The organism is Streptomyces sp. NPDC090994 (assembly GCF_044768905.1).
GTDB lineage: Bacteria > Actinomycetota > Actinomycetes > Streptomycetales > Streptomycetaceae > Streptomyces.
Map to the genome: position 1 here is coordinate 55,588 of NZ_JBIVWS010000003.1, position 56,336 is coordinate 111,923.

Sequence of the window (56,336 nt, forward strand, 5' to 3'; positions counted from 1 at the left end):
TACGCCACCCCGGCCGAGGTCGACGACCTGCCGGTGCCGCCGAAGGGGGAGTGGATCTACGCCTGGGCGTGGGAGGACGAGGCGGCCGGGCGGGTCCGGGCGCGGGGGTTCCCCGGCCGCATCGATGAGCGCGGCGAAAGCCGCTCCGGTGGAGCCGGTGCTTGCACCGGGGGCATCGACGAAGACGAGGCGACGGGTGCGGCGGCCCTGCTGCTCACCGACCGGCTGGGCCGGGCGCTCAACATCACCCAGGGAGCGGGTTCCCAGATCCTCACCGCCCCGCAGCCGCACGGGTGGGTGGAGATCGGCGGACGGGTGTTCCTGGAGCGCTGATTCCCCGTGACCGGCCGTTCTTGACAGGGCAACAGGTGATCGATTTACTCGGGCGCGCCGGCCCCCACAGTCGGCGAAGAGGTACGCCCAGCCGGTAATTGGCACCCTCAGCCAGCAGCCCGGACCGAGTCGCCAGGACCGCCGTACGGCGTCCGAGGCGGGGACGTATCCGCAAACCGTATGGAGCTCGAAGGATGAGCCGTTCTCCCCTGCACTCCCGCACTGCCCTGACGGCGGCCGGTACCGTGGCGCTGGCCGCCCTGGTGTGCGCCCCCGGCAACGCCACCGCCGCCACGGTCACGCTGCCCCCGGCCGGCGCCGGCTTCGACTACCAGATCGGCGGCGCCTACACCCCGCCGGCCGGTGTCGAGGTGGTCACCCGCGACCACGAGGACGCCCCGGCCGACGGGCTGTACAACATCTGTTACGTCAACGCCTTCCAGACCCAGCCCGGTGCCGCCGACGAGTGGAAGGGCCTGCTGCTTCAGGACGCCGACGGCAACGTCGTCTACGACGACGAGTGGGCCGGCGAGGCCGTCCTCGACATCACCACCGAGGACAACCGCAAGGCCATCGCCGAGAAGGTGGGCGGCTGGATCGACGACTGCGCGGCCAAGGGCTACCAGGCCGTCGAACCGGACAACTTCGACACCTACGACCGCTTCTCCGACCTGCTCGACGCCTCCCAGGCCCAGGACCTGATCCAGCGGCTCGCCGCCCGCGCGCACGCCGCCGGCCTGGCGATCGCCCAGAAGAACACCGCCGGCCTGGCGGAGAACCGCGTGGCCAACGGCCTCGACTTCGCGGTGGCGGAGGAGTGCGGCAAGTACGAGGAGTGCGACACCTACACCGAGGCGTTCGACGAGCACGTCATCGTCATCGAGTACGACGACGAGGGCATGGCCAACGCCTGCGCCGGCTGGGGCGACACCCTCAGCATCGTCAAGCGCGACTACGACGTCACCACCCCCGGCAGCGGCGAGTACGTCCGCGAGACCTGCTGAACCCCTGAAACGGGGGCGCCGGGACGGAGTACCGCCCCGCCCCGGCGCCCCGCCCCGGCGCCCCGCACCCGCCCGCCGCCGCTACGCGCTGAGCGGGAACTCCTCGCCCAGCGCCCGGAAGACCGCCGTGTTCAGCGCGAACGCCCGCTTGCACTCGGCCACGATCCGCTGCTGCTCCAGCTCGTCGGCCCGGATGCCGTCCAGCAGCTCCCGGTACCCGCGCTTGAACGCGGCCGGGTTGGTGATCTCCTCGAAGACGTAGAACCGGACCCCGTCGCCCTTCTTCGCGAAACCCCAGGTCCGCTCGGCCTTGTCGCGGATGATCTGGCCGCCGGAGAGGTCGCCCAGGTAGCGCGTGTAGTGGTGGGCGACATAACCCGCCGGCCACTGCTCGGCGCACTCCCGCACCCGGGCCGCGTACTCCTCGGTGGCCGGCAGCGGGGCCAGCCCCGTCCGCCACCCCGCGCCCCGCAGGTGCGCCAGGTCGCGCTCCAGCGACGGCAGCCGCTCCAGCTCCGGCTGGATGAAGGGCCCGGCCACCGGGTCGGCCGCGAGCCGCCCGGCGGCGGCCTCCAGTGCCTCGTACACGAACCACAGCTGCTCGGTGTAGCGCGCGTAGGCGTCCACGCCGAGCCGGCCGCCGAGCAGATCGCTCATGAACGTCGAGGTCTCGGCCTCCACGTGCTGCGCGTGGGAGGCGGTGCGGATGAGCGTCGAGAAGGAGTCCATGCGCCCGATCTTCTATGGTAAGGCTTACCTAAGTCAATAGCTTGCCGACGGCCTGTCGGTAAAAAGCGTACCCGGGGGCGCGCGAAAAGGCGCCCGAAAAGGCGCACGAAAAGGCGCACGAAAAGACCCGCCCTCCGGAAGAGAGCGGGTCGGCGGGGGAGCGCGCGGGCGTCAGGGCAGCGTGAGGATCTCCGCGCCGGTCTCCGTCACCACCAGGGTGTGCTCGAACTGGGCCGTGCGCTTGCGGTCCTTCGTCACGACCGTCCAGCCGTCGTCCCACATCTCGTACTCGTGCGTGCCCAGCGTCAGCATGGGCTCGATCGTGAAGGTCATGCCGGGCCGGATGACGGTGGTGGCGTGCGGGCTGTCGTAGTGCGGGATGATCAGCCCCGAGTGGAACGACGAGTTGATCCCGTGCCCGGTGAAGTCCCGCACCACGCCGTACCCGAACCGCTTCGCGTACGACTCGATGACCCGGCCGATGATGTTGATCTGCCGGCCCGGCTTCACCGCCTTGATCGCGCGGTGCAGCGACTCCCGGGTCCGCTCGACCAGCAGCCGGCTCTCCTCGTCGACGTCACCGACCAGGTAGGTGGCGTTGTTGTCGCCGTGCACGCCGCCGATGTACGCCGTCACGTCGAGGTTGACGATGTCGCCGTCGCGCAGCACCGTGGAGTCCGGGATGCCGTGGCAGATCACCTCGTTGACGCTGGTGCACAGCGACTTGGGGAAGCCGCGGTAGCCGAGGGTCGAGGGGTAGGCCCCGTGGTCGCACATGTACGCGTGCGCCACCCGGTCCAGTTCGTCCGTGGTCACACCCGGCGCGATGAGCTTCGCGGCCTCCTCCATCGCCCGCGCGGCGATCCGCCCGGCCACCCGCATCGCCTCGATCGTCTCGGGCGTCTGCACCTCCGGACCGGTGTACGGCGTCGGGGCGGGCTTGCCGACGTACTCGGGCCGGCGGATGTTTCCGGGTACGGAACGGTTGGGAGAAAGCTCCCCTGGTACGAGCAGCGACTGGCCAGACATGTCAGCGAGTCTAACCAGCGGGCATACGAGACCATGTCCCTGGCGAAAGGAGCCGGTCATGGCCCTGTTCAAGAAGCGTACGGTCGGCAAACCGGGCGAGTGGTACTACTGCCTCCAGCACCAGAAGGTCGAGGAGGGGCCGGAGTGCCCGGCCAAGGACCGCTTCGGTCCCTACGCGTCGCGCACGGAGGCGGAGCAGGCGATGCGGACGGCGCGTGAGCGCAACCTCCAGTGGGAGAACGACCCCAAGTGGCACGACGCGCCGGAGCCCGAGTGATCTCGCGGGGCGACCGCGGGTAGGGGGTGGGGACGCGCCCCTCCAGGGGCGCGGGGAACTGCGCGACCAGCCACCCCCTGCCCGCACCCGACCCACGACAACAGGAGCCCCCATGACCGCCGCAGGCCCCGGCACCCGCCCGGAGGGCGCCCCCTCCGTCCCCTTCCGCGCCGGCGAGGACGGCCACGCCAGCTACCGCATCCCCGCCGTCGTCCGCACCGCGGCCGGCACGCTCCTCGCCTTCTGCGAGGCCCGCGCCACCGGCCCCGCCGACCACGGCACCATCCGCGTCGCCGTCAAACGCTCCACCGACGGCGGCCGCACCTGGGGCCCTCTGGTCATCGCCGCCGAGAACGGCGACGACCTCGCCGGCAACCCCTCCCCGGTCGTCCTCGGCACCGGCCGCGTCCTGCTCGTCCACGTCCGCAACGCCGCGCACGCCACCGAGGCCGCCATCCGCCGCGGCGAGGTCACCGCCGAGGACGGGCGCCGCGTCTGGGTGACGCACAGCGACGACGACGGGCTCACCTGGTCCCCGCCCCGGGAGATCACCGACCGGGTCAAGCGCCCGGAGTGGCGCTGGTACGCCACCGGCCCCGGCCACGCCCTGCGCCTGCGCACCGGCCGCGTCGTCGTCCCCGCCAACCACTCCCTGCCCGACGGTCCCGACGGCGGCCACTGCCTGCTCAGCGACGACGACGGCGCCACCTGGTACCTCGGCTACGTCGACGACGGCGACGGCACCGCCACCCGCGTCGCCGCCAACGAGTCCACCGCCGCCGAACTCCCCGACGGCCGCCTCTACGTCAACGCCCGCACCATGCCCCCGTCCCCCGGCCCCCGCGCCGACGCGTACTCCGAGGACGGCGGCCGGACCCTGACCGCCCCCTTCCGCCGGCAGCCGGACCTGACCGGACCCGTCTGCCAGGGCAGCGTCCTCGCCCTCCCCGACGCCGGCCCCCTGCTCTTCTCCGGCCCCGCCGACCCCGCCGCCCGCGCCCGGATGACCCTGCGCGCCTCCACCGACGGCGGCACCCGCTGGCACCCGGCCCACACCGTCGACGACCGCCCCGCCGCCTACTCCGACCTGGTGCCCCTCGGCGCCCGCTCGGTCGGCCTGCTCTACGAGACCGGCGACGCCGGACCGTACGAGACGATCACCTTCCGGCGGCTCGCGGTGTCCGCCGGCGGACCCGCATAGAGTCGGCCCATGACCTCTACCGACAGTGACAGCGCCGCACAGCAGAAGGCCCCCGCCAAGGACCCCTGGGACCTGCCCGACGTATCCGGTCTGGTCGTCGGCGTCCTCGGCGGGACCGGGCCGCAGGGCAAGGGCCTCGCCTACCGCCTGGCCCGGGCCGGCCAGAAGGTGATCGTCGGCTCCCGGGCCGCCGACCGCGCCCGGTCCGCCGCCGAGGAGATCGGCCTCGGCGTCGAGGGCGCCGACAACGCCGAGACCGCCCGCCGCAGCGACATCGTGATCGTCGCCGTGCCCTGGGAAGGACACGGCGACACCCTCACCTCCCTGCGCGAGGAGCTGGCCGGCAAGCTCGTCGTGGACTGCGTCAACCCGCTCGGCTTCGACAAGAAGGGCGCCTACGCCCTCAAGCCCGAGGAGGGCAGCGCCGCCGAGCAGGCCGCCGCCCTGCTCCCCGACAGCCGGGTCACCGCCGCCTTCCACCACCTGTCCGCCGTCCTCCTCCAGGACCCGGAGATCGAGGCCATCGACACCGACGTGATGGTGCTCGGCGAGGCCCGCGCCGACGTCGAGACCGTCCAGGCGCTGGCCGGCCGCATCACCGGCATGCGCGGCGTCTTCGCCGGGCGGCTGCGCAACGCCCACCAGGTCGAGTCGCTGGTCGCCAACCTGATCTCCGTCAACCGCCGCTACAAGGCCCACGCGGGACTCCGCGTCACGGACGTATGAGGCGATGGGGGACACTGGTGGGCAGCAGCCAGACCGCCCGTGTCCCCCGACAGGAGCCGACCTCATGCCCCGCCTCGCCCTCTACGCCCTGATCGTCTGCGTGCTCGCCGTGGTGGCGGCCGTCGTCTCCTTCGCCGAGGGCGTCGTCCTGGTCGGCGTGGTCTGGGTGCTGCTGGCGGGACTGTCGTCCAACATGTGCTGGTACTACTTCAAGCGCCGCCGCGCCTGAGTCACGACCCCGTCGTGCACAGCTCGTCCGTCTGCCAGAAGCGGTACAGCTCGAAGCCGCAGTACGAGTCGAAGTCGCTGATGCCCAGCGACCGCAGCACGGCGTCGATCGCGTCGAAGAACACGCCGTTCAGCGCCGGGACCCACAGCAGCGCGAACACGAACAGCAGCCCGAACGGGGCGAGCGGCTCCAGCTGCCGCCGCACGCTGTACGACAGCCAGGGCTCGATCACCCCGTAGCCGTCCAGGCCCGGCACCGGCAGGAAGTTCAGGATCGCCGCCGTGACCTGGAGCAGCGCGAGGAACGCGAGGGCCAGGCGGAAGTCGCCCGGTACGCCGTCCAGCGCGTCCAGCCAGAACGGGGCGGTGCACACGACGGCGAACGCCACGTTGGTCAGCGGGCCCGCCGCCGAGATCAGACTGTGCCGCCAGCGGCCCCGGACGCGGCCCCGCTCGATGAAGACCGCGCCGCCCGGCAGACCGATGCCGCCCATGATGACGAAGACGACGGGGAGCACGATGCTGAGCAGCGCGTGCGTGTACTTCGCCGGGTTCAGCGTCAGATAGCCCTTGGCGCCGACCGAGATGTCCCCGCTGTGCAGGGCGGTGCGGGCGTGCGCGTACTCGTGCAGGCACAGGGAGACGACCCAGGCGGCCGTCACGAACAGGAACACCGCCAGCCCCGGCTGCTCGGCGAACCCGGTCCAGGTGGCCCAGCCGGTGACCGCGGCGACGGCGACGATCCCGAGGAAGACGGGGGAGACCCGCCGGTCACTGGGGCGGGCGGGGGCGGTGGTCATGACAGCGGGGCTCCTGTGCTCGGGGCTCGTGGTGCGCGTTCGTGGTGCGCGTTCGCGGTGCGGGTTCGGGGTGCGGGTTCGGGGAAGGGCTCGACGGTACCGGTGCCGGGGTGGGAACGTCCCACGGGGGACCGCCGGTTCCATGCCCCGGTAAACCCGGAGGCGGCGCGGGCGCGTCCCCGGAGAGAATGGACCCCGTGCGCTACCGCATCCTCGGCACCACCCAGGCATTCCGCCCCGACGGCAGCCCCGTCCCGGTCGGCGGGGCGCGGCTGCGCGCGCTGCTGACCGTGCTCGCGCTGCGGGCCGGCCGGACCGTACCGCCCGGCCTGCTGGTCGACCAGGTGTGGGCCGACGACCCGCCCGCCGACGCCACCGGCGCCCTCCAGGCCCTGGTCGGGCGGCTGCGCCGGGCGCTCGGCGCGGACGCGGTCGCCCTCGCCGACGGCGGCTACCGGCTCACCGCCGCCCCCGACGACGTCGACCTGCACCGCTTCGGGCGGCTGGCCGGCGAGGGCGCCCGCGCGCTGGCCGACGGCGACCCGGACAAGGCGGCCGGCGTCCTCGACGACGCGCTGGCGCTGTGGCGCGACCCGGTCCTGGCCGACCTGCCCGACCGCACCGCCGAGGCGGCCCGCTGGGAGACCCGGCGGCTGGACGCGCTGCGCGCCCGGCACACCGCCGCGCTGCGGCTCGGCGACGCCGAGCGGTCCCTGCCCGAGCTGACCGCCCTGTGCGACGCCCACCCCCTGGACGAACCCCTCCAGGCGCTGCGGCTGCGCGCCCTGCGCGGCACCGGCCGCACCGCCGAGGCGCTGGCCGCCTACGAGGACGTACGCCGCCTGCTCGCGGACCGGCTCGGCTCCGACCCGGGCCCGGACCTGCGGGCCCTCCACGCCGAGCTGCTGCGCTCCGAGGCCCTGCCGCCGTCCGGGCCCCGCCCGGCCCGCCCCCGGGGCAACCTCCGGGCCCGCCTCACCTCCTTCGTCGGCCGGGACACCGACCTGGAGACGCTCCGCGCCGACCTGGGCGCCACCCGGCTCGTCACCCTGCTGGGCCCCGGCGGCTCCGGCAAGACCCGGCTCTCCCTGGAAGCCGCCGAGGCCGCCGGGGACACCGCCCGGGACGGCGCCTGGCTCGCCGAACTCGCCCCGGTCGACGACCCCGCCGCCGTACCCGAGGCCGTGCTGACCGCCGTAGGAGCCCGCGAGACCGTGCTCTACGGCGCCGGCGCCGAGGAGCTGCGGGTCGCCGCCGACCGGCCCGCCACCGCCGTCGAACGCCTCGTCGAGCACTGCGGGCGGCGCCGGATGCTGCTCGTCCTCGACAACTGCGAGCACCTCGTCGACGCCGCCGCCCGCCTCGCCGAGGAACTCCTCGCCCGCTGCCCCGGCGTCACCGTCCTCGCCACCAGCCGGGAACCCCTCGGCGTACCGGGGGAGCTGCTGCGGCCGGTGGAACCGCTGCCCGAGCCGTCCGCGCTGCGCCTGCTCGCCGACCGGGGCCGGGCGGCCCGCCCCGGCTTCCGCGTCGAGGACGACCCCGACGCCTGCGCCGAGATCTGCCGCCGCCTGGACGGCCTGCCGCTCGCCATCGAACTGGCCGCCGCCCGGCTGCGCGTCCTGACCCCCCGCCAGATAGCCGACCGGCTCGACGACCGCTTCCGCCTGCTCACCTCCGGCAGCCGCACCGTCCTGCCCCGCCAGCAGACCCTGCGCGCGGTCGTCGACTGGTCCTGGGAGCTGCTGGACGAGGACGAACGGGACGTGCTGTGCCGCCTGTCGGTGTTCGCCGGCGGCTGCGACCTGGCCGCCGCCGAGGCGGTCTGCGGCCCCGCCGCCCTGGACGCGCTCGGCTCCCTCGTCGACAAGTCCCTGGTGGTGGCCGCCCCCGCGGGCGACGGCGGCGAGATGCGCTACCGGCTCCTGGAGACCGTCGCCGAGTACGCCGGCGAGCGCCTCGACGAGACCGGCGGCCGGTCCGCCGCCGAACGCGCCCACCTGACGCACTACCGCGAACTCGCCCGCACCACCGACCCGTTGCTGCGCAGCCGGGACCAGCTGGCCGCCATCGCCCGCCTGGAGCGGGAGTACGAGAACATCCGCAGCGCGCTGCGGCACGCCGTCGCCGAACGCGACGAGCAGGAGGCGCTGTGCCTGGTGCTCTCACTGACCTGGTACTGGCACGTACGCGACCTGCGGACCGAGACCCGCGCCTGGTGCCAGGAGGTCATGGCGCTCGGCCCGGACCCGTTCACCGACCCGCCGGTGCCCGCGGCGCCCGTCCCCGAGCGGTGCACGAGCGCCCCGCCCCCGATGACCGGCGAGGTCCTCGCCGAGGCCCGGCGCGGCGTGCACCTGGCCCACCTGGCCTGCATGGACACCGAGCTGGACGCCTGGCAGACCCCGGTGGCGCAGGCGAAGCTGCGGGCGGTCGCCGCCACCTACCAGCCGGGGCTGCCGCAGACCTGCCGCAGCCCCGGCCTGTTCTGGTTCTTCGCCGTGATGCTCACCGGCGATATGGGCCGGCTGCGCGTCATCCTGGACGCCGCCGTGCGCACCTGCCGCGCCACCCCGGGCTTCGAGTGGGAGCTGGCCTGCGCGCTCCAGTGGCGCGCGACCGTCCTCTCCAACCGCTCCGACTGGGCGGGCGACGCCGCCCGCGACGCCGACGAGTCGCTGGAGATCTACCGGCGCCTCGGTGACGAGTGGGGGCTCGCCGAGGCCCTCTCCGCCCGCGCCGAGGCCCGCGAACGCAGCGGCGAGTTCCGGCTGGCCGCCGCCGACTACGAGGCCGCGGCGCGGTACGCGGAGCGGCTCGGCGCCCACGCCCAGGTGGACGTGCTCGACGCCCGGCTCGCCGGCTCGCTGCTGGAGGACGGCCGGGAGACGGACCGGGGCGAGCGCATCCTGCGCGAGGTCGCCGAGCGCTCCGACGACGGCCGGCACAACAGCGCCATGCCCGCCGCCCGGCTGTTCCTGGCCGGCTGGCTGGCCCGGACCGGGCGGACCGCCGAGGCCCGGGAGCAACTGCGGCTGCTGCGGCTGCACTTCACCATCACCCACTTCGTCGTCTTCGACGCCTTCATCCTGGGCGCCGAGTCCTGGATCGACGCGCTGGAGGGGCACTACGACACCGCCCTGGACAAGGCCCGGCGGGCGCTGGAGCGCAGCGACGACCCGTTGGCGGTGGCCATCGCGCCGCACATGCGCTCCGTCCACCTGGCGATCGCCGCACTGCCGCTGGCCCGGGTCGACGGCGGGCGCCGGGCCCGCGACGCCGCCCGCTGCCTCGGCGCCGCCGCCGCGCTGCGGCCGTCCGGCCAGGTCGAGGAGGGTATGGAACGGGCGGTGCGGGTCCGTGCCACCGAGTGGGCCAGGGCCGCGCTGGGGGACGCGGAGTACGAGGCCGCGTACGCCGAGGGCGCCGGCCTCTCCGCTGCGGAGGCCGGCGCCCTGATCTGACCCGCGTCAGCTCTTCGTGCGGAACTTGTGGATCGCCACCGGCGCCATCACTGCCGTGATCGCCGCCGACCAGCCCAGGGTGATCCACAGGTCGTGCGCGACCGGACCGCCCACCATCAGCCCGCGCGCCGCGTCGGCGAGCGTGGAGAGCGGGTTGTAGTCGGTGAACGCCTGCAGCCAGCCCGGCATCGACTGGGTCGGCGCGAAGATCGACGAGCCGAACTGGAGCGGGAACAGCACCAGGAAGCCCATCGCCTGCACGGACTGCGCGTTCTTCAGGACCACGCCGAGCGTGAGGAACACCCACATGATCGACGAGGCGAACGCGGCGGACAGCCCCACGGCCGCCAGCAGCCCGCCCCAGTGCTCGATGTCGAAGCCGACCAGCACGGCGACGATCATCAGCACCGCGGTGGCGAACAGCATCCGCGCCAGCTCCACCGTGATCTTCGCGAACAGCACCGAGCCGCGCCCGATCGGCAGCGACCGGAACCGGTCCATCACCCCGGAGTTGAAATCCTGGCTGAACCCGGTGCCGACGCCCTGCGACAGGGTCATGCTCATCATCGCGATCATGCCGGGGATCACGTACTGGACGTAGCCGTCCTGTCCGCCGCCCAGCGCCTGGCCGATCGAGCCGCCGAAGACGTACACGAACAGCAGCGTGAAGACGACCGGCATCAGCAGCGCGTCGAACATCGACTCCGGGTCCTGCCGGATCCACAGCAGGTTGCGGCGGATCAGGGCGCCGGTGTGCCGGACGTGGCCGCGCAGCGGGATGCGTGCGTCGGCCGTGGTGACGGTGGTGGCGCTCATACGGCGACCTCCTCGCGGGTGTCGGTGGCGGGCGCGGCGTCCTGCGGGGCACTGGCGCGGTGGCCGGTGAGGGACAGGAAGACCTCGTCCAGGCTGGGCAGTTCGGTGGTGACGGAGGAGAGCGTGACGCCCTGCGCGGTGACCGCGCCGACCACCGCGGTCAGCTGCTCGTCGCTGAGGATCGGCACCAGCACGGCGCCGCGCTCGGCGTCGACGGTGGTGGAGGCGAGCCCGGTGATGCCCAGCCCGTCCAGGAACGCGGCCATCGGCCGCAGCTGCTCCGGGTCGGCCGGCCGGACCCGCAGGGTGCGCCCGCCGACCTTCGCCTTCAGCTCCTCGATGCCGCCGTTCGCGATGACCTTGCCGCGGTCCACGACGGTCAGCTCGGAGGCGAGCTGCTCGGCCTCCTCCATGTACTGGGTGGTCAGCAGGACCGTCACCCCGTCCCCGACCATGGCCTTGACCTCGTCCCACACCTCGTTGCGGGTGCGCGGGTCCAGACCGGTGGTGGGCTCGTCCAGGAACAGCACCGCGGGCCGTCCGATCATGGACGCCGCCAGGTCCAGGCGCCGCCGCATGCCGCCGGAGTAGGTGCCCGCGGGACGCTTGGCGGCGTCGGTGAGCGAGAACCGCTCCAGCAGCTCGTCGGCCCGCGCGCGGGCGTCCTTGCGGGACAGGTCGAGCAGACGGCCGATCATGTAGAGGTTCTCCCAGCCGGGGAGCTTCTCGTCGACGGAGGCGTACTGCCCGGTGAGTCCTATGACGCGGCGCAGCTGCCGGGGCTGGCGCAGCGCGTCGTACCCGGCGACGACGGCCTCGCCGGAGGTCGGGGTGATCAGGGTGGACAGGATGCGCACCAGCGTGGTCTTGCCGGCGCCGTTCGGCCCGAGCACGCCCATCACGGTGCCCTCGCGCACGTCCAGGTCGACGCCGTCCAGCGCCTTGGTCTCGCCGTAGTGCTTGACCAGCCCCCGGACACGGACGGCGGGGCGCGCGCCGTCGGGGCGGTTGTCGATTCGCTTCATGCCGACGACGGTGCCAGCCCGCACCGACAGACGGCCGACAGACCGCCGACATCCGCCCGCGGGGTATGGCGGGGCCCCGCCGACGGGGGAAGATCGGCGGGGCCCGGCGTCGTACCGCAGTGGCTTGTACGGACCGGTCAGTGGACGGAGTGCTCCTCCTGCGGGAACGTTCCGCCCACGACGTCCTCGGCGAACGCCTTCGCCGCGTCGCCCATGACGGTGCGCAGGTCGGCGTACTTCTTCACGAACTTCGGCACCCGCCCGCCGGTCAGCCCGAGCATGTCGGTCCACACCAGCACCTGCGCGTCCGTCTGGGGACCCGCGCCGATGCCGACGGTCGGGATGTGCAGCGTCCGGGTCACCTCGGCGGCCAGCTCGGCCGGCACCAGCTCCAGGACGACCGCGAAGGCGCCCGCGTCCTGCACGGCCTTGGCGTCCCGCAGCAACTGCTGGGCGGCCTCCTCGCCGCGGCCCTGCACCCGGTACCCCATGGCGTGCACGGACTGCGGGGTCAGGCCGATGTGCGCCATCACCGGGATGCCGGACTCGACGAGCAGCCGGATCTGCTCGTGCGACCGCTCACCGCCCTCCAGCTTCACCGCGCCGGCCCCCGCCTCCTTCACCAGCCGGGTCGCCGAGCGCAGCGCCTGCACCGGGCCCTCCTGGTACGAGCCGAAGGGCAGGTCGGCGACGATCAGGGCCCGGCTGGTGCCCCGGACCACGGCGGCCGACAGCATGGTCATCTCGTCGAGGGTGACGGGGACGGTGGTGTCGTAGCCCAGGTGACAGTTGCCGGCCGAGTCGCCGACCAGCATGACCGGGATGCCGGCCGCGTCGAACACGGACGCGGTCATCGCGTCGTACGCGGTGAGCATGGGCCACTTCTCGCCGCGCTCCTTGGCCAGCGCGATGTCCCGGACGGTGATGCGGCGGGTGCCCTTGCCCCCGTACAGCGCCTTGCTGCTGCCGTCGGAGGGCTTGTTGGTCGGTGCGTTCTGGGCAGCCGAGAGCTGCGTCATGGCAACGGCTCCTTCATGTCATCTCGAGGCGCCCTGACGGCGTCCCCGGATCACCTCCATGGTGGCACCTCCCGCCGGTCGGCGGCTAGGGGCCCCGCACCGACCGGATGGACGGGCGCCCGCCGGCCCGCGCGCGCCCCCGCGTGCACATCCCCCTGCCCGTACGGCCCCGGGGGGAGGGCGGAAAGGGCATGTTCGATCCCCTAGGGTTGTCGCACGGGGTGACCGTGTGTACGGCAGGCAGTGAGGCGACGAGGGTATGGCGCAGCAGGTTCACATGGCCGAGACGGACGACGACGGCGCCGGACCGGAGCGCCGTCGAGGCCGGCTGCGGCGCCTGCTGGACCGGCTGACCAGGGGCTGGCGCGGGGACCGCCGGATCTGGCGCCGGGGCATCGTCACCGCCGTGGTGGCCGTCCTGCTGGCCGGCGTCATGGCCGGGCACGCGCGCATCCCGAACGCGGTCGGCAACCTGGGCAGCCTCACCGAGACCTTCCTGCCGTGGTTCGGCCTGCTGATCCCCGTACTGCTGCTGATCGCCCTGGCCCGCAGGTCGGCGACCGCGCTGATCGCGCTCCTGGTCCCGGCCGTGGTGTGGGCCGACCTCTTCGGCGGCCTGCTCACCACCAAGTCCCACGGCGGCGGCGACCTCACGGTGGCCACCCACAACGTCAACGCCGACAACGCCGACCCGGCCGGCACCGCCCGCGCGGTCGCCGCCTCCGGCGCGGACGTGGTGGCGCTGGAGGAACTGCAGGCGTCGAAGGTGCCGACGTACGAGAAGGCGCTGAAGTCGGTGTACGCGTACCACCGGGTCGTCGGCACCGTCGGCCTGTGGAGCACGTACCCGATGAGCGACGTCGGCCCCGTCGACATCAAGCTGGGCTGGACCCGCGCGATGCGCGCCACCGTCGCCACCCCGGCCGGCGAGGTCGCCTTCTACGTCGCCCACCTGCCCTCGGTGCGGGTGAAGCTGGCGGCCGGGTTCACGGCCCGCCAGCGGGACCGCAGCGCCGACGCGCTGGGGCAGGCCATAGAGCGGGAGACGCTGGACAAGGTCGTCCTGCTCGGTGACCTGAACGGCACGATGAACGACCGCGCGCTCAACGCGGTCACCTCCCAGCTGCGCTCCACGCAGGGCGCGGCGGGGGACGGGTTCGGGTTCAGCTGGCCGGCGTCGTTCCCGATGGCGCGGATCGACCAGATCCTGGTCCGGGGCGTGGAGCCGGAGAGCAGCTGGACCCTCCCGGCGACGGGCAGCGACCACCTGCCGGTGGCCGCGCGTGTGAAGGTCGACACATCCCGGTCCTGAAAGGCCAGCTCATCCCTGTCCTGACCCTTCGCCGAAACCCGCCCGTCACCTCGCGGAATACTCACCCTGAGAGACTTTGTTCCGCATGGGAACATAACGCTCGCGCTCTCGAAAGGTGACCCCCTTCATGCCCCTGGCCCTGCTCGCCCTCGCCGTGGGCGCCTTCGGCATCGGCACCACCGAGTTCGTGATGATGGGCCTGCTGCCCGACGTCGCGGACGACCTCGGCATCTCCATCCCCGCCGCCGGTCACCTGGTCTCGGCCTACGCCCTCGGCGTCGTCGTCGGCGCCCCGCTGCTGGCGGCGGTGACCGCCCGCATGTCCCGCCGCACCGTCCTCATCGGCCTGATGGGCCTGTTCGTCGTCGGCAACGCCCTGTCGGCCGCCGCCCCCGGCGAAACGTCTCTGCTCGCCGCCCGCTTCCTCAGCGGCCTGCCGCACGGCGCCTTCTTCGGCGTCGGCGCGGTGGTCGCCACCGGCATGGTCGCCCCCGAACGCAAGGCCCGCTCCGTCTCCCTGATGTTCCTCGGCCTGACCGTCGCCAACATCATCGGCGTCCCCGCGGCCACCGCCATGGGCCAGTCCCTGGGCTGGCGGGCGACGTTCCTCGGCGTCAGCGCGATCGGCGTCGCCGCGATGGCCGCGCTGCTGTTCCTCGTCCCCCGCGACCGGGCCCCGAGCGAGGCGACCGGCGGCCTGCGCGGCGAACTGCGGGCGCTGAAGTCCGTCCCCGTCTGGCTGGCCCTCGGCACCACGGTCGCCGGCTTCGGCGCGCTGTTCTCCGCGTACAGCTACATCACGCCGATGCTCACCGACGCCGCCGGGTACGCCGACACCAGCGTGACGCTGCTGCTGGCGCTGTTCGGCGTGGGCGCGACGGCCGGCAACCTGCTGGGCGGCCGCCTGGCCGACCACTCCCTGCGGGGCACGCTGATCGGCGGCCTGGTCTCCCTGGTCGTCATCCTGGCCCTGTTCCCCGTCCTCCTCAGCACCCAGGTCACGGCCGCGGTCGCGGTGCTTCTGCTCGGCGCCACGGCCTTCATCACCAGCTCCCCGCTCCAGCTGATGGTCATGGAGAAGGCGTCGGCGGCCCCGTCCCTGGCCTCCTCCGCCAACCAGGCCGCCTTCAACCTGGCCAACGCCGGCGGCGCCTGGATCGGCGGCCTCGCCCTGGCGGCCGGCCTGGGCGTCACCTCCCCGGCCCTGGCGGGCTCCGCCCTGGCCGTCCTCGGCCTGCTGGTCGCCGGCGTGGCATGGGCGGTGGACCGCAGGACGGTCACACCGGGGCGCGTGGTGGCGGGGCATGTGCCGGCGCGGGAAGCGGCGGAGGCGGTACGCCACTGACGGCTGCCGCCGGTCACGGCGCCTGGGCGGTCTCCCGCTCGGCGAGGAAGATGTGCCGCCAGCCGTGCGGCAGGGCGATGTGCAGCGCGACGCCGGGCCAGGCGTGGGTCGCACTCCTTCCCGCGCCGGGCGAAGAGCCACTCCCGCAAGCCGTCGAGCCCGGCCCCGCCGTGCCGGACAGCGTGCTGGTCGTAGCCGGTCAGGAACGCGACCAGTCAGGCGTCACACCGACTTCACGAATCCCGCCCAGGCGCCGGACGACAGGGTGAGGACGGGGCCGGTGGCGTTCTTGGAGTCACGGATGTGTATGGCGGTTGTACCTGCGGCGATCTCTACGCACTGGCCGCCTTCGGTTCCGCTGTAGCTGCTCTTGCACCAGGCGAGGCCGAGTGCAGTGGTCGTCGAGGTCTCGGTGTTGTTCATAGCGATTCCAGCAACCCTTCGATGAACTCCAGGGACTCTCGCGGAGTGAGAGCCTGCGAGCGGATAATCCCATAACGGGCTGCGGCGAGGACTGTCTGTTCCGGGTCGGTTTCAAGAGAGCTGGTCGTGTGGTTCTCCGAGTACACGAACTTCTTGCCGTCCTTGCGCGTGACGACTGTGAACGGTCCGTTCACGCCTGCGTTGTCCTCGCACTCGATCGGCATGGTCTGGATCTCGACGTTCCGCCTCCGGCCGATCAGCAGCAGGTGCTCCAACTGTCTTCCAAGCGCGTCCTTGCCGCCGTACCGATGCCGCAGCACCGCCTCGTCCATCACGAAACCCAACAGCGGTGCAGAGCGCCGGTCGAAGATCTCCTGCCTTGCCAGCCGCGCGGCAACCCGCTGCTCGATGACTTCCTGATCCAGCAGCGGACGCCGCATGGCCAAGAGGGCCCTCATGTACTCCTCGGTCTGGAGGAGGCCGTTGACGACTTGCGTGTCGTACATGAGCAACTCGACGCACTCCTTCTCCAACTGCGCCATCCCCTGGAAGAACCCCGGATACTGAGCCCGCTCCATCTCCTCCTTCCAGTTGCTCAACAGCCCGTCCGCCCCGACCACTTCATCCGCGCGGTCGATCGTCCGGGGCAGCGGGATCCTCCGGCCCTGCTCGTACGACGCCACCGTCGACGCCGAGTAACCGATCCGCCTCCCGAACTCCTCGCGGTCGAGCCCGGCCCGCAGCCGCAGCGTCTTCATGCTTCTCCCGAAGGCGCAGACCACGCCCTTCCCGGCCTCGCCCTCCGGGCGCCGACCGTCCTCGTCCCCGCCCGGCAGGGCATCCGTGTTCTCCGTCATCTCGACCACCGCCTCCTCGGCCCAACGCCCGTCGCGGGGGCGGCGTCACGCCGCGCACCCCGTACTCGCAGCCGCACCGCGCGTACAGTCAGCTGCCGTCGGTGCGTCACCACTGGTCACGCTACGCGACCGACGGGACCGTGATCGGCATGATGACCGAACCCGACATCCCCACCGGTACCGCTTTCGAGATGTGCTTCACCTCCACACCCCGGGGCGCCCGCCTCGCCCGCCGCCTGACGGCCGTCCGGCTGGACGCGTGGGGCGTCGGGTACGGCACCCGGCCCCACGACGACATCGTGCTGATCGTCGCCGAACTGGCCGCCAACGCCGTCCGGCACGGCCACGTCCCCGGCCGGGACTTCCGCCTCCGCCTCCACGTGACCGCCGACGGCCGCGCCGTACGCGTCGAGGTCACCGACACCCGAGACGAACGCCTCCCGCGCCACCCCTGCGCCCCGGACACCACCGGCACCGACGAGTCCGGCCGCGGCCTGCTCCTCGTAGCGCACCTGGCCACCCGCTGGGACTGGCACCCGCGCGAGGACGGTCCGGGCAAGACGGTCTGGGCGGAGTACGCGCCGGTGTCCGGAGGGAAGGAAGCGGGGGCGGGGGGTCCGTATGAGGCGATCCGGTAGATGTTCAGGACATGTCAGTCGACGGGGCGGCCGGCTGAGCACCCTGAGGACTGAGAGCCCTACACCCATCAAGGGGGAAACATGCTTTCGTCCGTCAAGCGCGCCCTGACCAGGCGCCGCAGGGCAGCCACCGTCGCCGTCACCGCATTGCTCGTCACCGGGGCCGGGCTGACGTTCGCGCCCTCCGCGAGTGCAGACGCCTTCAGGTGTCCGTCCGGCTTCGGCAGCGACTCGCAGTCGATGTGCGCCTACGTGGACATCACCTCCGGCACCCTGACCGTCCGCTCCGGTCCCGGCACCAACTACGGGTCGGTGGGCAGCCTCTCCGACGGGACTCTCGTCGAGGTGGACTGCTGGGACTACGGCACCTCCGTCAACGGCTACAACATCTGGACCAACCTCTACAGCGCCGGCGGCAACCGCTGGGTGAGCGATTACTACCTCACCACCGGACGTGTGCAGAACTTCATCAGGCAGTGCTGACCCGGCTGACCGGCGTCACATGTCCACGTAGCCGTACACCCGGTCGAAGCGCCGTGCCGTCAGGTCCGCGCGGCGGATCAGCCAGGTGATGACGCCGCCGTCCAGTTCCCTGACCTCCTGGGGGCAGCGCCAGGTGGCCAGCGGTATCCAGTCGTCGGCGTCCTCCGGCTCCTCGTCCCGTGCGACGAGGAGCGGGTCGTCGTTGAGGACGACCGGGTGGCTGCCGAGGGCGAAGGTCCAGGTGGGCCAGGAGCCGCCCACGTGGGTCCAGGCGTCCTCCAGTTCCCCGGCCAGCTCGTACTGCTCGTCGTCCGCGTCCTCCCACCGCGCCTCCGTGAAGGCGTCGGTGTCGACGGGGGACAGGTGCTGCCACATCCGGCGCAGTTCCTGCGGCTCGAACGGGCCGTGATCGCGGTCCGTGCGACGGGTGGCCGTCGGCGTCCCGGCGGGGACGTGGAGGACCGCGTCGCTCCGCCGGCCCCGGAAGTCCAGGGCCGGGTCGGCGAAGAAGAGCAGGTGGCCGTCGGCGGGCAGGGGGAGCCCGGCGGTGTCCGGCGGGAGGAGCGCGCAGTCGACCGACGCGACCAGCGGGTACGCCGGGGCGGGGACGTCCTCGGGCAGCGACGGGTGGCCGCCCATGCTCACCAGCGGCGGCCCGTCACCGTCCGGTGCGAAGAACGCGCCGGGCACCAGGCCCCGTATCCACTCCTCCGCGTCCTCCGCCGGCAGCCCCCGGGACGCCGCCTCCGCACGGAAACGCTCGACCCGGTCCGTGTTCCAGTCATCGATCATGGGCGACACCCTAGGGGCGCTGTCCGGGCAACGGCAGCAGAAGACGGAAGGCCGGGACGGCGACCGCCGCGACGATCAGGTGCATGACCATCAGGGCGATGACGCCGCCCCAGCTGGTGCCGGGCTCGTCGGAGGTGCCGAGGAGGATGTCGGGGACGAAGGTGACGAGGAGGATCACCGGTATCCAGGTGCGCAGCACCCGGGCGGGGCGGGCCGAGCGGGCCCGGACCAGGGCCCAGCCCCCGGCGCCGGCGAGCACGCCGACGACGGTGAGCAGGGCGTAGTCGGACAGGTGGAGCGGCTCGAAGTCGTCGGAGACACCGGCGGCGTGGGCGAGGGCGGCGACCGCGGCGTTGAGGGCGACGGCGACGACGGCGGTGGCCGCCAGGCCGCCGGTCACCACGAGCCCGCCGGGGCGGCGGGCGGAGTCGGCGGGGCGGGCGGTGGTCGGTCCGTTCACGGTGTACTCCTCGGCTCGGCACGGCGTCGCGTCGGCCGCACGGCGCCGCGTCGGCCCTCGGCTCGGCACGGCGTCGCGCGGATTTCGTGCGCCGAACGTAACGACTCGTCGCGCTGCGTCGAACCGATCGCCGCGAACCCATCCCGCGAGCACCCCGCGGACGTCCCGAAGGGGCCACCGCGCTGCCACCGCCCTCCCCGCCGCACGGCGGGGTCACACCCCCACGTACGCCGCCAAGTGCTCGCCCGTCACGGTGGACCGGGCCGCGACCAGCTCCGCCGGCGTCCCCTGGAAGACGATCCGCCCGCCGTCGTGGCCCGCGCCGGGGCCCAGGTCGATGATCCAGTCCGCGTGGGCCATGACCGCCTGGTGGTGCTCGACGACGATGACCGACTTGCCGGAGTCGACCAGCCGGTCGAGGAGGGCGAGGAGCTGCTCGACATCGGCCAGGTGGAGGCCGGTCGTCGGCTCGTCGAGGACGTAGATCCCGCCCTTCTCGGCCATGTGCACCGCCAGCTTCAGCCGCTGCCGTTCGCCGCCGGACAGGGTGGTGAGCGGCTGGCCGAGGGTGAGGTAGCCGAGGCCCACGTCCAAGAGGCGGGTCAGGATCTTGTGGGCGGCCGGTGTGCGGGCCTCGCCCTCGCCGAAGAAGGCCAGCGCCTCGGTCACCGGCATGGCCAGCACCTCGGCGATGTCCCGGCCGCCGAGCCGGTGCACGAGGACGGACGCGTCGTACCGCCGGCCCTCGCACTCCTCGCAGGTCGTGGAGACACCGGCCATCATGCCGAGGTCGGTGTAGACGACGCCGGCGCCGTTGCAGGTGGGGCAGGCGCCCTCGGAGTTGGCGCTGAACAGCGCCGGCTTGACCCCGTTGGCCTTGGCGAAGGCCTTGCGGATCGGGTCGAGCAGGCCCGTGTACGTCGCCGGATTGCTGCGCCGCGAACCGCGGATCGGGCTCTGGTCGACCCGGACCACGCCGTCCTCCGAGCGGACCGAGCCGTGCACGAGAGAGCTCTTGCCGGAGCCCGCGACACCCGTCACCACGCACAGCACGCCGAGCGGGATGTCGACGTCGACGTCCCGCAGGTTGTGGGTGCGCGCGCCGCGGATCTCCAGCGCGCCGGCGGCCTCGCGCACCGACTCCTTCACGGCCGCCCGGTCGTCGAGGTGGCGGCCGGTGAGCGTGCCGCTCGCCCGCAGCCCCTCGACGGTGCCCTCGAAGCAGACCGTGCCGCCGGCCGTACCGGCGCCCGGCCCGAGGTCGACGACGTGGTCGGCGATCGCGATCGTCTCCGGCTTGTGCTCGACCACCAGCACCGTGTTGCCCTTGTCGCGCAGCCGCAGCAGCAGGCCGTTCATCCGCTGGATGTCGTGCGGGTGCAGGCCGACGGTCGGTTCGTCGAAGACGTACGTGACGTCCGTGAGGGACGAGCCCAGGTGGCGGATCATCTTCACGCGCTGCGCCTCGCCGCCGGACAGGGTGCCCGAGGGGCGGTCCAGGGAGAGGTAGCCGAGGCCGATCTCCGTGAACGAGTCCAGGGAGTGCTGGAGCGCGGTGAGCAGCGGCGCCACCGAGGGGTCCGTCAGCCCGCGCGCCCACTCGGCGAGGTCGCGGATCTCCATCGCGCAGGCGTCCGCGATCGAGACGCCGTCGATCTTCGAGGCCCGGACCGCCGGCGTGAGCCGGGTGCCGTCGCAGTCGGGGCACGTCCCGGTCGTCGTCGCCCGCAGGACGAACGCGCGGATGTGCGGCTGGAGCGAGTCGACGTCCTTCGACAGCATCGACTTCTGGATCTTCGGGATCAGCCCCTCGTAGGTGAGGTTGATGCCCTCGACCTTGATCTTGGTCGGCTCCTGGTGGAGGAGGGCGTGCAGTTCCTTCTTGGTGAACTCGCGGATCGGCTTGTCCGGCGAGAAGAAGCCGCAGCCCCGGTAGATACGGCCGTACCAGCCGTCCATCGTGTAGCCGGGGATCGTCAGCGCGCCCTCGTTCAGCGACTTGGAGTCGTCGTAGAGCTGGGTGAGGTCGATGTCGGAGACCGTGCCGCGGCCCTCGCAGCGCGTGCACATGCCGCCGGTGCGGTGGAAGGAGACCTTCTCGGTCTTCGTCTTCTCACTGCCCCGGTCGACCGTGAACCCGCCGCTCGCCGACACCGAGGCGACGTTGAAGGAGTACGCGCCGGGCGGGCCGACGTGCGGTTCGGCGAGGCGGCTGAAGAGGATGCGCAGCATGGCGTTGGCGTCGGTGACCGTGCCGACGGTGGAGCGCGGGTCGGCGCCCAGCCGGGACTGGTCGACGATGATCGCCGTCGTCAGACCGTCGAGGACGTCGACCTCCGGCCGGGCCAGCGTCGGCATGAACCCCTGCACGAAGGCGCTGTACGTCTCGTTGATCAGCCGCTGCGACTCGGCGGCGACCGTGTCGAACACCAGCGAGCTCTTGCCCGACCCCGAGACCCCGGTGAACACCGTCAGCCGGCGCTTCGGTATCTCGATGCTGACGTCCTTGAGGTTGTTCTCGCGCGCCCCGTGCACGCGGATCAGATCGTGGCTGTCGGCGACGTGCGCCTCGGACGGGTACGGGTACGGGTCCGTGCTCGTGGTCATGCGGCTGGTCTCCCCTGTTGTCGTGCGGGCCGGTGCGGGTGCGGATCCTGTGCGGCCACGTGCCTCGGCGCGTCGCGCCGGCCGGCCCCCTCCCGGCCCCTCCCCAAAGGGCGGGACCCTACCGCAGGGGCACCGGCCGCACACGTGGTTTTCCGACCGCCGGCGCTATCCCTTGCGCGGCTGGTTGAAGCGGAGCATGTTGCCGGCCGGGTCGCGGAAGGCGCAGTCACGGACGCCGTACGGCTGGTCGATCGGCTCCTGGAGCACCTCGCCGCCGGCCGCCCGGACGCGTTCGAACGTCGCGTCCACGTCGTCGGTGGAGAAGATGACGCCCCGCAGCATGCCCTTGGCCAGCAGCTCCGCCATCGCCTTGCGGTCGGCCTCGGGGGCCATCGGGTCGGCGAGCGGCGGCTCCAGCACGATCTCGACGTCGGGCTGGCCGGGCGGGGCGACGGTCACCCAGCGCATCCCCTCGAAGGCGACGTCGTTGCGGACCTGGAAGCCGAGGACGTCCCGGTAGAAGGCGAGCGCCTTGTCGTGGTCGTCGACGGCGATGAAGCACTGAGCGAGTCTGATGTCCATGCCCCCGACGCTACGAGCCGGCGGCGCCTCACGCTTCTCGATTCCTGACCGGATTCCCGACCGGATTCCTGACCGGATCTCCGACCGGATTCCCGACCGGATTCCTGACCGGTCGCGTACGGACTTTCGCCACGCACGCCGGGATCGGCGCCCCCGTCTCGTGGTCCCGGGCCTTGTACGCGCTCGGCGACTCCCCGACCAGCTCGGTGAAGCGCGTACTGAACGACCCCAGCGACGTACACCCCACCGCGAAGCACACGTCCGTCACGCTCAGGTCACCGCGCCGCAGCAGCGCCTTCGCCCGCTCCACCCGCCGGGTCATCAGATAGCTGTACGGCGTCTCCCCGTACGCCGCCCGGAAACTCCGCGAGAAGTGCCCGGCCGACATCATGGCGACCCGCGCCAGCGCCGGGACGTCCAGCGGCTCCGCGTAGTCGCGGTCCATGACGTCCCGGGCACGGCGCAGGCGCTTCAGGTCCTCCAGCTCCATGACCCAAGGATGGCCTACAGCACCGGCAGGTTCTTCCGCAGCTCGAACGCCGTGACCTCCGAGCGGTACTCCTCCCACTCCTGGCGCTTGTTGCGCAGGAAGAAGTCGAAGACGTGCTCGCCGAGGGTCTCGGCGACCAGGTCGCTGCGTTCCATCAGGGTCAGGGCCTCGCCCAGGTTCTGCGGGAGCGGCTCGATGCCGAGGGCGCGGCGCTCCGCGTCGGAGAGGGCCCAGACGTCGTCCTCGGCGCCCGGCGGGAGTTCGTAGCCCTGCTCGATGCCCTTGAGGCCGGCGGCGAGCAGGACGGCGTAGGTCAGGTACGGGTTGGCGCCGGAGTCGATGGAGCGGACCTCGACGCGGGCCGAGCCGGTCTTGCCGGGCTTGTACATCGGGACGCGGACCAGCGCGGAGCGGTTGTTGTGGCCCCAGCAGATGTAGGACGGGGCCTCGCCGCCGGCGCCCGCCGTGCGCTCGGTGCCGCCCCAGATGCGCTTGTAGCTGTTGACCCACTGGTTGGTGACCGCGGAGATCTCGGCGGCGTGCCGCAGCAGGCCCGCGATGAAGGAGCGGCCGACCTTGGAGAGCTGGTACTCCGCGCCGGACTCGTAGAACGCGTTGCGGTCGCCCTCGAAGAGCGAGAGGTGGGTGTGCATGCCGCTGCCCGGGTGCTCGGAGAACGGCTTGGGCATGAACGTCGCCTGCACGCCCTGCTCCAGCGCCACCTGCTTCATCACCAGGCGGAACGTCATGATGTTGTCGGCCGTCGAGAGCGCGTCGGCGTAGCGGAGGTCGATCTCCTGCTGGCCGGGGGCGCCCTCGTGGTGGGAGAACTCCACCGAGATGCCCATCGACTCCAGCATGGTGATCGCCTGGCGGCGGAAGTCCATGCCGATGTTCTGCGGGGTGTGGTCGAAGTAGCCGGAGTTGTCGGCCGGGGTCGGCACCGAGCCGTCGACCGGCTTGTTCTTCAGCAGGAAGAACTCGATCTCCGGGTGGGTGTAGAAGGTGAAGCCCGAGTCGGAGGCCCGGTTCAGGGCGCGCTTGAGGACGTAGCGCGGGTCGGCGAAGGACGGCGAGCCGTCCGGCATCAGGATGTCGCAGAACATCCGGGCGGTGCCGGGGGCCTCCGCGCGCCACGGCAGGACCTGGAAGGTCGACGGGTCCGGCTTGGCGATCATGTCGGACTCGTAGACCCGGGCGAAGCCCTCGATCGCCGAGCCGTCGAAGCCGATGCCCTCGTCGAAGGCCTGCTCCAGCTCGGCGGGGGCCACGGCGACGGACTTCAGGAAGCCCAGTACGTCCGTGAACCACAGGCGCACGAACCGGATGTCACGCTCTTCGAGCGTCCGGATCACGAACTCCTGCTGCTTGTCCATCTTGCGCTTCCCCATCCTTGCTGGTCAGGCCGCCTGTCTCCGGCACCGTATCCGGCGCCTTCGTCCGGTACCGCAGGAGGCGGTCGGGCACCTGAGCATCCCACCACAGCACCGTTTCGTACGCGTTGCCGACCTTGATCGGGCGGACGGCCCGGGCCTGAACACCGCACGTACGGTTCCTGCGTCGCTCCGGTGGATTCCATGCTCTCCCCGCAGGGTAGAGGCCGCGTGTTCGATCGGGCCATTCCTGGGAGCGCCCGGCCGTTCCCGGGAGCCCGGGACACCCCATAGCGTCGGTATGACGATTACACTGACCGGGTGCCTCAACTACGACTCGCTCTCAACCAGATCGACTCCACCGTCGGTGACCTCGCGTCGAACGCCGAGTCGATCCTCCGCTGGACCCGGCACTCCGCCGAGCAGGGCGCCCACCTCGTGGCGTTCCCGGAGATGGCGCTGACCGGCTACCCCGTCGAGGACCTCGCGCTGCGCTCCTCCTTCGTACGGGCCTCCCGGCAGGCCCTGCGCGCGCTGGCCGCCCGGCTCGCCGCCGAGGGGCTCGGCGAGCTGCCGGTGATCGTCGGCTACCTCGACCGCTGCCCGACCGCGCAGCCGAAGTACGGCCAGCCCGCCGGGGCCCCGCAGAACGCGGGCGCGGTCCTGCACCGGGGCGAGGTCGTGCTGACCTACGCCAAGCACCACCTGCCGAACTACGGCGTCTTCGACGAGTTCCGCTACTTCGTCCCCGGCGACACCATGCCGGTGCTGCGGGTACGCGGCGTCGACGTCGCCCTGGCCATCTGCGAGGACCTCTGGCAGGACGGCGGACGGGTGCCGGCCGCCCGGTCGGCCGGGGCCGGACTGCTGCTCTCCATCAATGCCTCGCCCTACGAGCGCGACAAGGACGACACCCGCCTCGAACTGGTCCGCAAGCGGGCCCAGGAGGCCGGCTGCACCACCGCCTACCTCGCGATGACGGGCGGCCAGGACGAGCTGGTCTTCGACGGCGACTCGATCGTGGTCGGGGCGGACGGGGAGGTCCTCGCGCGGGCCCCGCAGTTCACCGAGGGGTGCGTCGTGCTGGACCTCGACCTGCCGGGCGCGGTGCCCCTGGCCGAGGCGCCGGGCGGGGTCGTCGACGACGGGCTGCGGATCGAGCGGGCCGTGGTCTCCGAGGAGCCGGTGGCGCCGTACGAGGCGACGGCGACGGGCGGGCACGCGGACCGGCTCGACGACGACGAAGAGGTCTACTCGGCACTCGTCACCGGGCTGCGGGCGTACGTCGAGAAGAACGGGTTCCGGTCGGTGCTGGTCGGCCTCTCCGGCGGCATCGACTCGGCGCTGGTGGCCGCCGTGGCGTGCGACGCGGTGGGCGCGGAGAACGTTCACGGCGTCTCCATGCCGTCGAAGTACTCCTCCGACCACTCCAAGGACGACGCGGCGGAGCTGGCGCGGCGCACCGGCCTGAACTACCGGACCGTGCCCATCGAGCCGATGTTCGACGCGTACATGGGGGCGCTGGGGCTGACCGGGCTGGCCGAGGAGAACCTCCAGTCCCGGCTGCGCGGCACCCTGCTGATGGCGATCTCCAACCAGGAGGGCCACCTCGTGCTGGCCCCCGGCAACAAGTCGGAGCTGGCGGTCGGCTACTCGACGCTGTACGGCGACTCGGTGGGCGCCTACGGGCCGATCAAGGACGTGTACAAGACGTCCGTCTTCCGGCTGGCCGAGTGGCGCAACCGGGCGGCGCGGGAGCGCGGGCAGACCCCGCCGGTCCCCGAGAACTCGATCACCAAGCCGCCCAGCGCCGAGCTGCGGCCGGGGCAGGTCGACACGGACTCCCTGCCGGACTACCCGGTGCTCGACGCGATCCTGGAGCTGTACGTCGACCGGGACCGGGGCGCGGACGAGATCGTCGCCGCCGGGTACGACCGGGAACTGGTGACGAAGACGCTGCGCATGGTCGACACCGCCGAGTACAAGCGGCGCCAGTACCCGCCGGGCACGAAGATCTCCCCGAAGGGCTTCGGCAAGGACCGCCGGCTGCCGGTCACGAACCGGTGGCGGGAGGGGGCCTGACGCCGACGCACCCAACGCACCCAATGCGCCGACGCACCCGACGCGCCCGACGCGCCCGTCGCTACCCCTGCGCCGCCAGCTTCCCCAGCAGCACGTGCAACGGCTCCGCGGCCCGCCGCCGGTACTCCTGCACCGACCACCCGTTGCCGTCCGGGTCCTTGAAGTACAGGAACGTCGCCCCGTCGTCCGGGGCGTACCGCACCGGCTCGGAGACCTCCAGGCCCCGCCCGGACAGCTCCGCGCGCGCCGCCTCGATGTCGGCGACGCACAGCTGGAGGCCCTGGTACGAGCCCGGCGCGGGCCGCGCGCCCCCGGCCATCTCCCAGATGCTGTCGCCCAGCGCGATCGAACAGCCCGAGCCCGGCGGCGTCAGCTGCACGATCCGCATCCCCGGCATCACCTCCGTGTCGATGTCGACGTGGAAGCCGACCTTGTCCCGGTAGAAGTCCCGGGCGCGGTCGATGTCGCTGACGGGCAGCGGGATCACTTCGAGGGTCATGTCCATGGTGCGGCTCCCTTCGGACGGCTCCCGTCCACCCAAGCGGATGGCGGCGTCGGCCGCCACCCCGTCGGCGAGGTGTCCGGTTAGGCTCTGGCCAGGACGACCTTGATCCGACAGGAGGCCGGGGATGACGGCGCCGGGGCGCAGGAGCAGTACCTTCACGCGACTGCTGCGGCACGGCTTCACGGATGCCTCGGCCGCCGAGCGGCTGCTGGACAGCGTGGAGCTGACGCCGGTCCGCGACGACCCGGTCCTCCTCGACGCCCTCGGCGCCACCGCCGACCCCGACCTCGCGCTGCACGGCCTGGTCCGGCTCCTGGAGGCGCAGCCCGAGCCCGCCGCGCGCCGGGAGCTGCTGGGGACGCTCACCTCGTCCAAGCCGCTGCGCGACCGGCTGCTCGGTGTGCTGGGCGCCTCCGAGGCGCTCGGCGACCATCTCGTCCGGCACACCGGGGACTGGCGGGCGCTGGTCACGTACGAACCGCGTGACCTGCACCCGGGGGTGGCGGAGTTCGAGCAGTGCCTGGGCGGGGCCGGCGACCCGGTCTCGCTGCGGGTCGCCTACCGGCGCTGTCTGCTGTCGCTGGCCGCGCGTGACGTGTGCGGCACCATCGACGTCGCCGAGACCGCCGCCGAACTGGCCGACCTCGCCACCGCCACCCTGCGCGCCGCGCTGCGGATCGCGGCGGCCGCCGCGCCCGAGGACGCCGGACTGTGCCGGCTCGCGGTGATCGCGATGGGCAAGTGCGGGGGCCACGAGCTGAACTACGTGTCCGACGTCGACGTCATCTTCGTGGGCGAGCCGGTGGAGGGGGCCGACGAGACGGCGGCGGTACGGGCCGCGACGCGGCTCGCGTCCCACCTCATGCGGATCTGCTCGGAGACCACGGTGGAGGGCTCCATCTGGCCCGTCGACGCCAACCTGCGCCCCGAGGGCCGCAACGGCCCGCTGGTGCGCACGCTCAGCAGCCACCTCGCCTACTACCAGCGCTGGGCCAAGACCTGGGAGTTCCAGGCGCTGCTCAAGGCCCGCCCGGTGGCCGGGGACCTCGCGCTGGGGGAGGAGTACGTCGCCGCGCTCCAGCCGCTGGTGTGGCAGGCCGCCGAGCGGGAGAACTTCGTCGCCGACGTGCAGCAGATGCGGCGCCGGGTGGTCGAGAACATCCCCGTCGCCGAGGTCGACCGGCAGATCAAACTGGGGCCGGGCGGGCTGCGGGACGTCGAGTTCGCGGTGCAGTTGCTGCAACTGGTGCACGGGCGGGCCGACGCGTCACTGCGCAGCGGTACGACGCTGGACGCGCTGAAGGCGCTGGCGGCCGGCGGGTACGTGGGGCGGGTGGACGCGGCCCAGCTGGACGACGCGTACCGCTTCCTGCGGTCGCTGGAGCACCGGATCCAGCTGTACCGGCTGCGGCGGACGCACCTCGTGCCCGAGGACGAGGCCGACCTGCGGCGCATCGGGCGGTCGCTGGGGCTGCGCACCGACCCGGTCGCCACGCTGCTGCGGGAGTGGCGGCGGCACGCGGCGGTGGTGCGGCGGCTGCACGAGAAGCTGTTCTACCGGCCGCTGCTCGACGCGGTGGCCGCGCTGGCGCCGGGGGAGGCGCGGCTGAGCGCCGAGGCGGCGCGGGAGCGGCTGGTCGCGCTCGGGTACGCCGATCCGGGCGCCGCGCTCCGGCACTTGGAGGCGCTGGCGTCGGGCGTGACGCGCAAGGCGGCGATCCAGCGGACGCTGCTGCCGGTGCTGCTGGGGTGGTTCGCGGACTCGGCGGACCCGGACACCGGGCTGCTCAACTTCCGCAAGGTGTCGGACGCACTCGGGAACACGCCCTGGTACCTGCGGCTGCTGCGGGACGAGGGCGCGGCGGCGGAGAACCTCGCGCGGGTGCTGTCCGCCGGGCGGCTCGCCCCCGACCTGTTGATGCGGGCGCCCGAGGCGGTGGCGCTGCTCGGCGACGGGGACGGCGGGAGCGGTGGGCACGGCAGGGGGCTCGCTCCGCGCGGGCGGGAGCAGCTGGAGGCGGAGATCCTCGCGGCGGTCGGGCGCGCGGAGGGCGCCGTGCAGGGGGTGACGGCGGCGCGCGGGGTACGGCGGCGGGAGCTGTTCCGTACGGCGGCGGCGGACATCGTGGCGTCGTACGGGACCGAGGCGCAGCCCGTCGTGGCCGATCCCGGGGCGCTGGTGGACCGGGTGGGCGCGGCGGTGTCGGACCTGACGGCGGCGACGCTGGCGGGGACGCTGCGGGCGGTGGTGCGGGAAGGGTGGGGCGATGAGCTGCCGACCCGGTTCGCGATCATCGGGATGGGCCGGTTCGGGGGGCACGAGCTGGGCTACGGGTCGGACGCGGACGTGCTGTTCGTGCACGAGCCGAGGGACGGGGTCGGGGAGCGGGAGGCGGCGGACGCCGCGAACCGGGTCGTGGCGGAGCTGCGGCGGCTGCTCCAGGTGCCGAGCGCGGACCCGCCGCTGGTCGTGGACGCGGATCTGCGGCCGGAGGGGAAGTCCGGGCCGATGGTGCGGACGCTCGGCTCGTACGCGGCGTACTACCGGCGCTGGTCGCTGGTGTGGGAGTCGCACGCGCTGCTGCGGGCGGAGGTGGTGGCGGGCGACGCGGATCTGGGGCGGCGGTTCCTGGACCTGGTCGATCCGCTGCGGTACCCGGCGCGGGGCCTGGACGACGACGCGGTACGGGAGATCCGGCGGCTGAAGGCGCGGATGGAGTCGGAGCGGCTGCCGCGCGGGGCGGACCCGAAGCTGCACGTCAAGCTGGGGCCGGGCGGACTGTCGGACGTGGAGTGGACCGTGCAGCTGGCGCAGTTGCGGCACGGGCACGAGGTGGCCGGGCTGCGGACGACGCGGACCCGGGCGGCGCTGGTCGCCGCGCGCGAGGCGGGACTGGTGGGGGAGTCGGACGCCCGCGTCCTGGACGAGGCGTGGGTACTGGCGACACGGGTCCGGAACGCGGTGATGCTGGTGCGGGGCAGGGCCGGGGACACCTTCCCCAGCGAGAGCCGGGAGCTGGCGGCGGTGGGGCGGTACCTCGGGTACGGGGACGGCCACGTCGGAGACATGCTGGACGCGTACCGCCGCACGGCACGGCGGGCGCGGGGGGTTGTGGAGACGCTGTTCTACGGGGGGTGACGCCGGGGGCTGCGGACGCCCGGGCTGTCAAGCCGCGGGCGATCGTGCCTCCCCAGCGCCTGCACGGCCTGGGAGGTACCCCCAGGACGATGGGGTACCCCCGCTCCAGCGAAGCCGAGAGCGGGGGAGCGTGGGCGCGGCGGCACCCGTCAGCGCCGGGCCGCGCGACCCACCCGCCCCGCGCTCGGCCAAGGGCGCCTTCCAGCACCGCCCCCGCCACCCCCGAAGGGCCCCGGCACCCGAGGCAACGCATACGGCACCTTCCCGTACCACGCGGCGGCGACCACGTACCCGAAGCCCAGACACACCGCACCCCCCACCGCGTCCAGCCAGAAGTGGTTGGCCGTCGCGACGATGACCACCAGCGTCGCCGCCGGGTACAGCAGCCCCAGCACCCGCACCCACGGCACGGACGCCAGCGCGAAGATCGTCAGCCCGCACCACAGCGACCACCCGATGTGCATCGACGGCATCGCGGCGTACTGGTTGGACATGTTCTTCAGGTCGCCGGAGGCCATCGACCCCCAGGTCTCGTGGACCATGACGGTGTCTATGAAGCCGCCGCCGTTCATCAGCCGGGGCGGGGCGAGCGGGTACAGGTAGTAGCCGGCCAGCGCGACCCCCGTCGTCGCGAACAGGACCAGCCGGGTCGCCGCGTAGCGGCCGGGATGGCGGCGGAAGAGCCACACCAGCACCCCGAGGGTGACCACGAAGTGCAGGGTCGCGTAGTAGTAGTTCATGCCGACGATCAGCCAAGTCACCGAGTTCACGGCATGGTTGACCGACTGCTCGACGGCGATGCCGAGTTGGTGTTCCAGCCGCCAGATCCAGTCGGCGTTGCGCAGCGCCTGACCGCGTTGTTCGGGCACCGCGTTGCGCACAAGCGAGTACAGCCAGTAACTGACCGCGATCAGGAGGATCTCGAACCACAGGCGGGGCCGGCGCGGGGCGCGCAGGCGGTGCCGGAGGGACTGTCGCGTCGCGTCCGTGACCTGCTGCGGAACAGCCTCATCCCGGCTTTCCGTTGTCGTCACGGTCGTGTCACCCATAGGCACAGAGTCTGCCAGATAAGCCTTCGCCTACCGATCATCCCTCCGTCGGGTTCTGGACGCATGTTCTACAACGGCCGGAGGGTGGCCGGTCCCCCCTGAGGAGGACTCAGTCGCGTCGGCGACCCTGAGGGGCCGAGGCCGTCGAGCCGCGGACCACCAGCTCCGGCATGAACACGAACTCGCTGTGCGGGGCGGGGGTCCCGCCGATCTCCTCCAGCAGGGTGCGTACGGCGGCCTGCCCCATCGCCGGGACCGGCTTGCGGACCGTGGTGAGGGGCGGGTCGGTGAAGGCGATCAGCGGGGAGTCGTCGAAGCCGACCACCGAGACGTCCTTGGGGACGTCCAGGCCGCGCTGCCGTGCCGCGCGTATCGCGCCGAGCGCCATCATGTCGCTGGCGCAGACCACCGCCGTGCAGTCCCGTTCGATCAGGGCCAAGGCGGCTGCCTGGCCGCCCTCCAGGGTGTAGAGGGAGTGCTGGATCAGTTCTGTCTCGATCCGGTCGGCGGGCAGGTCCAGGAGGTCCTGCACGGCGCGCACGAACCCCTCTATCTTGCGCTGCACCGGCACGAAGCGTTTGGGACCCAGGGCCAGGCCGATGCGGGTGTGGCCCAGCGAGGCCAGGTGCGTGACGGCCAGGTTCATCGCCGCGCGGTCGTCGGGGGAGATGAACGGGGCCTGGACCTTCGGGGAGAAGCCGTCGACCAGGACGAACGGCACGCCCTGCGCGCGCAGGCGTTCGTAGCGCTGCATGTCGGCGTTGGTGTCGGCGTGCAGGCCGGAGACGTAGATGATGCCGGCCACCCCGCGGTCGACCAGCATCTCCGTCAGCTCGTCCTCCGTGGAGCCGCCGGGCGTCTGGGTGGCGAGGACCGGGGTGTACCCCTGCCGGGTCAGCGCCTGGCCGATGACCTGGGCGAGGGCCGGGAAGATGGGGTTCTCCAGCTCCGGGGTGATCAGACCCACCAGGCCCTCGCTGCGCTGGCGCAGGCGCACGGGGCGCTCGTAGCCCAGGACGTCCAGGGCGGCCAGTACGGACTGGCGGGTGGTGGCGGCGACGCCCGGCTTGCCGTTGAGGACGCGGCTGACGGTCGCTTCGCTCACCCCCGCCTGGGCGGCGATGTCGGCAAGCCGTGTGGTCACAGGGGTGGACTGTACCGGGCGGTGCGCTGCTTGCCCACCGATCGGCCGCCGTGGGCGACTTGTCGGACGCCCCCGCGCGGGCTGCTGCGTCATCGCGCTCCCTCAAGAAATTGACGGCAAGAACTTGCAGAGTCTTGCACAACCGGCCGTGGAGCGGTCGACCCCCGCAAACAAGCGTCTCACGGCGGTCGCCGACAGGTCACGCCCGGATAACGTCGGCGACGTCTTGCACTTTTTTTCTGCAAGGTCTTTCGAAACGCTTTCATCGCTGTTACGTTCACGTCGCCCGGCGGCGGCAGCAACGACGCAGTCGGCAAGTCGACAGGAGCGGCGGACGGGACCCCTCCTGCACTCACGGGCTTTCACCCTCAAGGAGAACTCATGCGGCGTGGCATAGCGGCCACCGCGCTGGTGGCGTCCTTCGCCCTCGCGGCGACGGCCTGCGGCGGGAGCGACAGCGGCGACTCGGCCGACGGACCGGTGACCATCACCTACTGGGACACCTCCAACGCGACCAACGAGGCGCCGACGTACAAGGCCCTGGTCAAGGAGTTCGAGGCCGCCAACAAGGACATCAAGGTCAACTTCGTCAACGTCCCCTTCGACCAGGCGCAGAACAAGTTCGACACCGCCGCCGGCGCCTCGGGCGCCCCGGACGTGCTGCGCACGGACGTCGGCTGGACCGCCGCCTTCGCCAAGAAGGGCTTCTTCCTGCCGCTGGACGGCACCGAGGCCCTCGCCGAACAGGACAAGTTCCAGAGCAGCCTGATCGAGCAGGCCACGTACGAGGGCAAGGTGTACGGCGTCCCGCTGGTCACCGACACGCTCGCGCTGGTCTACAACAAGGCCCTGTTCGAGAAGGCCGGCGTCGACGTCCCCAAGACCTGGGACGACCTGAAGAAGGCCGCCGCCACCATCAAGGAGAAGACCGGCGTCGACGGGTACCAGGGCTCCACCGCCGGGTACTACGGCCAGCCGTTCCTCTTCGGCGAGGGCACCGACCTCGTCGACACCGAGGGCAAGAAGATCACCGTCACCTCCGCCGCGGCGAAGAAGGCGTACCAGACCTGGCTGGGCCTGTTCGACGGCAAGGGCCTGGGCAAGGCCGACGTCACCGCCGACGCCTACGCCCACAAGCAGGACGCCTTTGTCAACGGCGAGGTCGCCGCGATCATCGAGGGCCCCTGGGAGATCACCAACTTCTACAAGGGCTCCGCCTTCAAGGACAAGGAGAACCTGGGCATCGCGACCGTCCCGGCCGGCTCCACGGGCGAGGCGGGGGCTCCCACCGGCGGCCACAACCTCTCCGTGTACGCCGGTTCGGACGAGGCGCACCAGAAGGCGGCGCTGAAGTTCGTGAACTTCATGACCTCCGCCAAGGCGCAGGAGACCACCGCCCTGAAGAACTCCACGCTGCCCACCCGGGACGACGCGTATACGGAGAAGGTGAAGGCCGACCCGGGCATCACCGGCTACCAGACCGTGCTGTCCAGCGCCCGGCCGCGCCCGGCACTGCCCGAGTACAGCTCCCTGCTGACCCCGCTCGACGACGAACTGCCCCTGATCGCCAGCGGCAAGAAGTCCCTGGACGACGGGCTGGGCGACATCGAGACGGCGTTCACCAAGCTGGTGCCCGACTTCAGCAAGTGAGCCGGCCCCGGTGGCCGCCGGAGTCCCGCCCCGGGGGGAGCGGGGCCCGGCGGCCACCGGCCCGAGCCCCAGATCTTGACCCGCAGGATTCCGAGAAGGTCGTCGAACCATGACAGTCGCCATCGACCGCGCCACCGGCAAGCGCCGCGGTGACCGCACGCCGCGGCCCGGGCTGGGCACGCGTCTGAAGCACGGATACCAGAGACACTGGTACGCCTACGCCATGATCGCCCCGGTCGTGATCGTCCTCGGCGTCCTGGTGCTCTACCCGCTCGCCTACGGCTTCTACCTCACCCTCACCGACGCGAACAGCCTCAACTCCGCCCGCACCATCGGCGTCAACGAGATCGAGGCGACGTACAAGTTCGTCGGGCTCGACAACTACGCCGACATCCTGTGGGGCGAGACGGCCTACGACCGCTTCTGGTCGCACTTCGTCTGGACGGTCGTCTGGACGGCCGCCTGCGTCACCCTGCACTACTGCATCGGCCTGGGCCTGGCCCTGCTGCTCAACCAGAAGAACCTGCGCGGACGCACCTTCTACCGGCTGATCCTGGTCCTGCCCTGGGCCGTGCCGACCTTCGTGACGGTCTTCGGCTGGCGGTTCATGCTCGCCGACTCCGGCATCATCAACTCCGCCCTGGAGTCCCTGCACCTGCCGACGCCGCTGTGGCTGGAGGACACCTTCTGGCAGCGGTTCGCCGCGATCATGGTCAACACCTGGTGCGGGGTGCCGTTCATGATGGTCTCGCTGCTCGGCGGGCTCCAGTCGATCGACTCCTCGCTGTACGAGGCCGCCGAGATGGACGGCGCGAACGCCTGGCAGCGCTTCCGGCACGTGACGCTGCCGGGTCTGCGGTCGGTCAGCTCCACCGTCGTCCTGCTGGGCGTCATCTGGACCTTCAACCAGTTCGCCATCATCTTCCTGCTCTTCGGCAACACCGCGCCGGACGCGCAGATCCTGGTCACCTGGGCCTACCAGCTCGGCTTCGGGCAGCAGCCGCGCGAGTTCGCGCAGTCCGCCGCCTACGGCATCCTGCTGCTGGCCGTCCTGATCGTCTTCACCTCCTTCTACCGCCGCTGGCTGAACCGCGATGAGCAGCAGCTCGCGATCTGAGGCATCCACCATGACCACCACCACCGTCACCACCCCGGCGACCGGTCCGGCGGAACAGGCCGACGCTCCTCGCGACGCGGTGCGGCGCGGCCGGCGTGGCACGGGCAACGCCCTCGCCTCGCACGCCGTCCTGATCGTCGCCTCCCTGATCGCCCTCTTCCCCATCGCCTGGCTGGTCTTCCTCTCCCTCGGCCCGGACAAGGACGACTACCTGCACCCCGGCGAGATCTGGGGGAAGATGACGTTCGACAACTACGCGTTCGTCCTCCAGCACACCAACTTCTGGGAGTGGCTGAAGAGTTCGCTGATCGTCTCGCTCGGCACCACGGTCATCGGCGTCCTGGTCGCCGCGACGACCGGGTACGCGGTCTCCCGGATGCGCTTCCCCGGGTACCGGAAGCTGATGTGGGTGCTGCTGCTGACGCAGATGTTCCCCATCGCCGTACTCATCGTGCCGATGTACCAGATCCTCTCCGAGCTGCGGCTGATCGACAGCTACCTGGGCCTGGTCCTCGTCTACTGCTCGACCGCGGTGCCGTACTGCGCCTGGCTGCTCAAGGGCTACTTCGACACCATCCCGTTCGAGATCGACGAGGCGGGCCGCGTCGACGGGCTGTCGCCGTTCGGCACGTTCTTCCGGCTGATCCTGCCGCTGGCCCGGCCGGGCCTGGCGGTGGCCGGCTTCTACAGCTTCATCACGGCGTTCGGCGAGGTCGCCTTCGCCTCCACGTTCATGCTGTCCGACACCAAGTACACCTTCGCCGTCGGACTGCAGAGCTTTGTCAGCGAGCACGACGCCCAGCGCAACCTGATGGCCGCCACCGCCGTGCTGATCGCGATACCGGTGTCGGCCTTCTTCTACCTCGTGCAGAAGAACCTGGTGACCGGCCTCACGGCGGGCGGCACGAAGGGCTGAGTCCCTCCCTCGTACGGGTGGCGGTCGCGGTGTGTCCGTCCGACCCCGCAGCACCCGCGACCGCCTCCCTCCCGCCCACGCTTCCCTGTACCCGTTACGCAGCAAGGACGACATGAGCCAGCAGCACTCCGCAGCCCAGGACCCCACTCCCCGGACCGCATCGGCCGTCGCCACCGCCACCCGGCGCCGCGACTGGTGGCGGGACGCGGTGATCTACCAGGTGTACCCGCGCAGCTTCGCCGACAGCGACGGCGACGGCATGGGCGACCTGGAAGGCGTCCGCACCCGTCTGCCCTACCTCCGCGACCTCGGCGTGGACGCGGTGTGGCTCAGCCCCTTCTACGCCTCGCCGCAGGCCGACGCCGGCTACGACGTGGCCGACTACCGGGCCGTCGACCCGATGTTCGGCACCCTCCTGGACGCCGACGCCCTGATCCGCGACGCCCACGAGCTGGGCCTGCGCATCATCGTCGACCTGGTCCCCAACCACTCCTCCGACCAGCACGAGTGGTTCAAGCGCGCCCTGGCGGAAGGCCCCGGCTCCCCGTGCCGCGACCGCTACCACTTCCGCCCCGGCAAGGGCGAGAACGGCGAACTGCCCCCCAACGACTGGGAGTCCATCTTCGGCGGCCCGGCGTGGACGCGGGTCGAGGACGGCGAGTGGTACCTCCACCTCTTCGCCCCCGAGCAGCCCGACTTCAACTGGGAGCACCCGGCGGTCGGCGACGAGTTCCGCTCGATCCTCCGCTTCTGGCTCGACATGGGCGTGGACGGCTTCCGCATCGACGTCGCCCACGGCCTGGTCAAGGCGGAGGGCCTGCCGGACCTCGGGGACCACGACCAGCTGAAGCTGCTGGGCAACGATGTCATGCCGTTCTTCGACCAGGACGGCGTCCACGAGATCTACCGCCAGTGGCGGCGCATCCTCGACGAGTACTCCGGGGAGCGCATCTTCGTCGCGGAAGCCTGGACCCCGACCGTCGAGCGCACCGCGCACTACGTCCGCCCCGACGAGCTGCACCAGGCGTTCAACTTCCAGTACCTGAGCACCCACTGGGACGCCGGCGAACTGCGCGGCGTCATCGACCGCACCCTGGACGCGATGCGCCCGGTCGGCGCCCCCTCCACCTGGGTCCTCTCCAACCACGACGTCACCCGCCACACCACCCGCTTCGCCAACCCGGCGGGCCTGGGCACCCAGATCCGCCTGCCCGGCGACCGCGAACTCGGCCTGAAGCGGGCGCGGGCCGCCACCTTGCTCATGCTGGCCCTCCCCGGCTCGGCCTACGTCTACCAGGGCGAGGAACTCGGCCTCCCCGACGTCACCGACCTCCCCGACGAGGTCCGCCAGGACCCCGCCTACTTCCGCGGCGCGGGCCAGGACGGCTTCCGCGACGGCTGCCGGGTGCCGATTCCCTGGACCCGCACGGGACCGTCGTACGGCTTCGGCGACGGCGGCAGCTGGCTCCCGCAGCCCGAGGGCTGGGGCGAGCTGAGCGTCGAGGCGCAGACCGGCGTCCCCGGCTCCACCCTGGAGCTGTACCGCACGGCCCTGTCCGTCCGCCGCGACCAGCCCGACCTGGGCGCGGGCGACACGGTGGAGTGGCTGCGGGCCCCCGAGGGCGTCCTCGCCTTCCGGCGGGGCGAGTTCGTCTGCGTCGCCAACACGACCGGCGAGTCGGTCACGGTGCCGGTGCACGGGCGCGTGCTGCTCTCCAGCGGCGAGGTGACGGAGGCCGACGGGGAGGCGAAGGTGCCGGGGGACACGACGGTGTGGTGGACGACGGGCTGACCGCCGCCTTCCCTGCCCGAGGGCCCGCCGCTTCTTCAGGAGCGGCGGGCCCTCGCTCACACCCGGTCCGTGCTCCGACGGTTCACCTCGCGCACTCGGGCGGCCAGCTCGTTGGCGCGGCTCTCCCTCAACACCGTCGCCATCCTCCGCGCCGTGCTCGGATGGCAACGGCCCAGCTCCACCAGGGGAGGCAGATACTCGCTGGCCAGCGAGACGGTGTCCAGCCCCAGCGACGGCAGCAGCACACCGCAGTCGGCCAGTGCGCGAGCCAGCTCGTCCTTCGCCGCCTCGGCGTCCCGAACGCGTGCTGTGCGGCTTTCATGTTCCATGCGGGCGGTGCCCCTTCTGTGCGTGATCGTGCTTTTCGACATCAAGCATCGGCGCGTGACGCTACGCTCACCAGGCGTAACGGTTTTCGTGGCACCGGATCGAAAACGGGGGACGCACATGCCCGCGCCGAAGGATCTCGACCCGTCCACGTCACTGGCGGCGCTGTACGGCAAGAAGCTGCGCAAGCTGCGGGTGCAGGCGGGGCTCACGCAACGGCGGCTCGGGGCGCTGATCCCCATCGCGCACAGCAGGATCGCCCAGTACGAGCTGGGCAAGGAGATCCCGTCCGAGAAGGTCAACGCGAAACTGGACGTGATCCTCAGAGCCGACGGCGACCTGGTCGACCTGTGGGACCACATCAGGCGGACGCCGATCCCGGACTGGGCGCGGAAGTACGTGGACTACGAGGCCAAGGCGAACGCCATGCACAAGTACATGGCGCACACAGTCCCGGGACTGCTCCAGACCGAGAGGTACGCGCGCGAGGTACTGCGACTGGGGCAGCCCTGGTGCACGGCGGAGGAGATCGAGGAGAGCGTCGCGGCTCGGCTCGGTCGGCAGGCATTGCTTCGTAGGGCACGGCCACCGCTGCTGTGGGTCGTGCTGGACGAGTCGGTGATCAGGCGTCCGGTGGGAGGGCCGGTGGTGATGAGGGAGCAGTTGGCCGTCGTGCTGGAGGCCGCTGCGAGACCCAACATCGAAGTGCAGTTGCTTCCGTTCGCCGCCGGGGCGCACTCGGCCTTGGACGGTTCGCTCACCCTTCTGTCCTTCGCGTCCGCTCCGGACGTCGCCTACTTGGAGGGGGGCCGCTCAGGCGAACTGGTGGAGGATCGGTCCATGGTCGCCCGTCACTCCTATTGTTACGATCTGCTCCATGCGCAAGCCCTGCCGCCGGAGGCGTCGGCGGTCCTGATCCGGCAGGCCATGGAGGAGTACGAGACATGCGCGGTAGCCGACCCGACCTGACAGCTGCGAGCTGGCGCAAGAGCACCTACAGCAATGGCGCCGGCGGCGACTGCCTCGAACTCGCCGACAACATCCCCGGCACGGTCCCCGTCCGGGACAGCAAGAACCCCGCGGGTCCGGTGCTGTTGCTCGCTCCGGCCGCCTGGTCGGCGTTCATATCCGGCGTGCGAGAGGTCAGTTCGTAAAGACGCCGGCACCGGTGAGCCGTGCGCAGCGGGCCGTCGCCGCCGTCGTGGGATCGGCGGTCGGCGACGCGCTCGGTGCGCCCTTCGAGTTCGGGCCCGAGGGTGTCTTCTCCGCCCGGTTTCCCGAGCCGGGGTCCGGCGAGATGTGCGGGGGCGGCGGCTGGGAGCCGGGGGAGGCCACGGACGACACGCAGATGGCCGTCCTGGTGGGGGAGTCGCTGCTGGAGCGGGGCGGGCTGGACCTGCCGGACGTGTTCGACCGCTTCCGGCGCTGGGCGGCGGCCGATCCCAAGGACATCGGGCTTCAGACCGAGGACGTACTGACCAACGGCATGCCGTGGGACCAGGCCGCGGCCGTCCATTTCCAGGTCAACCGGCGCGCGGCGGGCAACGGCGCGCTCATGCGGGCGGCCACGTCCGCCGTCCACTTCGCCGGAGCCGGCCAGGCGGCCACCATGGACGCCGCCCGCCGCATCGCCGCCCTCACCCACGGCGACCGGGCCGCCTGGGAGGGCACCGCCGTCTTCCACGAACTGGTGCGGCAGGCGCTGGAGGGCGCCGATCCCCTCGACGCCGTTCCCGAGGCGCTGGCCCTGGTCCACCCCGGCCACCGCCCGCGCTACGCGACCGTCCTGGACGCCGACTGGCACCCCGGCCGGGCGACCGAGTTCAACGGTGCCGTCTGGCCCTGCCTGGGCTCGGCCGTCTGGGCCCTGCGGACGACGGGGAGCTTCGCGGAGGCGGTCCGTGCGGCGATCGACCTCGGCGGTGACACGGACACCGTCGCCGCGGTCACCGGAGGGCTCGCGGGCGCCCGCTACGGCCTGGACGCGATCCCCGCCCGCTGGACCGAGCCCCTGCACGTCCCCCTGCCGGGGTTCGGCGGCCGGGTGCTGCGGACGGACGACCTGACCCGGCTCGCGTCCCGCCTCGTCGCCGCCGCGAACTGACCGCCCGCGGCAACTTCCGCACGACACCTCCCCTTTCGATGATCGAAGCTTTAACATCTGCGTCACCGCAAGGTTTCAGCAACCTTGCAGCAAGAGCCTTCAACGAAGAAGGGCCCCCACATGGCACGCAGATCCCTCCTCTTCGGTGCAGCCACTCTCGCCGCGGCTGCCCTTGTCATGAACCCGACCGTAACGACCACGGCGCAGGCGTCGCCGCCCGGCACCAAGGACGTCACCGCCGTCCTCTTCGAGTGGAACTTCGCCTCGGTCGCCAAGGAGTGCACCAACACCCTCGGTCCCGCCGGCTACGGCTACGTACAGGTCTCCCCGCCCGCCGAGCACATACAGGGGTCCCAGTGGTGGACCTCGTACCAGCCGGTCAGCTACAAGATCGCCGGACGCCTCGGTGACCGGGCCGCGTTCCAGTCCATGGTGAACACCTGCCACGCGGCCGGCGTGAAGGTCGTCGCCGACGCCGTCGTCAACCACATGTCCGCGGGCAGCGGCACCGGCACCGGCGGATCGGCGTACACGAAGTACAACTACCCCGGGCTGTACTCGTCCTACGACTTCGACGACTGCACCGCGCAGATCAGCAACTACACCGACCGCGCCAACGTGCAGAACTGCGAGCTGGTCGGGCTCGCCGACCTCGACACCGGCGAGAGCTATGTGCGCGGTGCGATCGCCGGGTACCTCGACGACCTGCTCTCCCTCGGGGTCGACGGCTTCCGGATCGACGCCGCCAAGCACATCCCGGCCGCCGACCTCGCCAACATCAAGTCGCGGCTCAGCAACCCGTCCGTCTACTGGAAGCAGGAGGTCATCTACGGCAGCGGGGAAGCCGTCCAGCCGACCGAGTACACCGGCAACGGGGACGTCCAGGAGTTCCGCTACGCCTACGACCTCAAGCGCGTCTTCAACAACGAGAACCTCGCCTACCTGAAGAACTACGGCGAGGGCTGGGGGTACATGAGCAGCGGCGTCTCCGGTGTCTTCGTCGACAACCACGACACCGAGCGCAACGGCTCCACCCTCAGCTACAAGGACAACGCCACCTACACCCTCGCCAACGTCTTCATGCTGGCCTGGCCCTACGGGGCGCCGGACATCAACTCCGGTTACGAGTTCTCCGACACGGACGCCGGTCCGCCCAACGGCGGCACCGTCAACGCCTGTTGGCAGGACGGCTGGAAGTGCCAGCACGCCTGGCCGGAGATCAAGTCGATGGTGGCGTTCCGCAACGCCGTCCGCGGGGAGTCCGTCACCAACTGGTGGGACAACGGGGGCGACGCCATCGCCTTCGGGCGCGGTGCCAAGGGGTACGTCGCCATCAACCACGAGGGCGCGTCGCTGACCCGGACCTACCAGACGTCCCTGTCCGCCGGCACGTACTGCGACGTCCAGAGCAACACGACGGTGACCGTGAACGGCTCGGGCCAGTTCACCGCCACCCTCGGCGCCAACACCGCGCTGGCGCTGTACGCGGGCAAGTCGAGCTGCTGAACCGACGCCCGGCGCAAGGGTCGTGAAATGTCTTTCCGTTACTTTCACGACCCTTGCTGCAACCCTTGCGGCGAGGTTACCGTCTCGCCGGGGTCGGACCCTCGAACGAGCCGCCGTCAGCAAGGAGTTCCACCGGTGATACCGAGACGCCCGGCGCCGGGCAGGCGCCGCACCACCCGCGTGCCACGGACCATGCCCCGCATCGCCCCCCGGGTCGCGGCCGTCACCGTCGCCGCCCTCGCGGCGGCGCTGGTCCAGCCCCTCGCCACGACCGCCGCGACCGCCGCGAGCCCGCCACCACCCCCGTCGGACGCCCGGCTCGCGAAGACGGCCGCCCGCCACGACCTCACCCGCGAGCAGTTCTACTTCGTCCTGCCGGACCGTTTCGCCAACGGTGACACCGGCAACGACAAGGGCGGCCTCACCGGCTCCCGCCTCGCCACCGGCTACGACCCCACCGACAAGGGCTTCTACCAGGGCGGCGACCTCAAGGGCCTGACCCGGAAGCTCGACTACATCAAGGACCTGGGCACCACCGCCATCTGGATGGCGCCCATTTTCAAGAACCGGCCCGTGCAGGGCACGGGGGCCGACGCGTCCGCCGGGTACCACGGGTACTGGATCACCGACTTCACCCAGGTCGACCCGCACTTCGGGACCAACAAGGACCTGGAGACCCTCATCTCCAAGGCGCACGCCAAGGGCATGAAGGTCTTCTTCGACGTCATCACCAACCACACCGCCGACGTCGTCGACCACGAGGAGCAGTCCCACGACTACCTCTCCAAGGGCGCCTTCCCCTACCTGACGAAGGACGGCGAGCCCTTCGACGACGCCGACTACGCGGACGGGTCCGGCGCCTTCCCCAAGACCGACGCCGACTCCTTCCCGTACACGCCGGAGGTCACGAGCGCCACCGCCAAGGTCCCCTCCTGGCTCAACGACCCCACGATGTACCACAACCGCGGCGACTCCACCTGGGCCGGCGAGTCCGCCACCCACGGCGACTTCAACGGCCTGGACGACCTGTGGACCGAGCGGCCCGAGGTCGTCACCGGCATGGAGAAGATCTACCAGCGCTGGGTGCGGGACTTCGACATCGACGGCTTCCGGATCGACACCGTCAAGCACGTGAACATGGAGTTCTGGACCCAGTGGGCCACCGCACTCGACGCGTACGCGGCGAAGAAGGGCCGCGACGACTTCTTCATGTTCGGTGAGGTCTACTCCGCCGACACCGCCGTCACCGCCCCGTACGTCACCCAGGGCCGCCTCGACGCCACCCTCGACTTCCCGTTCCAGGACGCGGCCCGCGCCTACGCCTCCCAGGGCGGCAGCGCCCGGAAGCTCGCGTCGGTCTTCGCGGACGACTACAGGTACACGACCGGCACCGCGAACGCGTACGAACAGGTCACCTTCCTCGGCAACCACGACATGGGCCGCATCGGCTCCTTCCTGAAGCAGGACGACCCGGACGCCACCGACGCCGAACTGCTGAAGAAGGCGAAGTTCGCCAACGAGCTGATGTTCCTCAGCCGCGGCAACCCGGTCGTCTACTACGGCGACGAACAGGGCTTCACCGGCGCGGGCGGCGACAAGGACGCCCGCCAGACGATGTTCGCCTCCCGCACCGCCGACTACCTCGACGACGACCTGATCGGCACCGATCGCACCCACGCCGAGGACGCCTACGACCCGCAGGCGCCCCTCTACGAGCAGATCAGTGCGCTCGCCAAGCTCCGCAAGGCCCACCCGGCCCTCACCGACGGCGTCCAGACCGAGCGGTACGCGGCCGACGGCGCCGGTGTCTACGCCGTCTCCCGCACGGACGCCGCCACCGGCACCGAGTACGTCGTCGCCTTCAACAACGCCGGCGAGGAGAAGACGGCCACCTTCGCCACCGGCTCGGCGGACATGCGCTTCGACTCCGTCCACGGGAGCGAGCAGCACCTCACCTCGGACGCCGACGCGCAGCTCACCGTCACCGTCCCGGCCGGCTCGGCGGTCGTCCTCAAGGCGGCGGGCAGGCTCGCCGCCCCCGCCACCGAGCCGACGATCACCCTCGACGCCCCCGACCCCGGCGCCACCGGCACCGTGGAGCTGACGGCGGACGTCGACGGCGGGCAGCTCAACCGCGTCGTCTTCGCCGCCCAGACCGGCAACGGACAGTGGCGCACCCTCGGCTCCGCCGACCACGCCCCCTACAAGGTCACCGACACCCTCGCCGAGGACACCCCCGCCGGGACCGCCCTGCGCTACAAGGCGGTCGTCGTCGACTCGGCCGGCCGCACCGCGAGCGCCACGGCCGCCTCCACCACCGGCACCCCGCCGGCCGAGGAACCGCCCACCGCCGCCTCCCGCGACTACGCGATCGTCCACTACCGGCGCGAGGACGGGAACTACGACGACTGGAACCTGTACGCCTGGGGCGACCTCGCCGACGGCGAGGCGACCACCTGGCCGGCCGGTCATCCCTTCACCGGCCGTGACGCGTACGGCGCCTTCGCCTACGTCAAGCTGAAGCCCGGCGCCTCGAACGTCTCCTTCCTCGTCGTCGACCAGGACGGGACCAAGGACGTCGCCGCCGACCGCACCATCGACGTCACCAGGACCGGTGAGGTCTGGATCGAGCAGGGCGACGAGACCGTCACCACCGAGCGGCCCGAGTACCCGGCGCAGGACACCACCAAGGCCGTCCTGCACTACCACCGCGCCGACGGCGACTACGACGGCTGGGGACTGCACGTCTGGTCGGGTGCCGCGCAGCCCACCGACTGGTCGAAGCCGCTCCAGCCGGTGAAGACCGACTCCTATGGCGCGGTCTTCGAGGTACCGCTCACCGAGGGTGCCGGCAGTCTCAGCTACATCCTGCACAACGGCGACGAGAAGGACCTCCCCACCGACCAGGCCCTCGACCTCAAGGCGAACGGCCACGAGGTGTGGCTGGTGAGCGGCGAGGAGAAGTACCTGCTGCCGCAGCCGGCGGGATCGGCCGCGGCCGTCGACCTCACCACCTCCGAGGCGGTCTGGATCGACCGGGACACCGTCGCCTGGACCGGCTCCGACACCGCCGCCTCCACCCAGCTGCGGTACTCCCGCACCGGCTCCATCGCGGCCGAGAACGGCGCCCTGACCAGCACCGACGAGCGGTGGCTGCGGCTGACGAAGACCACTCTCACCGACGCCCAGAAGGCGAAGTACCCGCACCTGAAGGAGTACACCGCCTGGTCCGTCGACCCCCGTGACCGGGGCCGGGTCCGCGAGGCCCTGCGCGGGCAGGTCGTCGCCTCCCGGCTGGCGGCCACCGGCGCGGTGCTCGCGGCGACCGGCGTCCAGATCGCCGGAGCCCTGGACGACCTCTACCCCGGTGCCACGGAGGCCGGCCTCGGCCCGGTCTTCGACCGCGAGGGGCGTCCGACCCTCTCCGTCTGGGCGCCGACGGCCCAGAGCGTCTCCCTGGAGCTGGACGGCAGGCTCAAGGCCATGCACCGGGACGACGACACCGGCGTCTGGTCCGTCACCGGCCCGAAGTCCTGGAAGAACAAGCCGTACCGGTACGTGGTGAAGGTCTGGGCGCCCGACGCGGGTGAGGTCGTCACCAACAAGGTCACCGACCCGTACGCGGTCGCCCTGACCACCGACTCCGAGCGCGGCCTCGTCGTCGACCTCGCGGACAAGTCCCTGGCCCCCCGGGGCTGGACGACGTACGAGAAACCGGCCGCCGTCCCCCTGCGCGACGCGCAGATCCAGGAGCTGCACATCCGCGACTTCTCCGTCGAGGACCGGACGGCGACGAACCCCGGCACCTACCTGGCCTTCACCGACCGGGACAGCGACGGATCGAAGCACCTGCGGGAGCTGGCGGAGGCAGGTACCTCGTACGTGCACCTCCTCCCGGCGTTCGACATCGCGACGATCCCCGAGAAGACGTCCGACCAGGTCACCGTCGACTGCGACCTCGCCGCCCTGCCCGCCGACTCGGCCAAGCAGCAGGAGTGCGTGGCGAAGGCGGCGGCGAAGGACGCCTACAACTGGGGGTACGACCCGTACCACTACACGGTCCCCGAGGGCTCCTACGCCACCGACCCGGACGGCACGGCCCGTACGGTCGAGTTCCGGAAGATGGTCAAGGCGCTCAACGAGGACGGTCTGCGGGTCGTCATGGACGTCGTCTACAACCACACGGCGGCGAGCGGCCAGGCGAAGACCAGCGTCCTGGACCGGATCGTGCCGGGCTACTACCAGCGGCTGCTCGCCGACGGCTCGGTGGCCACCAGCACCTGCTGTGCCAACACGGCCACCGAGAACGCCATGATGGGCAAGCTCGTCGTCGACTCGGTCGTCACCTGGGCCAAGCAGTACAAGGTCGACGGCTTCCGCTTCGACCTGATGGGCCACCACCCGAAGGCCAACATCCTGGCGGTCCGCAAGGCCCTCGACGCCCTCACCCTCAAGAAGGACGGCGTCGACGGCAAGAAGATCATCCTGTACGGGGAGGGCTGGAACTTCGGCGAGGTCGCCGACGACGCCCGCTTCGTCCAGGCCACGCAGAAGAACATGGCCGGCACCGGCATCGCCACCTTCTCCGACCGCGCCCGCGACGCCGTGCGCGGCGGCGGCCCCTTCGACGAGGACCCCGGCGTGCAGGGCTTCGCCTCCGGCCTCTACACCGACCCCAACGGCTCCAGCAGCAACGGAACCGAGGCCGAGCAGAAGGCCCGCCTCCTGCACTACCAGGACCTGATCAAGGTCGGCCTGACCGGCAACCTCGCCGACTACACCTTCACCGACTCCGGCGGCCGGGAGGTCAAGGGCTCCGACGTCGACTACAACGGTGCGCCCGCCGGATACGCCGCGGCCCCCGGCGACGCGCTCGCCTACGCCGACGCCCACGACAACGAGTCCCTGTTCGACGCGCTCGCCTACAAGTTGCCCAAGGGCACGTCCGCCGACGACCGGGCCCGGATGCAGGTCCTCGCGATGGCGACCGCCGCCCTCTCCCAGGGTCCCGCGCTCTCCCAGGCCGGCACCGACCTGCTGCGCTCCAAGTCCCTGGACCGCAACTCCTACGACAGCGGCGACTGGTTCAACGCCGTCCACTGGAACTGCGCCGACGGCAACGGCTTCGGCCGCGGTCTGCCGATGGCCGCCGACAACGAGGCCAAGTGGCCGTACGCCGAGCCGCTGCTCACCGCGGTCCGGGTCGGCTGCCCGCAGATCCAGGCCACCTCGGCGGCCTACCGGGACCTGCTGAAGATCCGTACGACGGAGCAGGCGTTCTCCCTCGCCACCGCCGAGCAGGTCCAGTCGGCGCTCGCCTTCCCGCTGTCCGGCACGGACGACGAGACCCCCGGCGTGATCACCATGACCCTCGGTGACCTCGTCGTCGTCTTCAACGCCACTCCGGAGAGCCAGGAACAGCGGATCGCCGCGGCGGCCGGCACCGGCTACCGGCTGCACCCGGTGCAGGCGGCCGGGTCCGACACGGTCGTGCAGCGGGCGTCGTACGCCGAGGGCACGTTCACCGTCCCCGGCCGTACCGTGGCCGTCTTCACCCGGGCCGGCTGACCGGTCCTGCGGTTAGGGTGCTCCTGATCCGGACCCCGCGAACAGGAGCACCCATGCCGCAGATCACCGTCGACCACTCCGCGCAGCTGACGGACGGCTTCGACCGGCCCGGGTTCGCCAAGGCCCTGCACGCCGCCGTGGTGGAGATCGCGGCGGCCCGGCCCCCGGCCTGCAAGACCCAGTTCCGCGCCACCGAGGTCACCACGGTCGGCCCGGACACCGAGGGCCACGCCGTCGTGCACGTCACCATCGGCCTGCTGCCCGGCCGCACCGAGGAGACCAAGGCGCGGCTCACCGAGGCCGTCCTCGACCTGCTGCGCGACCACATCAAGACCGGCCTGTCGCTGCACGCCTCGGCGGAGGTCCGTGAACTCGACGCGTCGTACCGGAAGTTCGAGATCTAGAACCGGTCGGACGCCAGCGCGGTCAGCCGCGTCACGAGGGTCCTGAACGGGCCGTCGGCCGGATCGTCCGCCAGGACGCGCCGGAGCACGGCGGCCGTCTCCTCGTCGTGGGCGGCGCTGACCGCCATCAGCGCCGCGAGGTCGTGCACGAGCTGCACCTCCAGCTCCGCCCGCTCCACCCGCCGCCCGTCCAGCCACAGCAGTGCCGTCGACTCGGCCAGCGAGATCCAGGAGCGGACGACCAGTTCGAGCCGGGCCGGCGGCTCCGGCACCCGCAGGTGGGCGGTGATCTGCTCGTAGGCGGCCTGCCGTACGGAGTCGATGAGCGCGTTCGCCGCGGAGGAGCCGGCGGCCGGGCCGCCGCGCATCAGGGCCGAGAAGCCCGGACCGTGCTCCTCGACGAAGTCGAAGAAGCGGCCCATCACCCGCAGCAGCCGGGCGCCCAGCGGGCCCTCGGCCGGTTCCGCGAAGCGGCCCGCCAGGTCGTCGGCGGCGCGCCGCAACGCGGCCTCGTACAGGCTGAGTTTGCCGGGGAAGTAGTGGTAGACCAGCGGACGGGAGATGCCGGCGGCCGACGCTATCTCGTCGATGGAGACCTCGTCGGGCGAGCGGCGGCTGAAGAGGTCGAGGGCGACCCCGATGAGCTGCTGCCGCCGCTCCTCGACGCCCATCCTGCGGCGCACCCCGGTAGTCATACGAACACCTTACCGATCGGATTCCGCCTCCGAACGGAACACTTGTGGCGCGGTGTTCACCTGGCGCGTACAGGACGATCACCTCACGCGCAGGGAACGAGCACACTGGCCGGTTCCCGTCGGTGTCTTCACCGCTTGGTAACCGAACGACCTCGCGATGTAACCAATCCCGTGATCATCTTTGCGCGTGACGAATTCGGCCCAGGAGGCTTCGATGGATGTGGTGCGTCAGTCGGCTCAGGCCGGCCGGGTGGTCGTGTGGGAGGAGTCCGCGCGCGACGGGGCCCAGGCCAAGACACTCATGACTCCCGGGTTCCGGGTGCGGCTGGCCCAGGAGACGGGCCGGGTGTTCGGCGAGGACGGGCCGCGGCACGTGGTGTTCGCCGCCGGCTTCCCGGCGGTGTGCGACGAGGAGTTCGAGGCCGTACGCCAGGTCGCGGCCGAGGCCGAGGGCACGGTCAGCGTGGCCGCGGTGTGCCGGGGCGCGCTCCGGGACGTGGAGCAGGCCGTCGCCTCGGTGCGCGGCAGCCGGCACGCGCGGGTGATGGTGGTGGTCCCGGCGTCCGAGGCGATGGCGCAGGTGATGGTCCACAAGACGGCCGAGGAGGCCCTGCGGGGCGGGGTCGAACTGGCCGAGGCGGCCCGGGCCCTGGACGACACAATCGCGGTGGACATCTGCCTGGCGGACGCCTCCCGGGCCGACACCTCCCTCATGAGCGACTACGCGCAGGCCATGACCGACGCCGGCGCGGGCCTGGTCATCCTGGCCGACACCGTCGGCGCGCAACTGCCCGGCGCCTGCCACGACATGTTCGCCGCCGTGCGGGCCGGCACCGACGAGGACGTGGTGCTCGCCTCCCACCTGCACAACGACCTCGGGCTCGGACTGGCCAACACCCTCCAGGCCCTGGCCGCCGGGACCCGGGTGGTGTCCAGCTCCTGGCTGGGCATCGCCGAGCGGGCCGGCATGGTCGCCACCGAGCAGCTGCTGTTCCTGCTCGCCCGGCACGCCGAGGAGTTCCTGAAGACCGACGCGACGCCCTGGTGGACCGCCCCCGACCTGACCCGGCTCCCCGCGATCGCCCGGATGGTGTCCGAGGAGACCGAGGTCCCGATCAGCGTCACCACGCCCATCGTCGGCACCGGAGTGGGCACCATCTCCACCGGCACGCCCTTCGTCCACCCGCAGCTCTTCCAGCCCTACGACCCGACCCAGCTGCTGGGCATCCAGCCGAAGATCCTGCTGACGCAGCTGGCCAGCGCCCGCGTCATCACCGCCGCCGCCGACCGCCTCGGCCACCGGCTCGACAAGGACCAGACCCGCGCGGCGATGAGCTGGGTCAAGACCCGCGCCTTCCGCACCGGCCGGGCCGTCGTCGACGACGCCGCCTTCGCCGACTTCCTCGACGGCCTCGTCCACACCCAGCGGGTCGGCGCGTGACCGGCCCGGCGGCAGGCCGCGCGGACCGCGCGCCGGTGTCGCTCACCGAAGCCGGGCAGGCGCTGGACGACGGCGCGGCCGTGGTCCTGCCCAACCCGGCGCCGCTCACCCACGTCGTCACCGCACGCCGGGCCCGGACCGTCAACGAGGCCAAGGGCCGCCCCGGCGACCAGCCGGTCGCCCTGTGGGCCCACCACCCCGACACGCTGAGCGCCCTCGACGACGTCTGGAAGCTCGGGCCCGAGCAGAGCGCGACGGCCCGGTGGCTGCTGACCCGGGAACACCTCACCGTCCTGGTCCCGGTGCACGACGGTGCCGGTACGCCGTCCTGGGCGGCCCCGGCGGTCAAGGACGGCTGGATGCTGCTGTTCGGGGCCCGCTGGCAGCCGCTGCGGCCCCTGCTGGACCGGTCGCCGCTGCTGTACGTCAGCAGCGCCAACCGCACCGGCCGCCCGCCGGTCGCCACCACCGCCGACGCCCTGGCCACGTTCCCGGCCGGCGTCGCCGTCCTGGCCGTACCGGAGACGGACGCTCCGAGTCCGGCGGCGGACGGCCGGGAGCGGCACGCCACGACCACGGTCCGCCTGCACACCGACGGCCGGACGGAACTCCACCGGCACGGCGCCCAGGACAGACACCACACCGGCCCCGACTACCTGGCGGACCTGCGGACGCGCCACGCGGCCCACCGGTCCGGCACCGACCGGGCCGCACCGGCCGCACCGGCCGCCCCGCCCGTGCCCGCCACGAACGCGGCCGGACGCCCCTAGGACCGCCCGCCCGCGACGGTGAGAACGACGGCCCGCACCAGGCCCGGACCCGGTCCGGCCGCCTAGTGCAGGCCGTCCACCGTCCGGCCGTCCTCCAGCGTGCCCCTCAGGTCGGCCCGGGCCCCCTGCTCCGCCTCGGCCGCCAGCACGTTGTCGTCGGCGGAGGCGTCGATGCCGCCGGTCGCCCGGATCGAGGAGACCGTCTCGTTCCCCGCGGCCAGCAGGTACCAGCCGTGCTCCGCCGACTCCCACAGCACCCCGGCCAGCACCCGCGGCGCGCGCTCGCCGCAGGCCGGCACGTCCACGGCCTTCGCCGCGACCGTCCCGTACCGGCCGCCCGGCGTGTGGAACTGGGCGAGCACCTTCGCGCCGGTGCCCCGCCAGGTCTCCGCCCGCGTGCACACCCAGGTCGCCGTCCCGGTCGCGTGCGGCAGCCGCTGCTCGGCGAACTCCCAGGCGTTCACCGTCCGCACCCCCTGCCCGCGCAGCGCGCCCAGCGAGCAGGCGTACGGCGCCCAGGCCCGCCGCTCCTCCGTCCCGGACACCTCCTCGGCCGCGCCGGGACGCCCGGCGGTGAGGCGGGCCGGCACCAGTTCGCCCAGGTCGCTCATGAGGCGGGTGGTGCCGTCGTCGGTCAGCTCCAGCGTGATCCAGGAGCCGCAGCCGCCCGGCCGCTGGACCGGACTGGCCAGCGGGGCCGTCACCCCGTCCGTCAGCGGCAGTTCCGTCGCCTCGGCCTCCGGCTCGGTCAGGTCCCGCCCGGCCGCCTTCGTCACCCACGGCGCGGTCAGGTACCGCACGTTGCCGTCCGCCCGGCCCAGGACCACCGCGGTCGCCGCGTCCCGCCCGGCCCCGTCGGCCCGCGCCAGGTCGAGGGCGGCCCCGGCGGCGGAGTCCCTCGGCTCGGCGTACCGGACGACACGCAGACCGTCGTACAGGAGCACGACGCGGGCGGCGTCGACGGTGCCCGCGTACAGGAGCTGGGGCGGGCCGGGCGGGCCGCCGGACGGGGTGCCCGGCGTCGTCGAGACCCGGACGGTGTCGCCGGGGCGGGCCCAGACGGCCAGGGCGCGGCGCAGCAGCCCCCGGTCGCCGGTGAGGTCGCCGCGGGCCGGCCACACGGAGAAGTCGGTGCGCGCGGAGGTCCGCCAGGCGGTGGGGGAGACCTCGGTGAGCCTGCCGGGGTCCAGGGCGGCCCGCGCCGACGCGTTGTGCGCGTACGGCGGTGCGGCGGGGCCGTCCGGGCCCCAGCCGCCGCCGGGCGGGGCGAGCAGCGCGCCGCCCGCCACCAGCGCCGCACCGGCGGCCAGCGCCACCCGCAGACGCTGCCGGCGCCGCATCAGATCGGTCGGCCGCGCCTGGAGCGAGCAGGGGTCGAACTCGGCGGAGGACAGCAGCGCGTACCGCTCCCGGGTCCCGGGCACCGAGTCGGCCTCGGCCAGCGCCGCCGCCCCGTCGGGGACACCCGAGGCGGCGAGCACCTGCCGTACCTCGGCGTCGGACAGCTCCTCCAGACCGCGCAGCGCGTACGCGGCCCGCGCCGGGCCGGACAGCGCGGACAGCGCCCGGTCCAGGGCGAGTTCGTCGGCGCCGCCGGGGCGCGGGAAGAGGCGCAGGCCCCAGACCCGGGGGAGCGGCGGCGGCAGCTGGGACCGCCGGGGCCACGCCCGGCGCCGCAGCGGCAGGCCCGCCTCCAGCGCCGTACGCACCACCCGCAGCCGGACCAGGGCGTACCCCGGGTCGGCCGCGCGGCCGGTGGACTGGGCCGGGATCGCGGGGGCGGGGGTGCGGTTGCGGGGCAGGGCGCGCTGGACCAGGGCGTGCGCGGTCAGGACGCGCCGGGTGCGGCCCAGGGCGGGCGGCAGCACCAGGTAGGCGAGCCGGGCCAGACGGGGATAGTGCTCGACGAGCGCGGCCTCGGCCTGTTCGACGTCGACGACCGGGTCGCCGGCGGACGGTGCGGGGCGCGGGGCTGCATCCTGTGACTGCACATCCAGCGAAACGAGCGACCAGGTGGTTGGTCACCGGGCCGCCGAGTCCCCCTACGGCTCCACAAGTCCCCGCGCGTAGGCGGCCATCGAGCGCCGGTAGCGCGGCAGGTGCGGGGCGAGCGCGCCCAGCACCAGGGCCAGGCCCTCGCGGTCGCGGCCGAGGGAGGACAGGCACAGGGCGAGGGTGGCCCGTACGGCGTCGTCCAACTCGTCGGACGGCGCGTCCAGTTCGGGCGTCAGCAGTTCCACGCCCTCGGCGGCCCGGCCGGTGTTCCGCAGCGAACTGGCCAGCTGGATCTTCGCCCGGCGGGCCCGGTACGCGCTGACCTCGCCCAGCCCGGCCGCCAGCGCCCGCCGGTACAGGGGGACGGCGCGGTCGGACCGGCCGGTCGAGTCCCAGGCGCAGGCCCGCTCGAACAGGCCGAGCGGACTGTCCTCGGGCACCTCGGCGGCCAGCGCGTCGATCACGGCGCGGAACGCCGCCGGGTCCTGGCCGGGATCGTCCTCGAAGGCGGCCCAGGCGGCGGTGACACGGTCGTCCCAGTCGGCGTTCACGGACACCACCCTCGCACATCGAGTCACGGACGTCCCTGAGTACTTCGCGCCGCGCGGACGTATCGAGGGCGAGGGCCCCGGCCGGGGGCTCCGTGCGGCATGTCGCCGGAAGGGACCGGAGGAACACATGAGGCTGACCCGACGAACGGTGCTCGCGGGCGCCGGCGCGGTGGCGCTGCTCGCGCTGACCGGCTGTGCAGGAGGCGCGGACGGCGAGGCGGCGGCCGTGCCGTCGACGGCGACGGGGAGCCTGGAGCACCTGGCCGCCGAGGCGCGCTGCGAGCCGGACCTCCAGACCGACGCCGACGAGATCCGCCAGGCCATCTGCGAGCAGGGCAAGGAGCGGTACGTCCTCGCCACCTTCGCCACCGACCGCGGTCAGCGCGAGTGGATCAACACGGCCAAGGACTACGGCGGTCACTACCTCGTCGGCCGCAAGTGGGTGGCCGTCGGACACCAGGACGTGGTGGCCGGCCTGCGCGCCTCGCTCGGCGGCACCCTGGAGCAGGGCGCCGACCACGGCGGTCACGGCGGTCACTGAACGGGGGAGGGCCGGTGACGGGAGACCCGCCACCGGCCCTCAGGGGGAAGAGGACGTCTACTCGCAGTCCTCACCGCTGTTGATGCACCGCACGACCTCGTCCATCAGTTCCTCGTCCATGACGTTGATGAAGTCGTTGTGGTCGGTGATCGGCTTGTGCAGCTGCTCCGGGAAGCCGTCCACCGCGTACGGGTTCTTCACCTGGCCGTTCTTCACGGTCGGCGTGGGCACGTCGTACACCAGGCGGACCTGGAGCTGAGGGATGGCCTGGAAGCCGCCGGGGCAGCTGCCGTCGGCCTGGACGAAGGCGACGTGGTCGCGGTGGTTGGCGCTGTCGATGTTCTGGCCGTCCCAGCAGGACTGGAAGTTGGCCGTGCGCACCACCTGGCTGTCGTCCGGGCACAGCGGGTACTTGTCGGTGAGCTGGCGGTCCTCGAAGCCGGTGCAGCTCCACGCGGTGTTGGCGTTGGCGAGGCCGTTGGTGAACGCCTTGGCGTCGCCGGTGATGACGCGCAGGAACTTCGGCATCGCCACGACGTCGCCCTGCTTGTTGCCGACGAACCTGATCTCGGCCTGCCGCGCCTCGAGGATCTTGCCGACGTTGCCCTCGGCGCCGCCGCCCAGGTCACCGGCGTCGAACTCGGCGGTGCCGTCCTGGAGCCGCAGCACCGGCCAGTAGTACGTCGACCTGTCGCCCTGGTTCTGGCAGGAGGTGTCGGCGGCGGCCAGGTCGTCGTCGGAGGCGAAGGCGTCGTTGCCCTGGTTGCCGACGTAGTCGTGGGTGTGGTGGGCGCCGTTGTCCACTCCGGGGGCGACGATCAGGTTGTCGCTGTTGTGCAGGTCGTTCTCGTTGACACCGCACACGGTGGTGAAGGTGCCGGTGGAACCGGTGTCCCCGTTTGCGGCGAGTCCGTTGGGGCCCGGGAATCCGTTCGGCTCGACGGTGGTGATGTCGACGAAGTCGGCGGCGACCGGCCCGGCCGCGCCGTTGCCGTTGTCGCCGGGCGCCTGGCTCTCCTCCGGGTCCGGCTCCTGGCCCTGCCCGCCGTCGCCCTGACCGCCGTTCCCGTTGCCGTCGTTCGGCTGGTCGGCGCCCATGCCCTTGCAGCCGGCGAACCGGTCCAGGCCCCGCGGGGCCTGGCCGCCGACCCGGCGGATGTTGGTGCCGATCCGGTCCAGGACCGCGGTCCGCTTGGACTTCAGGGGCCCGAGGATCGAGTTCTGCACGAAGGCCGAGTCGCCCGCCTGTGCCTGGCGGGTGGCGGCGAGGCGCGCGTACGCCTCGGTGATCTGCTGGTCGAGCCGGGCCAGCTCCCGGTCCACACCGGCGCGCGCCCCCCTCGGCACGTTCCGCAGTTTCTGGCCGACGTCCGGGCACTGGATCGTGGCGACCTGCGCGGCGGCGGACCGCGTCCGGTTGTGGCCGTTGTCCTTCTCGTGCGCCGAGGCGTGGAAGTTGGCCCAGACCAGCCCGCCCCCACCGAGGGCCAAGGCCGCTGTCCCGGCCATGACCTTGGTGGCCAGCGGCATACGGCGTTTTCTTGTGGTGCGTCCCATGAGACTCCTCTTGGCTTCCTTGCGGGGCATCGAGGCGCCCGACAGGAGTGAAGCGGCGCCCTTCCATACGCAAGGCGTCCCACGGGTGTTCAGCCGTCCCGGGAATTACGGCGCGGGAGCCCCGGTCACCGGCCCCGGTCGAGATGGGCCAGCACCGCCAGGACCCGCCGGTTGTCGTCGTCGGAGACCTCCAGGCCGAGCTTGGCGAAGATGTTGGCGGTGTGCTTGGCCACCGCCCGCTCGGTGATCACCAGCTTGGCGGCGATCGCCGCGTTGGACCGCCCCTGCGCCATCAGCTCCAGCACCTCCCGCTCCCGGGGCGTCAGCCGGGCCACCGGCCCCTCGTCCACCGCGCGCCGGCTGAGCAGCTGCTGGATGACCTGCGGATCCATCGCCGTACCGCCCCCGGCCACCCGCCGCACCGCGTCCGTGAACTGCGCCGCGTCGAACACCCGGTCCTTCAGCAGGTACCCGACCCCGCCCGTCCCGTCGGCCAGCAGCTCCCGCGCGTAGAGCTGCTCCACGTGCTGGGACAGGACCAGCACCGGCAGTCCGGGCCGGGCACGGCGGGCGGCCAGCGCGCACTGGAGCCCCTCGTCGGTGTGGGTGGGCGGCAGGCGTACGTCGACCACGGCGACGTCGGGGTCGAGTTCGGCCAGCGCCCGGGCCAGCTCGGGGCCGCTCTCGACGGCCGCCGCGATCTCGAAACCGTGGGCCTCCAGGAGCCGGACCAGTCCGTCGCGCAGCAGGAACAGGTCTTCGGCTAGGACAACGCGCAAGGCAGCTCCATGGTGACCAGGGTGGGGCCGCCCGCGGGGGAGCTGACGGCCAGGACACCGTCGAAGGTACCGAGCCGCCGCTCCACCCCGGTCAGTCCGCTCCCCGGGCCGGCCACCGCGCCGCCCCTGCCGTTGTCGGTGACCGTCATCCGCAGGAAGCCGTCCGTGTGGTGCAGGTCGACCCAGATCCGGTCGGCGCCGGAGTGCTTCACGGCGTTGGTGAGGACCTCGCTCACGGCGAAGTACGCGGCCGACTCCACCGGCGCCTCGGCCCGCCCCGGCAGCTCCACGGTGACCTCGGTGGCGACCGGCAGCCTGAGCGCCAGGGCCCGTACGGCGTCGCCCAGGCCGCGTTCGGCGAGCACCGGCGGGTGGATGCCGCGCACCAGGTCGCGCAGTTCGTCGAGGGCGTCGGCGGAGGAGCGGCGGGCCTGCGCGAGCAGTTCCCTGGCCCGCTCCGGGTCGGTGTCGAGCAGGGCCTCGACGGTGCCCAGGTCCATGCCCATGGCGACCAGCCGGGCCTGGGCGCCGTCGTGCAGGTCCCGTTCGATGCGGCGCAGTTCGGCGGCGGAGGTGTCGACGGCGTCGCGCCGGGTCTCGGTGAGCACCCGGACCCGTTCGGCCAGCGCCTCCTGCCCGGAGCCGAGGACGGCCCGGGTGAGCAGGAAGTGGCCGTGCAGCAGGCGCGCGG

50 protein-coding genes (2 of these 50 only partly in view) are annotated in these 56,336 nt (G+C 72.3%); 26 read left to right on the plus strand and 24 right to left on the minus strand.

The features are described from left to right. Both ACIQR3_RS07670 and ACIQR3_RS07675 read left to right on the plus strand, forming a co-directional pair. A protein-coding gene (locus tag ACIQR3_RS07670) for a PhzF family phenazine biosynthesis protein (protein ID WP_403535611.1) crosses the window boundary here: on the plus strand, nt 1–333 show its final stretch. It extends 357 nt beyond the left edge of the window; only the last 333 of its 690 coding nucleotides appear in the window; its start codon lies off the left edge, out of view; the stop codon is at nt 331–333. Between the two features lie 194 nt (nt 334–527). After that, the gene (locus ACIQR3_RS07675; protein ID WP_403535612.1) at nt 528–1,337 is read left to right on the plus strand and encodes an endo alpha-1,4 polygalactosaminidase; all 810 of its coding nucleotides are present in this window, start codon (nt 528–530) and stop codon (nt 1,335–1,337) included. 81 nt (nt 1,338–1,418) lie between these two features. Here ACIQR3_RS07675 and ACIQR3_RS07680 read toward each other — a convergent pair whose 3' ends face one another. Both ACIQR3_RS07680 and map read right to left on the minus strand, forming a co-directional pair. Beyond that, a complete protein-coding gene (locus tag ACIQR3_RS07680) occupies nt 1,419–2,066 on the minus strand; it encodes a heme oxygenase (biliverdin-producing) (protein WP_403535614.1) in 648 nt (215 codons plus the stop codon). 171 nt (nt 2,067–2,237) lie between these two features. Beyond that, nucleotides 2,238–3,095 (minus strand): type I methionyl aminopeptidase, encoded by an 858-nt coding sequence (gene map / locus ACIQR3_RS07685; protein ID WP_403535617.1) that lies wholly within the window; start codon nt 3,093–3,095, stop codon nt 2,238–2,240. 58 nt (nt 3,096–3,153) lie between these two features. Here map and ACIQR3_RS07690 point away from each other — a divergent pair, with 58 nt between their 5' ends. The 4 genes from ACIQR3_RS07690 to ACIQR3_RS07705 all read left to right on the plus strand — a co-directional run bounded on the left by ACIQR3_RS07690 (nt 3,154) and on the right by ACIQR3_RS07705 (nt 5,528). Continuing rightward, nucleotides 3,154–3,372 carry a hypothetical protein gene (locus tag ACIQR3_RS07690; protein ID WP_215168769.1) on the plus strand — a complete coding sequence of 73 codons (219 nt, stop codon included), beginning with the start codon at nt 3,154–3,156 and terminating at the stop codon, nt 3,370–3,372. A gap of 112 nt (nt 3,373–3,484) precedes the next feature. Next, the gene (locus tag ACIQR3_RS07695; RefSeq protein WP_403535620.1) at nt 3,485–4,573 is read left to right on the plus strand and encodes an exo-alpha-sialidase; all 1,089 of its coding nucleotides are present in this window, start codon (nt 3,485–3,487) and stop codon (nt 4,571–4,573) included. Between the two features lie 9 nt (nt 4,574–4,582). Then, the gene (gene npdG / locus ACIQR3_RS07700; protein ID WP_403535623.1) at nt 4,583–5,299 is read left to right on the plus strand and encodes an NADPH-dependent F420 reductase; all 717 of its coding nucleotides are present in this window, start codon (nt 4,583–4,585) and stop codon (nt 5,297–5,299) included. A gap of 64 nt (nt 5,300–5,363) precedes the next feature. After that, complete coding sequence (locus ACIQR3_RS07705) at nt 5,364–5,528, plus strand: hypothetical protein (protein ID WP_215168775.1); 165 nt, start codon at nt 5,364–5,366, stop codon at nt 5,526–5,528. A gap of 1 nt (nt 5,529) precedes the next feature. Here ACIQR3_RS07705 and ACIQR3_RS07710 read toward each other — a convergent pair whose 3' ends face one another. After that, nucleotides 5,530–6,327: a site-2 protease family protein gene (locus tag ACIQR3_RS07710; RefSeq protein ID WP_403535625.1), complete on the minus strand. Its 798-nt coding sequence runs from the start codon at nt 6,325–6,327 to the stop codon at nt 5,530–5,532. A 188-nt stretch (nt 6,328–6,515) separates the two neighbouring features. Between ACIQR3_RS07710 and ACIQR3_RS07715 the strand changes: the two genes are divergently transcribed. Next, a complete protein-coding gene (locus ACIQR3_RS07715) occupies nt 6,516–9,791 on the plus strand; it encodes a BTAD domain-containing putative transcriptional regulator (RefSeq protein ID WP_403535628.1) in 3,276 nt (1,091 codons plus the stop codon). 6 nt (nt 9,792–9,797) lie between these two features. Here ACIQR3_RS07715 and ACIQR3_RS07720 read toward each other — a convergent pair whose 3' ends face one another. The 3 genes from ACIQR3_RS07720 to panB all read right to left on the minus strand — a co-directional run bounded on the left by ACIQR3_RS07720 (nt 9,798) and on the right by panB (nt 12,651). Next, nucleotides 9,798–10,607, minus strand: coding sequence for an ABC transporter permease (locus tag ACIQR3_RS07720; RefSeq protein WP_215168778.1), 810 nt, complete (start codon nt 10,605–10,607; stop codon nt 9,798–9,800). Further along, nucleotides 10,604–11,632 carry an ATP-binding cassette domain-containing protein gene (locus ACIQR3_RS07725; protein ID WP_403535632.1) on the minus strand — a complete coding sequence of 343 codons (1,029 nt, stop codon included), beginning with the start codon at nt 11,630–11,632 and terminating at the stop codon, nt 10,604–10,606. Before ACIQR3_RS07725 ends, ACIQR3_RS07720 begins: the two co-directional genes overlap by 4 nt. 137 nt (nt 11,633–11,769) lie before the next feature. Beyond that, complete coding sequence (panB, locus tag ACIQR3_RS07730) at nt 11,770–12,651, minus strand: 3-methyl-2-oxobutanoate hydroxymethyltransferase (RefSeq protein ID WP_403535634.1); 882 nt, start codon at nt 12,649–12,651, stop codon at nt 11,770–11,772. A 259-nt stretch (nt 12,652–12,910) separates the two neighbouring features. On the opposite strand from panB, the gene ACIQR3_RS07735 reads away from it, so the two are divergent. Both ACIQR3_RS07735 and ACIQR3_RS07740 read left to right on the plus strand, forming a co-directional pair. Beyond that, complete coding sequence (locus ACIQR3_RS07735; protein WP_403535637.1) at nt 12,911–13,963, plus strand: endonuclease/exonuclease/phosphatase family protein; 1,053 nt, start codon at nt 12,911–12,913, stop codon at nt 13,961–13,963. A gap of 127 nt (nt 13,964–14,090) precedes the next feature. Beyond that, complete coding sequence (locus ACIQR3_RS07740) at nt 14,091–15,308, plus strand: MFS transporter (protein WP_403535640.1); 1,218 nt, start codon at nt 14,091–14,093, stop codon at nt 15,306–15,308. A gap of 222 nt (nt 15,309–15,530) precedes the next feature. Here the strand turns inward: ACIQR3_RS07740 and ACIQR3_RS07745 are convergent, their stop codons facing one another. Both ACIQR3_RS07745 and ACIQR3_RS07750 read right to left on the minus strand, forming a co-directional pair. Then, complete coding sequence (locus ACIQR3_RS07745) at nt 15,531–15,731, minus strand: DUF397 domain-containing protein (protein WP_403535643.1); 201 nt, start codon at nt 15,729–15,731, stop codon at nt 15,531–15,533. Continuing rightward, complete coding sequence (locus ACIQR3_RS07750; RefSeq protein WP_403535646.1) at nt 15,728–16,588, minus strand: helix-turn-helix domain-containing protein; 861 nt, start codon at nt 16,586–16,588, stop codon at nt 15,728–15,730. The genes ACIQR3_RS07745 and ACIQR3_RS07750 overlap by 4 nt, the downstream gene beginning before the upstream one ends. A gap of 149 nt (nt 16,589–16,737) precedes the next feature. Between ACIQR3_RS07750 and ACIQR3_RS07755 the strand changes: the two genes are divergently transcribed. Beyond that, nucleotides 16,738–17,226: an ATP-binding protein gene (locus ACIQR3_RS07755; protein ID WP_403535648.1), complete on the plus strand. Its 489-nt coding sequence runs from the start codon at nt 16,738–16,740 to the stop codon at nt 17,224–17,226. Nucleotides 17,227–17,307: 81 nt separating this feature from the next. Continuing rightward, on the plus strand, nt 17,308–17,709 hold the full coding sequence (locus ACIQR3_RS07760) for an SH3 domain-containing protein (protein WP_215168790.1): 402 nt from the start codon (nt 17,308–17,310) through the stop codon (nt 17,707–17,709). Nucleotides 17,710–17,724: 15 nt separating this feature from the next. On the opposite strand, the gene ACIQR3_RS07765 is transcribed toward ACIQR3_RS07760, so the two are convergent. From ACIQR3_RS07765 to glnA, 6 genes are all read right to left on the minus strand, one after another. Continuing rightward, a complete protein-coding gene (locus ACIQR3_RS07765; protein WP_403535651.1) occupies nt 17,725–18,501 on the minus strand; it encodes a DUF1963 domain-containing protein in 777 nt (258 codons plus the stop codon). Nucleotides 18,502–18,511: 10 nt separating this feature from the next. Then, a complete protein-coding gene (locus ACIQR3_RS07770) occupies nt 18,512–18,961 on the minus strand; it encodes a DUF6069 family protein (protein WP_403535653.1) in 450 nt (149 codons plus the stop codon). A gap of 213 nt (nt 18,962–19,174) precedes the next feature. Next, nucleotides 19,175–21,568, minus strand: coding sequence for an ATP-binding cassette domain-containing protein (locus ACIQR3_RS07775; RefSeq protein WP_403535656.1), 2,394 nt, complete (start codon nt 21,566–21,568; stop codon nt 19,175–19,177). 165 nt (nt 21,569–21,733) lie between these two features. After that, complete coding sequence (locus ACIQR3_RS07780) at nt 21,734–22,150, minus strand: VOC family protein (protein WP_215168796.1); 417 nt, start codon at nt 22,148–22,150, stop codon at nt 21,734–21,736. Between the two features lie 28 nt (nt 22,151–22,178). Then, complete coding sequence (locus tag ACIQR3_RS07785; protein ID WP_403535660.1) at nt 22,179–22,640, minus strand: helix-turn-helix domain-containing protein; 462 nt, start codon at nt 22,638–22,640, stop codon at nt 22,179–22,181. A 14-nt stretch (nt 22,641–22,654) separates the two neighbouring features. Beyond that, nucleotides 22,655–24,016, minus strand: a complete 1,362-nt coding sequence (gene glnA, locus ACIQR3_RS07790; protein WP_403535663.1) for a type I glutamate--ammonia ligase — start codon at nt 24,014–24,016, stop codon at nt 22,655–22,657. A 318-nt stretch (nt 24,017–24,334) separates the two neighbouring features. On the opposite strand from glnA, the gene ACIQR3_RS07795 reads away from it, so the two are divergent. Continuing rightward, nucleotides 24,335–26,095, plus strand: a complete 1,761-nt coding sequence (locus ACIQR3_RS07795; protein WP_403535666.1) for an NAD+ synthase — start codon at nt 24,335–24,337, stop codon at nt 26,093–26,095. Nucleotides 26,096–26,156: 61 nt separating this feature from the next. On the opposite strand, the gene ACIQR3_RS07800 is transcribed toward ACIQR3_RS07795, so the two are convergent. Next, the gene (locus ACIQR3_RS07800; protein WP_403535669.1) at nt 26,157–26,600 is read right to left on the minus strand and encodes a VOC family protein; all 444 of its coding nucleotides are present in this window, start codon (nt 26,598–26,600) and stop codon (nt 26,157–26,159) included. A gap of 124 nt (nt 26,601–26,724) precedes the next feature. On the opposite strand from ACIQR3_RS07800, the gene ACIQR3_RS07805 reads away from it, so the two are divergent. Then, nucleotides 26,725–29,739, plus strand: a complete 3,015-nt coding sequence (locus ACIQR3_RS07805; RefSeq protein ID WP_403535671.1) for a bifunctional [glutamine synthetase] adenylyltransferase/[glutamine synthetase]-adenylyl-L-tyrosine phosphorylase — start codon at nt 26,725–26,727, stop codon at nt 29,737–29,739. A gap of 149 nt (nt 29,740–29,888) precedes the next feature. Here the strand turns inward: ACIQR3_RS07805 and ACIQR3_RS07810 are convergent, their stop codons facing one another. Next, on the minus strand, nt 29,889–30,788 hold the full coding sequence (locus tag ACIQR3_RS07810; RefSeq protein ID WP_403535673.1) for a phosphatase PAP2 family protein: 900 nt from the start codon (nt 30,786–30,788) through the stop codon (nt 29,889–29,891). Nucleotides 30,789–30,897: 109 nt separating this feature from the next. Continuing rightward, nucleotides 30,898–31,932, minus strand: a complete 1,035-nt coding sequence (locus tag ACIQR3_RS07815) for a LacI family DNA-binding transcriptional regulator (protein ID WP_403535676.1) — start codon at nt 31,930–31,932, stop codon at nt 30,898–30,900. 381 nt (nt 31,933–32,313) lie between these two features. Here ACIQR3_RS07815 and ACIQR3_RS07820 point away from each other — a divergent pair, with 381 nt between their 5' ends. The 4 genes from ACIQR3_RS07820 (at nt 32,314) to ACIQR3_RS07835 (ending at nt 37,407) form a co-directional block, all read left to right on the plus strand. Next, entirely contained in the window at nt 32,314–33,582 is a 1,269-nt protein-coding gene (locus ACIQR3_RS07820) for an extracellular solute-binding protein (protein ID WP_403535678.1), read from the plus strand. Between the two features lie 109 nt (nt 33,583–33,691). Further along, entirely contained in the window at nt 33,692–34,699 is a 1,008-nt protein-coding gene (locus ACIQR3_RS07825; RefSeq protein ID WP_215173417.1) for a carbohydrate ABC transporter permease, read from the plus strand. A gap of 10 nt (nt 34,700–34,709) precedes the next feature. After that, the gene (locus ACIQR3_RS07830) at nt 34,710–35,615 is read left to right on the plus strand and encodes a sugar ABC transporter permease (RefSeq protein WP_403535681.1); all 906 of its coding nucleotides are present in this window, start codon (nt 34,710–34,712) and stop codon (nt 35,613–35,615) included. Nucleotides 35,616–35,727: 112 nt separating this feature from the next. Beyond that, nucleotides 35,728–37,407 carry a glycoside hydrolase family 13 protein gene (locus tag ACIQR3_RS07835; RefSeq protein WP_403535684.1) on the plus strand — a complete coding sequence of 560 codons (1,680 nt, stop codon included), beginning with the start codon at nt 35,728–35,730 and terminating at the stop codon, nt 37,405–37,407. Between the two features lie 56 nt (nt 37,408–37,463). On the opposite strand, the gene ACIQR3_RS07840 is transcribed toward ACIQR3_RS07835, so the two are convergent. After that, a complete protein-coding gene (locus ACIQR3_RS07840; protein WP_403535687.1) occupies nt 37,464–37,736 on the minus strand; it encodes a hypothetical protein in 273 nt (90 codons plus the stop codon). Nucleotides 37,737–37,854: 118 nt separating this feature from the next. Here ACIQR3_RS07840 and ACIQR3_RS07845 point away from each other — a divergent pair, with 118 nt between their 5' ends. The 6 genes from ACIQR3_RS07845 to ACIQR3_RS07870 all read left to right on the plus strand — a co-directional run bounded on the left by ACIQR3_RS07845 (nt 37,855) and on the right by ACIQR3_RS07870 (nt 47,316). Continuing rightward, nucleotides 37,855–38,703 carry a Scr1 family TA system antitoxin-like transcriptional regulator gene (locus ACIQR3_RS07845; protein ID WP_403535690.1) on the plus strand — a complete coding sequence of 283 codons (849 nt, stop codon included), beginning with the start codon at nt 37,855–37,857 and terminating at the stop codon, nt 38,701–38,703. Next, nucleotides 38,679–38,888 (plus strand): DUF397 domain-containing protein, encoded by a 210-nt coding sequence (locus ACIQR3_RS07850; RefSeq protein WP_403535693.1) that lies wholly within the window; start codon nt 38,679–38,681, stop codon nt 38,886–38,888. The genes ACIQR3_RS07845 and ACIQR3_RS07850 overlap by 25 nt, the downstream gene beginning before the upstream one ends. A gap of 14 nt (nt 38,889–38,902) precedes the next feature. After that, a complete protein-coding gene (locus ACIQR3_RS07855; RefSeq protein ID WP_403535696.1) occupies nt 38,903–39,838 on the plus strand; it encodes an ADP-ribosylglycohydrolase family protein in 936 nt (311 codons plus the stop codon). Between the two features lie 120 nt (nt 39,839–39,958). Next, complete coding sequence (locus ACIQR3_RS07860; RefSeq protein ID WP_403535699.1) at nt 39,959–41,344, plus strand: alpha-amylase family protein; 1,386 nt, start codon at nt 39,959–39,961, stop codon at nt 41,342–41,344. Between the two features lie 135 nt (nt 41,345–41,479). Continuing rightward, entirely contained in the window at nt 41,480–46,912 is a 5,433-nt protein-coding gene (gene pulA / locus ACIQR3_RS07865) for a pullulanase-type alpha-1,6-glucosidase (RefSeq protein WP_403535702.1), read from the plus strand. Nucleotides 46,913–46,965: 53 nt separating this feature from the next. After that, nucleotides 46,966–47,316, plus strand: a complete 351-nt coding sequence (locus ACIQR3_RS07870) for a 5-carboxymethyl-2-hydroxymuconate Delta-isomerase (RefSeq protein WP_403535703.1) — start codon at nt 46,966–46,968, stop codon at nt 47,314–47,316. On the opposite strand, the gene ACIQR3_RS07875 is transcribed toward ACIQR3_RS07870, so the two are convergent. Next, a complete protein-coding gene (locus ACIQR3_RS07875) occupies nt 47,313–48,011 on the minus strand; it encodes a TetR/AcrR family transcriptional regulator (protein ID WP_403535706.1) in 699 nt (232 codons plus the stop codon). The genes ACIQR3_RS07870 and ACIQR3_RS07875 overlap by 4 nt on opposite strands. A 214-nt stretch (nt 48,012–48,225) precedes the next feature. Here ACIQR3_RS07875 and ACIQR3_RS07880 point away from each other — a divergent pair, with 214 nt between their 5' ends. Both ACIQR3_RS07880 and ACIQR3_RS07885 read left to right on the plus strand, forming a co-directional pair. Continuing rightward, on the plus strand, nt 48,226–49,452 hold the full coding sequence (locus ACIQR3_RS07880; RefSeq protein WP_403535708.1) for a 2-isopropylmalate synthase: 1,227 nt from the start codon (nt 48,226–48,228) through the stop codon (nt 49,450–49,452). A gap of 35 nt (nt 49,453–49,487) precedes the next feature. Beyond that, entirely contained in the window at nt 49,488–50,222 is a 735-nt protein-coding gene (locus tag ACIQR3_RS07885) for a hypothetical protein (RefSeq protein ID WP_403535711.1), read from the plus strand. Nucleotides 50,223–50,284: 62 nt separating this feature from the next. Here the strand turns inward: ACIQR3_RS07885 and ACIQR3_RS07890 are convergent, their stop codons facing one another. Together ACIQR3_RS07890 and ACIQR3_RS07895 are read right to left on the minus strand one after the other, a co-directional pair. Then, on the minus strand, nt 50,285–52,213 hold the full coding sequence (locus ACIQR3_RS07890; protein WP_403535714.1) for a hypothetical protein: 1,929 nt from the start codon (nt 52,211–52,213) through the stop codon (nt 50,285–50,287). Between the two features lie 51 nt (nt 52,214–52,264). Beyond that, nucleotides 52,265–52,768, minus strand: coding sequence for a tetratricopeptide repeat protein (locus tag ACIQR3_RS07895; protein ID WP_403535716.1), 504 nt, complete (start codon nt 52,766–52,768; stop codon nt 52,265–52,267). A 127-nt stretch (nt 52,769–52,895) separates the two neighbouring features. Here ACIQR3_RS07895 and ACIQR3_RS07900 point away from each other — a divergent pair, with 127 nt between their 5' ends. Continuing rightward, nucleotides 52,896–53,309 (plus strand): hypothetical protein, encoded by a 414-nt coding sequence (locus ACIQR3_RS07900; protein ID WP_403535718.1) that lies wholly within the window; start codon nt 52,896–52,898, stop codon nt 53,307–53,309. Between the two features lie 57 nt (nt 53,310–53,366). Here ACIQR3_RS07900 and ACIQR3_RS07905 read toward each other — a convergent pair whose 3' ends face one another. The 3 genes from ACIQR3_RS07905 to ACIQR3_RS07915 all read right to left on the minus strand — a co-directional run. Continuing rightward, nucleotides 53,367–54,866: a DUF1996 domain-containing protein gene (locus ACIQR3_RS07905; RefSeq protein WP_403535720.1), complete on the minus strand. Its 1,500-nt coding sequence runs from the start codon at nt 54,864–54,866 to the stop codon at nt 53,367–53,369. A 125-nt stretch (nt 54,867–54,991) separates the two neighbouring features. Continuing rightward, nucleotides 54,992–55,645 (minus strand): LuxR C-terminal-related transcriptional regulator, encoded by a 654-nt coding sequence (locus ACIQR3_RS07910; protein WP_403535723.1) that lies wholly within the window; start codon nt 55,643–55,645, stop codon nt 54,992–54,994. Then, nucleotides 55,630–56,336, minus strand: the 3' portion of a protein-coding gene (locus tag ACIQR3_RS07915; RefSeq protein ID WP_403535726.1) for a sensor domain-containing protein. It continues 577 nt past the right edge of the window; the window shows 707 of its 1,284 coding nt (coding positions 578–1,284); the start codon falls outside the window, past its right edge — the gene reads right to left on this strand; its stop codon occupies nt 55,630–55,632. Before ACIQR3_RS07915 ends, ACIQR3_RS07910 begins: the two co-directional genes overlap by 16 nt.

Coding starts and splice junctions, on each gene's coding strand:
- ACIQR3_RS07675 (WP_403535612.1), top strand. CDS start 528: ATGAGCCGTTCTCCCCTGCACTCCCGCACTGCCCTGACGGCGGCCGGT.
- ACIQR3_RS07680 (WP_403535614.1), bottom strand. CDS start 2,066: ATGGACTCCTTCTCGACGCTCATCCGCACCGCCTCCCACGCGCAGCAC.
- map (WP_403535617.1), bottom strand. CDS start 3,095: ATGTCTGGCCAGTCGCTGCTCGTACCAGGGGAGCTTTCTCCCAACCGT.
- ACIQR3_RS07690 (WP_215168769.1), top strand. CDS start 3,154: ATGGCCCTGTTCAAGAAGCGTACGGTCGGCAAACCGGGCGAGTGGTAC.
- ACIQR3_RS07695 (WP_403535620.1), top strand. CDS start 3,485: ATGACCGCCGCAGGCCCCGGCACCCGCCCGGAGGGCGCCCCCTCCGTC.
- npdG (WP_403535623.1), top strand. CDS start 4,583: ATGACCTCTACCGACAGTGACAGCGCCGCACAGCAGAAGGCCCCCGCC.
- ACIQR3_RS07705 (WP_215168775.1), top strand. CDS start 5,364: ATGCCCCGCCTCGCCCTCTACGCCCTGATCGTCTGCGTGCTCGCCGTG.
- ACIQR3_RS07710 (WP_403535625.1), bottom strand. CDS start 6,327: ATGACCACCGCCCCCGCCCGCCCCAGTGACCGGCGGGTCTCCCCCGTC.
- ACIQR3_RS07715 (WP_403535628.1), top strand. CDS start 6,516: ATGGACCCCGTGCGCTACCGCATCCTCGGCACCACCCAGGCATTCCGC.
- ACIQR3_RS07720 (WP_215168778.1), bottom strand. CDS start 10,607: ATGAGCGCCACCACCGTCACCACGGCCGACGCACGCATCCCGCTGCGC.
- ACIQR3_RS07725 (WP_403535632.1), bottom strand. CDS start 11,632: ATGAAGCGAATCGACAACCGCCCCGACGGCGCGCGCCCCGCCGTCCGT.
- panB (WP_403535634.1), bottom strand. CDS start 12,651: ATGACGCAGCTCTCGGCTGCCCAGAACGCACCGACCAACAAGCCCTCC.
- ACIQR3_RS07735 (WP_403535637.1), top strand. CDS start 12,911: ATGGCGCAGCAGGTTCACATGGCCGAGACGGACGACGACGGCGCCGGA.
- ACIQR3_RS07740 (WP_403535640.1), top strand. CDS start 14,091: ATGCCCCTGGCCCTGCTCGCCCTCGCCGTGGGCGCCTTCGGCATCGGC.
- ACIQR3_RS07745 (WP_403535643.1), bottom strand. CDS start 15,731: ATGAACAACACCGAGACCTCGACGACCACTGCACTCGGCCTCGCCTGG.
- ACIQR3_RS07750 (WP_403535646.1), bottom strand. CDS start 16,588: ATGACGGAGAACACGGATGCCCTGCCGGGCGGGGACGAGGACGGTCGG.
- ACIQR3_RS07755 (WP_403535648.1), top strand. CDS start 16,738: ATGATGACCGAACCCGACATCCCCACCGGTACCGCTTTCGAGATGTGC.
- ACIQR3_RS07760 (WP_215168790.1), top strand. CDS start 17,308: ATGCTTTCGTCCGTCAAGCGCGCCCTGACCAGGCGCCGCAGGGCAGCC.
- ACIQR3_RS07765 (WP_403535651.1), bottom strand. CDS start 18,501: ATGATCGATGACTGGAACACGGACCGGGTCGAGCGTTTCCGTGCGGAG.
- ACIQR3_RS07775 (WP_403535656.1), bottom strand. CDS start 21,568: ATGACCACGAGCACGGACCCGTACCCGTACCCGTCCGAGGCGCACGTC.
- ACIQR3_RS07780 (WP_215168796.1), bottom strand. CDS start 22,150: ATGGACATCAGACTCGCTCAGTGCTTCATCGCCGTCGACGACCACGAC.
- ACIQR3_RS07785 (WP_403535660.1), bottom strand. CDS start 22,640: ATGGAGCTGGAGGACCTGAAGCGCCTGCGCCGTGCCCGGGACGTCATG.
- glnA (WP_403535663.1), bottom strand. CDS start 24,016: ATGGACAAGCAGCAGGAGTTCGTGATCCGGACGCTCGAAGAGCGTGAC.
- ACIQR3_RS07800 (WP_403535669.1), bottom strand. CDS start 26,600: ATGGACATGACCCTCGAAGTGATCCCGCTGCCCGTCAGCGACATCGAC.
- ACIQR3_RS07805 (WP_403535671.1), top strand. CDS start 26,725: ATGACGGCGCCGGGGCGCAGGAGCAGTACCTTCACGCGACTGCTGCGG.
- ACIQR3_RS07810 (WP_403535673.1), bottom strand. CDS start 30,788: ATGGGTGACACGACCGTGACGACAACGGAAAGCCGGGATGAGGCTGTT.
- ACIQR3_RS07820 (WP_403535678.1), top strand. CDS start 32,314: ATGCGGCGTGGCATAGCGGCCACCGCGCTGGTGGCGTCCTTCGCCCTC.
- ACIQR3_RS07825 (WP_215173417.1), top strand. CDS start 33,692: ATGACAGTCGCCATCGACCGCGCCACCGGCAAGCGCCGCGGTGACCGC.
- ACIQR3_RS07830 (WP_403535681.1), top strand. CDS start 34,710: ATGACCACCACCACCGTCACCACCCCGGCGACCGGTCCGGCGGAACAG.
- ACIQR3_RS07835 (WP_403535684.1), top strand. CDS start 35,728: ATGAGCCAGCAGCACTCCGCAGCCCAGGACCCCACTCCCCGGACCGCA.
- ACIQR3_RS07840 (WP_403535687.1), bottom strand. CDS start 37,736: ATGGAACATGAAAGCCGCACAGCACGCGTTCGGGACGCCGAGGCGGCG.
- ACIQR3_RS07845 (WP_403535690.1), top strand. CDS start 37,855: ATGCCCGCGCCGAAGGATCTCGACCCGTCCACGTCACTGGCGGCGCTG.
- ACIQR3_RS07850 (WP_403535693.1), top strand. CDS start 38,679: ATGCGCGGTAGCCGACCCGACCTGACAGCTGCGAGCTGGCGCAAGAGC.
- ACIQR3_RS07860 (WP_403535699.1), top strand. CDS start 39,959: ATGGCACGCAGATCCCTCCTCTTCGGTGCAGCCACTCTCGCCGCGGCT.
- ACIQR3_RS07870 (WP_403535703.1), top strand. CDS start 46,966: ATGCCGCAGATCACCGTCGACCACTCCGCGCAGCTGACGGACGGCTTC.
- ACIQR3_RS07875 (WP_403535706.1), bottom strand. CDS start 48,011: ATGACTACCGGGGTGCGCCGCAGGATGGGCGTCGAGGAGCGGCGGCAG.
- ACIQR3_RS07880 (WP_403535708.1), top strand. CDS start 48,226: ATGGATGTGGTGCGTCAGTCGGCTCAGGCCGGCCGGGTGGTCGTGTGG.
- ACIQR3_RS07900 (WP_403535718.1), top strand. CDS start 52,896: ATGAGGCTGACCCGACGAACGGTGCTCGCGGGCGCCGGCGCGGTGGCG.
- ACIQR3_RS07905 (WP_403535720.1), bottom strand. CDS start 54,866: ATGGGACGCACCACAAGAAAACGCCGTATGCCGCTGGCCACCAAGGTC.